This window comes from Streptomyces sp. NPDC086835, assembly GCF_044745705.1.
Classification (GTDB): domain Bacteria; phylum Actinomycetota; class Actinomycetes; order Streptomycetales; family Streptomycetaceae; genus Streptomyces.
This window is the reverse complement of the sequence record NZ_JBIVAU010000010.1, coordinates 57,206-114,876: the sequence shown is the minus strand read 5'-3', so window position 1 is coordinate 114,876 and position 57,671 is coordinate 57,206. Positions and strand designations below refer to the sequence as shown.

At 71.4% G+C, this 57,671-nt stretch carries 44 protein-coding genes, 4 tRNA genes, 1 other RNA gene and 1 pseudogene (1 of these 50 cut by a window edge); 24 read left to right on the top strand and 26 right to left on the bottom strand.

Features of this window, described 5'->3' with window-relative positions:
* The first annotated feature begins 68 nt into the window (after positions 1-68).
* The 5 genes and pseudogenes from ACIPJI_RS28420 (at position 69) to ACIPJI_RS28400 (ending at position 5,773) form a co-directional block, all read left to right on the top strand.
* The gene (locus ACIPJI_RS28420) at positions 69-296 is read left to right on the top strand and encodes a hypothetical protein (RefSeq protein WP_402249640.1); all 228 of its coding nucleotides are present in this window, start codon (positions 69-71) and stop codon (positions 294-296) included.
* A 327-nt stretch (positions 297-623) separates the two neighbouring features.
* Positions 624-1,502, top strand: a pseudogene (locus tag ACIPJI_RS28415) (bifunctional MaoC family dehydratase N-terminal/OB-fold nucleic acid binding domain-containing protein); the annotation flags it as partial.
* Positions 1,503-2,035: 533 nt separating this feature from the next.
* Positions 2,036-3,205 (top strand): lipid-transfer protein, encoded by a 1,170-nt coding sequence (locus tag ACIPJI_RS28410; protein WP_402249639.1) that lies wholly within the window; start codon positions 2,036-2,038, stop codon positions 3,203-3,205.
* A 123-nt stretch (positions 3,206-3,328) separates the two neighbouring features.
* On the top strand, positions 3,329-3,883 hold the full coding sequence (locus tag ACIPJI_RS28405; RefSeq protein WP_307707295.1) for a SigE family RNA polymerase sigma factor: 555 nt from the start codon (positions 3,329-3,331) through the stop codon (positions 3,881-3,883).
* A 243-nt stretch (positions 3,884-4,126) separates the two neighbouring features.
* The gene (locus ACIPJI_RS28400) at positions 4,127-5,773 is read left to right on the top strand and encodes a long-chain fatty acid--CoA ligase (protein WP_356622300.1); all 1,647 of its coding nucleotides are present in this window, start codon (positions 4,127-4,129) and stop codon (positions 5,771-5,773) included.
* Positions 5,774-5,886: 113 nt separating this feature from the next.
* Here ACIPJI_RS28400 and ACIPJI_RS28395 read toward each other — a convergent pair whose 3' ends face one another.
* Complete coding sequence (locus tag ACIPJI_RS28395) at positions 5,887-9,930, bottom strand: PAS domain-containing protein (protein WP_402249637.1); 4,044 nt, start codon at positions 9,928-9,930, stop codon at positions 5,887-5,889.
* Between the two features lie 169 nt (positions 9,931-10,099).
* Positions 10,100-10,564, bottom strand: a complete 465-nt coding sequence (locus tag ACIPJI_RS28390; protein ID WP_307707292.1) for an SSI family serine proteinase inhibitor — start codon at positions 10,562-10,564, stop codon at positions 10,100-10,102.
* Positions 10,565-10,767: 203 nt separating this feature from the next.
* On the opposite strand from ACIPJI_RS28390, the gene ACIPJI_RS28385 reads away from it, so the two are divergent.
* From ACIPJI_RS28385 to ACIPJI_RS28370, 4 genes are all read left to right on the top strand, one after another.
* Positions 10,768-10,861, top strand: a tRNA-Ser gene (locus ACIPJI_RS28385).
* A gap of 184 nt (positions 10,862-11,045) precedes the next feature.
* Positions 11,046-11,118, top strand: a tRNA-Arg gene (locus ACIPJI_RS28380).
* A gap of 422 nt (positions 11,119-11,540) precedes the next feature.
* Positions 11,541-12,407: a DUF2797 domain-containing protein gene (locus ACIPJI_RS28375; RefSeq protein ID WP_402249635.1), complete on the top strand. Its 867-nt coding sequence runs from the start codon at positions 11,541-11,543 to the stop codon at positions 12,405-12,407.
* A gap of 135 nt (positions 12,408-12,542) precedes the next feature.
* Entirely contained in the window at positions 12,543-13,439 is an 897-nt protein-coding gene (locus ACIPJI_RS28370) for an amidohydrolase family protein (protein WP_402249634.1), read from the top strand.
* 180 nt (positions 13,440-13,619) lie between these two features.
* Here ACIPJI_RS28370 and ACIPJI_RS28365 read toward each other — a convergent pair whose 3' ends face one another.
* The gene (locus ACIPJI_RS28365; RefSeq protein WP_402249632.1) at positions 13,620-15,413 is read right to left on the bottom strand and encodes a S8 family serine peptidase; all 1,794 of its coding nucleotides are present in this window, start codon (positions 15,411-15,413) and stop codon (positions 13,620-13,622) included.
* Between the two features lie 311 nt (positions 15,414-15,724).
* Positions 15,725-18,616, bottom strand: a complete 2,892-nt coding sequence (locus ACIPJI_RS28360; protein ID WP_402249631.1) for a LuxR C-terminal-related transcriptional regulator — start codon at positions 18,614-18,616, stop codon at positions 15,725-15,727.
* A gap of 135 nt (positions 18,617-18,751) precedes the next feature.
* On the opposite strand from ACIPJI_RS28360, the gene ACIPJI_RS28355 reads away from it, so the two are divergent.
* The 6 genes from ACIPJI_RS28355 to ACIPJI_RS28330 all read left to right on the top strand — a co-directional run bounded on the left by ACIPJI_RS28355 (position 18,752) and on the right by ACIPJI_RS28330 (position 27,063).
* Positions 18,752-19,489 carry a response regulator transcription factor gene (locus tag ACIPJI_RS28355; protein ID WP_307707288.1) on the top strand — a complete coding sequence of 246 codons (738 nt, stop codon included), beginning with the start codon at positions 18,752-18,754 and terminating at the stop codon, positions 19,487-19,489.
* A complete protein-coding gene (locus ACIPJI_RS28350) occupies positions 19,482-21,179 on the top strand; it encodes an ATP-binding protein (protein WP_402249629.1) in 1,698 nt (565 codons plus the stop codon). The genes ACIPJI_RS28355 and ACIPJI_RS28350 overlap by 8 nt, the downstream gene beginning before the upstream one ends.
* Before the next feature lie 26 nt (positions 21,180-21,205).
* Positions 21,206-22,486, top strand: coding sequence for a glycosyltransferase (locus tag ACIPJI_RS28345; protein WP_402249627.1), 1,281 nt, complete (start codon positions 21,206-21,208; stop codon positions 22,484-22,486).
* Positions 22,483-24,579, top strand: coding sequence for an ArnT family glycosyltransferase (locus ACIPJI_RS28340; RefSeq protein ID WP_402249625.1), 2,097 nt, complete (start codon positions 22,483-22,485; stop codon positions 24,577-24,579). The genes ACIPJI_RS28345 and ACIPJI_RS28340 overlap by 4 nt, the downstream gene beginning before the upstream one ends.
* Before the next feature lie 71 nt (positions 24,580-24,650).
* Entirely contained in the window at positions 24,651-26,159 is a 1,509-nt protein-coding gene (locus ACIPJI_RS28335; RefSeq protein ID WP_356622291.1) for an MFS transporter, read from the top strand.
* Positions 26,160-26,295: 136 nt separating this feature from the next.
* On the top strand, positions 26,296-27,063 hold the full coding sequence (locus tag ACIPJI_RS28330; RefSeq protein WP_356622290.1) for a TetR/AcrR family transcriptional regulator: 768 nt from the start codon (positions 26,296-26,298) through the stop codon (positions 27,061-27,063).
* 38 nt (positions 27,064-27,101) lie between these two features.
* On the opposite strand, the gene ACIPJI_RS28325 is transcribed toward ACIPJI_RS28330, so the two are convergent.
* The 4 genes from ACIPJI_RS28325 to ACIPJI_RS28310 form a co-directional block, all read right to left on the bottom strand.
* A complete protein-coding gene (locus ACIPJI_RS28325; RefSeq protein WP_402249622.1) occupies positions 27,102-27,569 on the bottom strand; it encodes a PPOX class F420-dependent oxidoreductase in 468 nt (155 codons plus the stop codon).
* Between the two features lie 10 nt (positions 27,570-27,579).
* Positions 27,580-28,392: a YceI family protein gene (locus ACIPJI_RS28320; RefSeq protein ID WP_402249621.1), complete on the bottom strand. Its 813-nt coding sequence runs from the start codon at positions 28,390-28,392 to the stop codon at positions 27,580-27,582.
* A gap of 167 nt (positions 28,393-28,559) precedes the next feature.
* Entirely contained in the window at positions 28,560-31,031 is a 2,472-nt protein-coding gene (locus ACIPJI_RS28315; RefSeq protein ID WP_402249620.1) for an MFS transporter, read from the bottom strand.
* Between the two features lie 14 nt (positions 31,032-31,045).
* Positions 31,046-31,501: a MarR family winged helix-turn-helix transcriptional regulator gene (locus ACIPJI_RS28310; RefSeq protein WP_356622286.1), complete on the bottom strand. Its 456-nt coding sequence runs from the start codon at positions 31,499-31,501 to the stop codon at positions 31,046-31,048.
* A 202-nt stretch (positions 31,502-31,703) separates the two neighbouring features.
* Here ACIPJI_RS28310 and ACIPJI_RS28305 point away from each other — a divergent pair, with 202 nt between their 5' ends.
* The gene (locus ACIPJI_RS28305) at positions 31,704-31,925 is read left to right on the top strand and encodes a hypothetical protein (RefSeq protein WP_402249618.1); all 222 of its coding nucleotides are present in this window, start codon (positions 31,704-31,706) and stop codon (positions 31,923-31,925) included.
* Positions 31,926-31,965: 40 nt separating this feature from the next.
* On the opposite strand, the gene ACIPJI_RS28300 is transcribed toward ACIPJI_RS28305, so the two are convergent.
* The 10 genes from ACIPJI_RS28300 to ACIPJI_RS28255 all read right to left on the bottom strand — a co-directional run bounded on the left by ACIPJI_RS28300 (position 31,966) and on the right by ACIPJI_RS28255 (position 39,525).
* A complete protein-coding gene (locus ACIPJI_RS28300; RefSeq protein ID WP_402249616.1) occupies positions 31,966-32,748 on the bottom strand; it encodes a hypothetical protein in 783 nt (260 codons plus the stop codon).
* Positions 32,749-32,833: 85 nt separating this feature from the next.
* Positions 32,834-33,691: an RNA polymerase sigma factor SigF gene (locus ACIPJI_RS28295; protein WP_037774269.1), complete on the bottom strand. Its 858-nt coding sequence runs from the start codon at positions 33,689-33,691 to the stop codon at positions 32,834-32,836.
* 234 nt (positions 33,692-33,925) lie between these two features.
* Positions 33,926-34,768 (bottom strand): RNA polymerase sigma factor SigF, encoded by an 843-nt coding sequence (locus tag ACIPJI_RS28290; protein WP_037776580.1) that lies wholly within the window; start codon positions 34,766-34,768, stop codon positions 33,926-33,928.
* Between the two features lie 176 nt (positions 34,769-34,944).
* On the bottom strand, positions 34,945-35,238 hold the full coding sequence (locus tag ACIPJI_RS28285; protein ID WP_356622283.1) for a Dabb family protein: 294 nt from the start codon (positions 35,236-35,238) through the stop codon (positions 34,945-34,947).
* A 79-nt stretch (positions 35,239-35,317) separates the two neighbouring features.
* Entirely contained in the window at positions 35,318-35,482 is a 165-nt protein-coding gene (locus ACIPJI_RS28280; protein ID WP_167306839.1) for a hypothetical protein, read from the bottom strand.
* Between the two features lie 412 nt (positions 35,483-35,894).
* The gene (locus tag ACIPJI_RS28275; RefSeq protein WP_402249613.1) at positions 35,895-37,712 is read right to left on the bottom strand and encodes an FG-GAP repeat domain-containing protein; all 1,818 of its coding nucleotides are present in this window, start codon (positions 37,710-37,712) and stop codon (positions 35,895-35,897) included.
* Positions 37,713-37,946: 234 nt separating this feature from the next.
* Positions 37,947-38,031 (bottom strand) — tRNA-Ser (locus tag ACIPJI_RS28270).
* Between the two features lie 92 nt (positions 38,032-38,123).
* The gene (gene tadA, locus ACIPJI_RS28265) at positions 38,124-38,564 is read right to left on the bottom strand and encodes a tRNA adenosine(34) deaminase TadA (RefSeq protein ID WP_402249611.1); all 441 of its coding nucleotides are present in this window, start codon (positions 38,562-38,564) and stop codon (positions 38,124-38,126) included.
* An 89-nt stretch (positions 38,565-38,653) separates the two neighbouring features.
* Positions 38,654-39,190, bottom strand: coding sequence for a hypothetical protein (locus ACIPJI_RS28260; RefSeq protein WP_356622280.1), 537 nt, complete (start codon positions 39,188-39,190; stop codon positions 38,654-38,656).
* Between the two features lie 152 nt (positions 39,191-39,342).
* Complete coding sequence (locus ACIPJI_RS28255; protein ID WP_307707273.1) at positions 39,343-39,525, bottom strand: hypothetical protein; 183 nt, start codon at positions 39,523-39,525, stop codon at positions 39,343-39,345.
* Between the two features lie 143 nt (positions 39,526-39,668).
* Between ACIPJI_RS28255 and upp the strand changes: the two genes are divergently transcribed.
* Positions 39,669-40,304: a uracil phosphoribosyltransferase gene (upp, locus tag ACIPJI_RS28250; RefSeq protein WP_307707272.1), complete on the top strand. Its 636-nt coding sequence runs from the start codon at positions 39,669-39,671 to the stop codon at positions 40,302-40,304.
* Positions 40,305-40,394: 90 nt separating this feature from the next.
* Here the strand turns inward: upp and ACIPJI_RS28245 are convergent, their stop codons facing one another.
* The 7 genes from ACIPJI_RS28245 to ACIPJI_RS28215 form a co-directional block, all read right to left on the bottom strand.
* The gene (locus ACIPJI_RS28245) at positions 40,395-41,018 is read right to left on the bottom strand and encodes a LytR C-terminal domain-containing protein (protein ID WP_356622279.1); all 624 of its coding nucleotides are present in this window, start codon (positions 41,016-41,018) and stop codon (positions 40,395-40,397) included.
* Between the two features lie 171 nt (positions 41,019-41,189).
* Positions 41,190-41,486 (bottom strand): type II toxin-antitoxin system VapB family antitoxin, encoded by a 297-nt coding sequence (locus ACIPJI_RS28240; protein ID WP_003955420.1) that lies wholly within the window; start codon positions 41,484-41,486, stop codon positions 41,190-41,192.
* Positions 41,487-41,861: 375 nt separating this feature from the next.
* Positions 41,862-43,397, bottom strand: coding sequence for a M28 family metallopeptidase (locus tag ACIPJI_RS28235; RefSeq protein WP_307710415.1), 1,536 nt, complete (start codon positions 43,395-43,397; stop codon positions 41,862-41,864).
* A gap of 165 nt (positions 43,398-43,562) precedes the next feature.
* Positions 43,563-44,231 (bottom strand): HhH-GPD-type base excision DNA repair protein, encoded by a 669-nt coding sequence (locus ACIPJI_RS28230; protein WP_402249608.1) that lies wholly within the window; start codon positions 44,229-44,231, stop codon positions 43,563-43,565.
* Positions 44,232-44,315: 84 nt separating this feature from the next.
* Positions 44,316-45,548 carry an RNA polymerase sigma factor gene (locus ACIPJI_RS28225; protein ID WP_402249606.1) on the bottom strand — a complete coding sequence of 411 codons (1,233 nt, stop codon included), beginning with the start codon at positions 45,546-45,548 and terminating at the stop codon, positions 44,316-44,318.
* Positions 45,545-45,958, bottom strand: a complete 414-nt coding sequence (locus ACIPJI_RS28220; protein ID WP_307707268.1) for a YciI family protein — start codon at positions 45,956-45,958, stop codon at positions 45,545-45,547. Before ACIPJI_RS28220 ends, ACIPJI_RS28225 begins: the two co-directional genes overlap by 4 nt.
* A gap of 215 nt (positions 45,959-46,173) precedes the next feature.
* Positions 46,174-47,868: a lysyl oxidase family protein gene (locus ACIPJI_RS28215; RefSeq protein ID WP_402249604.1), complete on the bottom strand. Its 1,695-nt coding sequence runs from the start codon at positions 47,866-47,868 to the stop codon at positions 46,174-46,176.
* A 696-nt stretch (positions 47,869-48,564) separates the two neighbouring features.
* Between ACIPJI_RS28215 and ACIPJI_RS28210 the strand changes: the two genes are divergently transcribed.
* The 3 genes from ACIPJI_RS28210 to ACIPJI_RS28200 all read left to right on the top strand — a co-directional run bounded on the left by ACIPJI_RS28210 (position 48,565) and on the right by ACIPJI_RS28200 (position 52,033).
* Positions 48,565-49,938 (top strand): ice-binding family protein, encoded by a 1,374-nt coding sequence (locus tag ACIPJI_RS28210; RefSeq protein WP_402249602.1) that lies wholly within the window; start codon positions 48,565-48,567, stop codon positions 49,936-49,938.
* A 324-nt stretch (positions 49,939-50,262) separates the two neighbouring features.
* Positions 50,263-50,871: a DUF5819 family protein gene (locus ACIPJI_RS28205; protein WP_402249600.1), complete on the top strand. Its 609-nt coding sequence runs from the start codon at positions 50,263-50,265 to the stop codon at positions 50,869-50,871.
* A 61-nt stretch (positions 50,872-50,932) separates the two neighbouring features.
* Positions 50,933-52,033: an HTTM domain-containing protein gene (locus ACIPJI_RS28200; protein ID WP_402249811.1), complete on the top strand. Its 1,101-nt coding sequence runs from the start codon at positions 50,933-50,935 to the stop codon at positions 52,031-52,033.
* Between the two features lie 157 nt (positions 52,034-52,190).
* On the opposite strand, the gene ACIPJI_RS28195 is transcribed toward ACIPJI_RS28200, so the two are convergent.
* A tRNA-Ser gene (locus ACIPJI_RS28195) sits at positions 52,191-52,278 on the bottom strand.
* A 97-nt stretch (positions 52,279-52,375) separates the two neighbouring features.
* Between ACIPJI_RS28195 and ffs the strand changes: the two genes are divergently transcribed.
* The 4 genes from ffs to ACIPJI_RS28175 form a co-directional block, all read left to right on the top strand.
* Positions 52,376-52,474: signal recognition particle sRNA small type (ffs, locus tag ACIPJI_RS28190), an RNA gene on the top strand.
* A gap of 55 nt (positions 52,475-52,529) precedes the next feature.
* Positions 52,530-54,794, top strand: a complete 2,265-nt coding sequence (locus tag ACIPJI_RS28185) for a DNA polymerase III subunit gamma and tau (RefSeq protein WP_402249598.1) — start codon at positions 52,530-52,532, stop codon at positions 54,792-54,794.
* 60 nt (positions 54,795-54,854) lie between these two features.
* Positions 54,855-56,117 (top strand): phosphoribosylamine--glycine ligase, encoded by a 1,263-nt coding sequence (gene purD, locus ACIPJI_RS28180; protein WP_307707263.1) that lies wholly within the window; start codon positions 54,855-54,857, stop codon positions 56,115-56,117.
* Between the two features lie 382 nt (positions 56,118-56,499).
* Positions 56,500-57,671 carry the 5' portion of a hypothetical protein gene (locus ACIPJI_RS28175; protein ID WP_402249597.1) on the top strand. Its footprint extends 487 nt past the window's final position, so the window shows 1,172 of its 1,659 coding nt (coding positions 1-1,172); its start codon is at positions 56,500-56,502; its stop codon lies beyond the right edge, outside the window.

The following is a 57,671-nucleotide window of genomic DNA, read 5'->3' as shown; positions in this document are numbered from 1 at the left end:
GACATGGCAAGCATCCGTTTCGCCTGCGTTCTCGCCGCCATGCCCCTCGCGTCGCACTGCTCGGCGGGGTGGCCCAGGCCGACAACGACTTCGGGGGCGACGGGTCGAACGGGTCGATGGCGACCGTCGCCGGTAGTGGCGTCTGCGGCGCCGACTTCGGCAATTCGTCCCCCACTGAACAGGTCGCGACAGGGCCGGGGACGAGTGACCAGAGCAATGCCGCCGGGGCCAATGGGCTCGGCTTCACGGTCATCGATCAGGGCAAGGGCACCGTGAATTTCTCGCTTCTGCGGTGACGGCCGGCCCGAGGGGTGGGTGAGCCGGGTGGGGACGATCGCCTGTGCGGCGGTGCTTGGGGACACCGCCGCACAGATGGGTCGCGGGAGGGGCGTGACGGTCCATGGGTGTGGGGGTGTGTCCGGGCCGTCCGGCCGCATGACCTTGACAGGGGCGAGTAGCTGACGGACAGTCAGATTTAGTGAGAGCCGCACGGAGGAGCCCGGCAGAGCGTAGGGAGGCAGGGGCCATCGGAGGCCGCGTGGATCATCACCTCGGGGGAAGGGGTGAGCGATGTGCGGCGCGGACCATGGCGGCGATGCGACCCACATGAAGGAGGGGGAGAGGTGACCGACGGTCTGTACGCACGGCTGAGGACGTACGAGGGGCGGCGCGCCACCCTCTCCGGCGTGGGCAAGGACCTGGTCAACGAGCCGATGATCAGGCACTGGTGCGAGGCGATGGGGGACAGACACCCTGCCTACGCCGGGCCGGGCGCCGTCGCTCCGCCGACGATGCTCCAGGCATGGACGATGAGCGGTCTGTCGGGACACACGGGCCGTAACGCGGCGCATGACGAACTGCTCGAGCTGCTCGACGAGGCCGGGTGCACCTCGGTGGTGGCCACGGACTGCGAGCAGGAGTATCTGCGGCCGTTACGCCCGGGTGACCGGATCACCTTCGACTCGGTGATCGAATCCGTGTCCCAGCGCAAGACGACCAAGCTGGGGACCGGCTACTTCATCACCACGCGGATGGACGTGCGGGCAGGCGGGGAGCCGGCAGGGACGCACCGCTTCCGGATCCTGAAGTACGCACCCAGGAACAGGAAACCGAAGGACGGTCGGCCGCGTCCGGTGATCAACAGGGACAACGCCGGTTTCTGGGAGGGCGTGGCCGAGCGACGGCTGCTCATTCAGCGGTGCGGTGGATGCGGAAAGCCACGGTTTCCCTGGCTGCCGGGGTGCGGTGCCTGTGGCTCGCCTCACTGGGACACGCTGGAGGCGAGCGGCTCGGGAAGCGTCTTCTCCTATGTGGTCATGCACCACCCGCCGTTCCCGGCGTTCGACCCGCCGTTCGCGGTGGGGCTGATCGAGCTGGCCGAGGGCGTGCGGATGGTCAGCAACATCGTGGGTGTGCCGCCCGACAAAGTGCGCATCGGTATGCCGGTGGAGCTCGAATTCCTCGGCGTGGGCGGGGAGTACGAGCTTCCTGTCTTCCGCGGGGTGCCGGGGGCGTCGGCCGACACGGACTCCTCGAAGCCCGGCGTAGCTCCAGACGTGGCCCCTGGCCCGGCCGCCGACCCCGACCCGGCCCCCGGCCAAGACCTCCGCCCGGCCTCCGCAGCCCGCCCGGATCTGCCCCCTACCCTGCGCGTCGGCACGGCCCTGCCTTCGCTGGCCGTTCCCGTCACGCGCACGCTGATCGTCGCGGGAGCCATCGCCTCACGCGACTTCCAGGATGTGCACCACGACGCGGAGATCGCCAAGGAGAAGGGGTCTCCGGACATCTTCATGAACATCCTGACGACCAACGGCCTGGTCGGTCGGTACATCACCGACTGCTTCGGGGACCGCGCCGTCCTGCGCAAGGTGTCCATACGGCTCGGCGCCCCCAACCACCCGGGAGACACGATGGTGCTGAGCGGCACGATCGGCGCGTTCGACGGAACGACCGCCGAGGTGCGGGTCGTCGGCGCCAACAGCCTTGGCAACCACGTCACCGGCACGGTGACAGTGACGATTCCGGAGGTCGCCGTATGAGCATCCGTGAGAGGGACGCCCTTGGCGGGAGGGCGGCCGTCGTCGGCATCGGGGCGACCGAGTTCTCGAAGAACTCCGGCCGCAGCGAGCTCAGGCTCGCCGCCGAGGCCGTGCGCGCCGCGCTGGACGACGCGGGCCTCTCCCCCGCGGACGTCGACGGCATGGTGACCTTCACGATGGACACCAACCCGGAGATCACGGTCGCGCAGGCCGCCGGCATCGGAGAGCTGTCGTTCTTCTCGCGCGTCCATTACGGCGGCGGCGCGGCCTGCGCGACCGTGCAGCAGGCGGCACTGGCGGTTGCCGCGGGTATCGCCGAGGTCGTCGTCTGCTACCGGGCGTTCAACGAGCGGTCCGGGCGGCGCTTCGGTTCCGGCGTGCAGCACAGGGAGCCGTCCGCGGAAGGCGCCGCGCTCGGCTGGAATCTCCCGTTCGGCCTGCTCACGCCCGCATCCTGGGTGGCGATGGCCGCCCAGCGCTATCTGTACGCCTACGGGCTGACACCGGAGGCGTTCGGCCATGTCGCTGTCACCGGCCGGCGTCACGCGGCCACCAACCCCGCCGCGTATTTCTACGGCCGCCCCATCACCCTGGAGGATCACGCCGCCTCCCGCTGGACGGTCGAGCCGCTGCGGCTGCTGGACTGCTGCCAGGAGACCGACGGCGGCCAGGCGATCGTCGTCACCGGTCTCGAGCGGGCACGCGACCTGCGGCGGCCGCCGGCCGTGATCCTCGCCGCCGCCCAGGGCGCGGGCAGAGCCCAGGAGCAGATGACCAGCTTCTACCGCGACGACCTCACCGGCCTCCCCGAGATGGGAGTCGTCGCCCGGCAGTTGTGGCGGACCTCCGGGCTCGCCCCGAGAGACATCGACGTGGGGATCGTCTACGACCACTTCACACCGTTCGTGCTCATGCAGCTCGAGGAGTTCGGCTTCTGCAAGCCCGGAGAGGGGGCCGCGTTCGTGGCGTCGGACATCCTGCCGCTGAACACTCATGGAGGGCAGCTGGGAGAGGCGTATCTGCACGGGATGAACGGCATCGCCGAGGCGGTCAGACAGCTTCGCGGCACGGCGGTGAACCAGATACCCGGTGCGGCCAGGGCCCTGGTCACCGCGGGCACGGGCGTGCCCACCTCGGGACTGGTTCTGGGGGCCGACGGCGAGTAGCCCCTGAGGGTGTCCTCCACCTTCAGGAGGTGGAGCCCGAGGCGCCCCTACAACCTGAGGGGGACACCGCTTCGGGACCTGGGGCCGATCCGCGACGGCGGGGTGCGCTCCTAGCGTTGAGCCATGACCACGCCAGTCTGTACGAGCGCTTCCAAGGCCGCCGCGCCGGTGCCGTCGTACACGCCCTACGCCTCGTTCTCGTCGTACGTACAGGCGCGGGGGCCTGTGCTGCTGCGTACCGCCCGCTCGCTGACGTCGAACGTGAGCGACGCGGAGGATCTCCTGCAGACGGCGCTGACCAAGACGTACGTCGCCTGGGAGCGGATCGAGGACCACCGGGCGCTCGACGGCTATGTCCGCCGGGCACTGCTGAACACGCGGACGTCGCAGTGGCGCAAGCGCAAGGTGGACGAGTTCGTCTGCGACGAGCTGCCCGAGCCGGTGACGGTTCCTCCCACCGACCCGGCCGAGCAGCAGGTGCTGCACGACGCGATGTGGCGCGCGGTGATGAAGCTGCCGGACCGCCAGCGAGCGATGGTCGTGCTCCGCTACTACGAGGATCTGAGCGAGGCGCAGACGGCGGAGGTGCTCGGGGTGTCGATCGGTACGGTCAAGAGCGCCGTGTCACGGGCGCTGGGGAAGCTCCGCGAGGATCCGGAGCTGTCACCGGTCCGCTGACGACCGGTCCCTGACGACCTCCTGCCCGGCCGCCCGTTTCCCGTACGCGGCGGCACGTGCCCGCCCGCATCCGTGCGCCCGCGGCCGCTCAGGTCTGGCCGGATCGTGTGCGCTGTTGTGCGGTGCTGCGCGGTGATGTACGACGATTCATTACCTCCGGGTAGTGACATACCGCGTGGTATGTGCGCAGAATCTTCCCACCTTTTCTGCCACGTAGCGCAACGCGCCCACCGGGAGGACGCCGTGCTGAGCACCATGCAGGACGTACCGCTGACTGTGACCCGCATCCTCCAGCATGGGATGACGATCCACGGGAAATCGCAGATCACCACCTGGACCGGGGAGCCCGAGCCGCAGCGGCGCAGTTTCGCGGAGGCAGGCCGCCGGGCCACCCAGCTGGCCAACGCCCTGCGCGACGAGCTCGGTATCGACGGTGACCAGAGAGTCGCCACCCTCATGTGGAACAACGCCGAGCACGTGGAGGCGTACTTCGCGATTCCCTCCATGGGCGCCGTGCTCCACACGCTCAACCTGCGGCTGCCCGCCGAGCAACTGGTCTGGATCGTCAATCACGCCGCGGACCGCGCCGTGATCGTCAACGGCTCGCTCCTGCCGCTTCTGGCGCCGCTGCTGCCGCATCTGCCGACGATCGAGCACATCGTCGTCTCCGGCCCGGGCGACCGGTCCCTGCTCGCCGACACGGAGGCGCAGGTCCACGAGTACGAGGAGTTGATCGCCGGCCGCCCGACCACGTACGACTGGCCCGAGCTGGACGAGCGCGCCGCCGCGGCCATGTGCTACACCTCCGGCACGACGGGCGACCCCAAGGGCGTCGTCTACTCCCACCGCTCGATCTACCTGCACTCCATGCAGGTCAACATGGCGGAGTCGATGGGCCTGACCGACAAGGACACCACCCTCGTGGTCGTTCCCCAGTTCCATGTGAACGCCTGGGGACTCCCGCACGCCACGTTCATGACCGGCATCAACATGCTGATGCCGGACCGTTTCCTCCAGCCCGCCCCGCTCGCCGAGATGATCGAGCGTGAGAAGCCCCAGCACGCCGCGGCGGTCCCGACGATCTGGCAGGGCCTGCTCGCGGAGGTGACCGCGAACCCGCGCGACCTGAGCTCCATGACGCAGGTCACCATCGGCGGCGCCGCCTGTCCGCCCTCTCTCATGGAGGCCTACGACAAGCTCGGCGTCCGGCTCTGTCAGGCCTGGGGCATGACCGAGACGTCTCCGCTCGGCACCATGGCCCACCCGCCGGCCGGTCTGACCGCCGAGGAGGAGTGGCCGTACCGCATCACGCAGGGCCGCTTCCCGGCGGGCGTCGAGGGGCGGCTGGTCGGCCCCGGCGGCGACCTCCTGCCGTGGGACGGCGAGTCGGCCGGGGAGCTGGAGGTGCGCGGCGCCTGGATCGCGGGTGCGTACTACGGCGGTGCGGGCGGCGAGGACTTCCGGCCCGAGGACAAGTTCAGCGAGGACGGCTGGCTGAAGACCGGCGACGTCGGCGTGATCAGCCCCGACGGCTTCCTGACCCTGACCGACCGGGCCAAGGACGTCATCAAGTCGGGTGGCGAGTGGATCTCCAGTGTCGAGCTCGAGAACGCCCTCATGGCACACCCCGAGGTGGCGGAGGCGGCGGTCGTCGCCGTACCCGACGACAAGTGGGGCGAGCGGCCGCTGGCGACCGTGGTGCTGAAGGAAGGGGCGACGGCGGACTACGAGACGCTCAAGACGTTCCTCGCCGGGAAGATCGCCAAGTGGCAGCTCCCGGAGCGCTGGGCGGTTGTTCCGGCGGTGCCGAAGACGAGTGTGGGCAAGTTCGACAAGAAGGTCATCCGCCGGCAGTACGCGGACGGCGAGCTCGACGTCACGGAGCTGTAGGACTCCGAGCCGCGGGACAAAGAGCGACAGGCACGGAGCCGTAGCCGCTCAGGCAGCGCGAGCAGCAGCGGGAACAGATGGGGCCGGCGGTCGGGACCGCCGGCCCCTTCACGTCAGTTGGTGCCGATCTTCGCCAGCAGGTCCACGATGCGCGCCTGGACCTCGTTGCTCGTCGAGCGTTCCGCGAGGAAGAGCACCGTCTCCCCCGAGGACAGCCGCGGCAGCTCCGCCGGGTCGAGGCCGGCCGAGGTGTAGACGACCAGCGGGGTGCGGTTCAACTGGCCGTTCGCACGCAGCCAGTCGATGATCCCGGCACGTCGGCGGCGCACCTGCATCAGGTCCATCACGACCAGGTTCGGCCGCATCTGGGTGGCGAGGGTGACGGCGTCCGCGTCGGCGCCGGCGCGTGCCACCTGCATGCCGCGCCGTTCCAGCGCGGACGTCAGCGCGAGGGCGATCTCCTCGTGCTCCTCGATCAGCAGCACCCGCGACGGGTGCTGCTCGCTGTCCCTGGGCGCCAGTGCCTTGAGGAGTACGGCGGGATCGGCGCCGTACGCGGCCTCCCGCGTCGCCTGCCCGAGACCGGCCGTCACCAGTACCGGAACCTCGGCGGCCACCGCGGCCTGGCGCAGCGACTGCAGAGCGGTCCGGGTGATCGGCCCGGTGAGGGGGTCCACGAACAGGGCGGCCGGGAACGCCGCGATCTGCGCGTCGACCTCCTCACGCGAGTGCACGACGACGGGCCGGTAGCCACGGTCGCTCAGCGCCTGCTGGGTGGAGACGTCGGGTGCCGGCCACACCAGCAGCCGACGGGGGTTGTCCAGCGGCTCCGGGGGCAGTTCGTCGTCGACCGGCTGCGGCTGCGGCTGGTTGGCGACCTCGACCGCACCTCCGGGCCCGTCCAGCGGCTCGGGCCCCTCCGCACCCTCGTCGGGTGCGCCTATCGCGTAGGACCGCCCCTCGGAGCGGCTGTCCGCGCGGTCGGCGGGGAGCCGCGGACCGTTCTGCGGCACAGCGGGGGGAACGGGGGCGGGCACCGGCGCAGCGGCGGGCTGCGGATGGGGCCGGGCGGCCAGTTCGGGCTGCTCGCCGTCGGGACGTGTGCCGAGTTTTCTGCGGCGGCCGGATCCGAGCGTCTGGTTCTGCTGCTGGGTGAGGTGCTGGGCGAACGGCACGCCCTGGCCCAGGGTGCGCACGCTGAACGCACGCCCCTGCGTGGAGTCGGCGGGTACCGGCTGCTCCTCGGGGAGGGGCTGGGCGACCCGCGCGGCCGCAGGCCGAGGCGCCTGGGCAGGCGGGAGCGCCCCGGGCTGCCGGGCGTTCCCCTCCTGGTGCTGCTGTCCCGCTTCGTCCTGCGGCTGAGCCGGTGCGACGGGCGGCAGGGGCAGTGACACGGAACCGGTGTCCGACACCGGCGCGGGCGGGGCGAAGCCCTGGCCGTCCGACGGGTGCCCGGCTGCGACGGGCGGTTCGGCGGCGGCAGGGACGCCGTCCGGGCCGATGCCGTCCGTGCCGCTGACGGAAGGACCGCCGACGGAAGGACTGTCGGCAGGACCGTGACTGTCGGCAGGACCGCCAGGGAGAGCGGCTTCCTGCCCCCACACGGCCTGACCGGCCGCCGTGGGCCCGGCCGGAGCGTCGCCGGAGACCTGAGCCTGCGGCGGCGGGGTCGGCTGCCCCTCGTTACGGGCCCGCCTGCGCCCGGTCGGCGCCGGGTGCTGCTGCGGAGGCGTGTGATGCGTGGTGTCCGGAACCGCCGCCACGGCGTCGTGCCGTTCAGCCGTCGGGCCCTCGGGCCTGACCGCTCCGGCGGGGATCCGGTCCGCTTCCGCCGGCGGCAGTGCGAACGCGCTCCGCGGTGCCGCGCTCTCGGCCTCGGCCGGTGCCGCTGCCAGCGCTCGCCTGGCGCGCCGGCCGCTGGGCTGCGGCGCCTGCCGGGCCTGCTCGGCGCCCGCCGGTGAGGGCAGGCCGCTCTCGACTGCCCGGCGCGCGCGCCGCCCAGAAGGCGTCGCCTGCAGCCCGTGGGCGTCGACCGGTACACCCTGCGGCGGCACGGTCTCCCCGAGCGCCGCACGTCCGCCCGCGCCTTCCGCGGCGGTCACCACGGAGCCTTCCGCGGGCTGCACGGCCACGGCCGCGTTCTCGGCGGGGCTGGGGCGACCACGCCGCCGTCCGGTCCCCCCGCTGCCGCCCTGGCCCTCGGCCGGGCCTTCGAGGCCGCTCCGGGCAGGTCCCTCACCCGTGTCCTGGGCGGGGATGAGCTCGGCGTCCGGCTGCGTCGCCCGGCGCCGCCCGGTGGGCTGCGTCGCGGCCACCGGGTCCTCCATGGCCACGGGGCTCTCCAGGAAGGCGTCCGTGGAGGCCCGCCGGGCCCGTCGGCGTCCGCCGCCCCCGGTCGTCGTGTTCGCCGAAGCCATGACGGGCCCGGACGGCCTGGACTGCTCGGCCGACTGCTGCGCGGGCAGCGCCGGCAGCTGAGCCGCGGCAGGGGCGGGCCGGGTGACCGTCCCCGCGCCCTCGCCCAGCGGCACCTCGAGCACGTACGCGCTGCCGCTCATCCCCGGCACCTCGTGCGTCTGCAGCACACCGCCGTGCGCCCGTACGATCCCGCGCACGATCGGCTCGTGCACCGGGTCTCCCCCGGCGAACGGCCCGCGCACCTCGATCCGTACGACGTCACCGCGCTGGGCGGCCGCGACGACGACCGTCGAGTCCACGTAGCCGCCACCGGGAGGGAGCTTGGCCTTGCCGGTCGAGTCGACGCCCGCCACGTCCGCCACCAGGTGCGCGAGCGCCGTGGCCAGTCGTGCCCCGTCGACCTCTGCCTCTATCGGCGGCGCGTGCACCGCGAACTGGGCGCGCCCGGGACCGATGAGCTCGATCGCTCCCTCGACGCCGGCCGCGACGACCGCGTCGAGCAGGACGTTGGCCTTCGTCAGCTGTTCCGCGCCGGTGTCGAGCCGCTGATAGCCGAGGACGTTGTCGACGAGCGTCGTCATCCGGGCGTAGCCGGCGGCCAGGTGGTGCAGGATCTGGTTCGCCTCCGGCCACAGCTGTCCGGCCGGGTCGGCCGCCAGCGTGCCCAGCTCGGTGCGCAGTTCCTCCAGCGGGCCGCGCAGCGACTCCCCGAGCACCGCGGTCAGCTGCGCGTGCCGGGCGCTCAGCTCCGCGTACCGCTCGGAGCCGGCTTCCAGCTCGGCCGTGTAGCGGTCGGCCTTGTCCGCGAGCTCGGCCTCGTAGCGCTCGACCTTGTCCGCCAGCTCGGCCTCGTACCGCTCGGTGGTGGCGGCGAGTTCCGCCGTGAGCCGCTCCGTCGTCTCCGTCAGCTCGGCGGCGTGCTTCTCGGCCTGCTCCTCGTAGGGCCGCCGGTCGGTGAACGTCATCACCGCGCCGACCAGCTGGTCCCCGTCGCGTACCGGCGCCGTCGTCAGGTCCACGGCGACCTTGGAGCCGTTCTTCGCCCACAGCACCTGGCCGCGCACCCGGTGCTTGCGCCCGGACTTGAGGGTGTCGGCGAGCGGCGACTCCTCGTACGGGAACGGCTCGCCGTCCGCGCGCGAGTGCAGGATCAGCGGGTGCAGCTCCTGGCCGCCGAGGTCGCTGGCGCGGAACCCGAGGATCTGGGCGGCGGCCGGGTTGACCAGCACGACCCGTCCGTCGGTGTCGGTGCCCACGACGCCCTCGGAGGCCGCCCGGAGGATCATCTCGGTCTGCCGCTGCGAACGCGCCAGCTCCGCCTCGGTGTCGACGGTGCCCGACAGATCGCGGACGACGAGCATCAGCAGCTCGTCGCCGGTGTACGCGTTGAAGGAGTCGTACGCCTCGCGCCCGTCCTCCAGGCTCGCGCTGGTCACCTCGACGGGGAACTCGCCGCCGTCCGTGCGCCGCGCGATCATGCGGGTGGGCTTGGTGCGCCCCCGATGGTCGGCGGAGTCGGGCCGGCGCATCGACCCGGGGATCAGCCGCGAGTCGAACTCGGGCAGCAGATCGAGGAGACCCCGTCCGACCAGAGCGGTCCCCGGGGTCTCGAAAAGCTCGAGGGCGATGGTGTTGGCGTTGACGACCGTGCCGTTGGCATTGACGAGCACGAGCCCGTCCGGAAGGGCGTCGAGTATGGCTGCGAGGCGAGCAGCGCCTCGGGATGGCCTGCTGCTCACGACGACGGTTCCTCCCTGACCTACTGCGTATTGCGGACGGCCGGTCCCATATTGCCCCTCGGGCCTCGGCCTGTCACTGAAGGGAGTCTAAGGGCACCGACCGGGGCTCGGACGGCGGATGAGGGGGAGCTCTCACCAAGGTTGTGTGCACATGACGTACGCCGTCGGCCTATGACCTGGTGTTCGGCAGCACCGGCTCGAGTGTCTGCCACCGCGAGATCTCGCAGCCGTTGCTCCGGTCGAAGGTGGCGTCCACCTGTCGCCCCTGCCAGGTTCCGGTGACCCGCGCCGTGGCCGGCCCGCCGAACTGCTGGGTGCACATCTGGTCCTCGGCCACCGGGGCGAAGGGGTCCTGCTGCTCCCGCGCGAGTTCCTCGAGGCGGTTGCAGGCCGACTCGGCGGAGGGGTGCGTCCCGCCGGCCGGTCCGCATTCGAGCTCGTACCTGCCGTCCGTCCGGGTGTTCCCGGTCGCGGAGACGATCACTGTCAGCCGGTCGGGCTGCTCGGGGGCGGGTCTGTCCAGCAGCGGCAGGGGCAGCGGCGGCGGCGAGAGTACGACCGCCCCGGCGGGGGGCACGGCCGCGGTCAGGGCGGCGACGGACGCGGTCGCGGTGAGGACAAGGCGGCGCAGCATGGGGGCTCCTGAAGATTCACGGGTCCGGCCGGGGGCCCACGACAGGCCCCGGCATGTCTAACGCTGCTCACGCCACGGCGTTGCGCAACCGCAAGCGCTTTGCCCTGCGGGCCCCGGGGCTAGTACCGTGGACGGCGATTGGTGACACGCCCCTGGGCTGTGTCATCATCTGCACGCACCACTCGCGCCCGCGTGAGTGTGCTGGAGGCGTCGCCTAGTCCGGTCTATGGCGCCGCACTGCTAATGCGGTTTGGGTCTTAAAGCCCATCGAGGGTTCAAATCCCTCCGCCTCCGCCAGCTGATCACCGAAGCCCCGGCCACACGGCCGGGGCTTCGGTCGTCCCAGGGGCCGTGCGCGTACACCCGTTCAGGTGTTTTCGCAGGTCAGGTGGGGTGCGGCTAATGGATTTCGCGTCGCGGCGCAGGTCATGTAATGTTGTTCCCGCAACGCCGACCGGGCAGAAAAGCCCGGGAAGCACAAGCACTCGTAGCTTAACGGATAGAGCATCTGACTACGGATCAGAAGGTTGCAGGTTCGAATCCTGCCGAGTGCACACAGACGAGAGGCCCCCGGAGAGATCCGGGGGCCTCTCGCGTTCGCCGTGGTGCCCGGGTGAATCCGGTCCGGGTCGAGGGCCGTTCACCGGCCGGTCCCGGGGCGGCCCCTGCCCGCCCGGCCCCGCCGAGTTCCGTGGGGACAACTCGCCGCGCTGCTTTGCCACCGGCCGCGCCGGCGGAACTCGCGGTGGCTGCCGCTGCGGCCCGCAACGTGTCACCGGCTGTCGATAGGGTCGTCACCGGGCCCTGTATCGGACGGCGCACACGCCTGTGGTTGCGAGAAGGTCGCAGCCGAGAGCGCGGCAGGCGACAGGGCCCCCGGAGAGAGATCCAGGGGCCTCTCGCGTGGGTGGTGCGAAGCGGCGGCCGTCGCGCAGGGGAGGCGAGAGCGACCAGCGTTCACCCTATGGAGGTGGGTATGGGCTGGCGGTGTGCCGGGGTCGGCTGGCCGAGTGGCGCGCGGGTGTGTGTGCTGCGGTGGGAGGGCGGCCGGGTCAGTCCGCTCGTCATCGGCAAGGGCCTCGGCTTCCGGGCGGAGGGCGTCCGCCGCTGTGTCGGTGCGCGGGGGAACGCGTGCCCCATGGCCGCCGTGGTGCCGGGCCGGGCGACCCAGGCGCGATGTCCGGACTGCGCGCGGCTGGACCGGGTGCATTCGGTGGCCGCCGACGCCGTGCCCGACGACCCCCGTACGTACCGGGTGTACCTGGCCTGGTTCGGGCCGGGCATGCTCAAGGTCGGGATCACCGCGGAGGAACGCGGCCCCGCGCGGCTGCTCGAGCAGGGCGCCGTGGTGTTCGCGTGGCTGGGGCGGGGCCCGCTGATGGCGGCGCGGCGCACGGAGGAGCTGCTGCGGGCGGCGCTCGGTGTGCCGGACCGGATCGCGTACGCGCGCAAGCGGGCCGCGCGGGCGGCGTTGCCGGGGCCGGAAGAGCGGGTCGCGGAGGTGGCCGGGCTGCACCGGCGGGCGCTGGCGCTGCCGGGGTGGGCGGAGTCCCTGGAGCCGATCGCGTTCGAGGCGGTGGACCACGTCGGGGTGTTCGGGCTCGACGGGCTGCCCGCCGCCGACGCGGTCGTGCGCGAACTGGTCGACGGCGGGGCGGTCGCGGGCCGGCTGGTCGCCGTGGCCGGGCCCGATCTGCATCTGCGGACGGCAAGCGACGGGATCGTCGTGGTCGACACCCGGCTGATGACCGGGTGGGACCTCGTCGGCGCCGGGGAGGGCGAGGCGCTGACCGTGCCCACGGTCGGTGTGCGGGAGGACGGCGTGCAGGACGGCCTGTTCTGACGGGGCGGGACGGGACTGGCACGTCGTCCGAGGATCCGAAGCCCTCGGAAGCCCGTCGAAGCCCGTGGGACCTCGTCGGATCTCTTCGGTGATCGATCTGGACGCCGGCCGGACCGGGGACGGAAGGTGGCTGCCATGAGCATCGGATCCGCGGACGACGCGGCGGCTGAGGTACGGCGGTTCTGGCAGCGGCTGGGGCTGCCGGGACTCGTGGACGTGCACACGCATTTCATGCCGGAGCCTGTATTGCGCAAGGTGTGGGCCTACTTCGACGCCGTCGGTCCGATGACCGGCATGGAGTGGCCGATCACCTACCGGCACGAGGAGGAGGAACGGGTCGAGCTGCTGCGGGAGTTCGGCGTACGTGCCTTCACCTCGATGATCTATCCGCACAAGCCCGGGATGGCGGCCTGGCTCAACGGATGGGCGGCAGATTTCGCGGCGGGGACGCCGGACTGCGTGCACACGGCGACGTTCTTTCCCGAGGAGGGCGTGGACCGCTATGTGCGGGAGGCGGTCGACGGCGGGGCGCGGATCTTCAAGTCTCATCTTCAGGTGGGGGCGTACGACCCGGGTGACCCGCTGCTGGATCCGGTCTGGGGGCTCCTCGCGGAGGCGCGGCTGCCGGTGGTGATGCACTGCGGTTCGGGTCCCGCCCCCGGTAAGCACACCGGGCCGGAGCCGGCCGGGCGGCTGCTGGCGCGTCATCCCCGGCTGCTGCTGGTGGTGGCGCACATGGGTATGCCCGAGTACGGGGACTTCCTGGACCTGGCCGAGCGCTACGCGGAGGTCCGGCTGGACACGACGATGGCGTTCACGGACTTCAGTGAGGCCTTCGCGCCGTTCCCGGAGGGGGAACGGACGCGGCTGGCGGATCTGGGGGACCGGATCGTGCTGGGTACGGACTTCCCGAACATCCCGTATCCGTATGCGCACCAGTTGCGGGCGCTGGAGCGGCTCGGGCTCGGCGACGACTGGCTGCGTGCCGTCTGCCACGACAACGGCGCCCGGCTGCTTCTCGGAAGCACGTAGAGCCCTCGCGGGAATCGCGGGGCTCACGGAAACCAGGGGGGACACGGGAGGTCCGGCTCACGGAAAACCCGGGCTCAGCCCGGGCTCACGGGAATCGCGGCGATCACGGGGAACGCCAAGGGCCTGCCGATGCCCTCCTCGACATCGGCAGGCCCTGCTGCGGCCCGGGGCTGCGACCTGTCAGAAGGTCAGGCCCCAGGAGTCGATGTAGCCGGTGTCACCGCTGTAGACGTCCGTCACCCGGAGCTTCCAGGTGCCGTTCGCCGCGACGCCGGAGGCGTCGACGGTGTAGGTGGTGATGACGTTGTCGGCGCTGTCGCTGGAGGAGGCGGCCTTCAGCTGGGCGGAGGAGCCGTTCGGGGCGACGAGCTCGATACGCAGGTCACCGCGGTAGGTGTGCTTGATGTCGACGGCGATCTTCAGGGCGGCCGGGGCGTTGCCGCTGATGCCCGTCACCGCGAGGGAGGACGTGACCGGGGTGTTGGTGTCCAAGATGCTCACGTTGGTGGCGTTGGTGAACACGCTGCCGGTGGGCGGCTGAGGGTCGGTGCTGCCGGACGCGCCGAGCGTACGGGCCGCGTCGGCGAGGCCCGCGCCGCAGCCGCCGGAGCAGGTGCCGGGCAGCGTACGGGCGTTGGTCTTGATCGCGGACTCGATCTGGGCGGGCGTCATCGACGGGCTCGCCTGGTTCATCAGCGCGGCGAGGCCGGCGATGTGCGGGGCGGCCATGCTGGTGCCCTGGTAGGCCGTGTAGGTCTCGCTGCCGACGCTGCGGGTGCCGGTGTTGAGCGTGGACCAGATGCCGTTCGCGGAGCTGACCGCGGTCTCGCCGCCGGGGGCGGTGACGTCGACGACGGTGCCGTAGTTCGAGTACGACGCCCGGTTGCCCTCGCGGTCGGAGGCCGCGACGGTGATGACGTTGGTGCAGCTCGCCGGGTTGAAGTTGGCCGCGTTGGCGTTGCTGTTGCCGGCCGCCACGACGACGGTCGTGCCGCGGCTCACCGCGCCGTTGATGGCGCTCTGGGTGCCGGCGTCGCAGGCGCCGCCGCCGCCGAGGCTCATGTTGATGACGTCGGCCGGGTTCGGGTTGGCGGGGACGCCCTGCACCGAACCGCCGGACGACCAGGTGATGGCGTCGATGATGTCGGCCGTCGTGCCGCCGCACTTGCCGAGCACACGGACGGGCTGGACGGTCGCGTTGTACGCGATACCGGCGACGCCCTTGCCGTTGTGGGTGGTGGCGGCGATGGTGCCGGCGACGTGGGTGCCGTGCCAGGAGTTGTTGCTGTCGCGTGCCGGAACGGGCTGGCCGTTGGCGTCGGTGCCGCACTCGCCGCGGGTGACCCAGTCGCCGGGGTCGGCGGCGTTGCTGTCGCGGCCGCCGCCGTCGTTGGCCATGAACGTGTCGGAGATGAAGTCGTATCCGGCGATCACGTTGGCGGCGAGGTCGGAGTGGGCGACGTAACCGGTGTCGATGACGGCGACCTTGACGCCGGAGCCGGTCGCCTTGTCCCACGCTCCGGGGACGTTCATGCCGGCGGTCGCCTCGAACAGGTCCCACTGGCGGCTGTACTCGGAGTCGTTCGGCGTCACGGCGGTGGCGTACATCCGCGTGTCCGGAACGACGTACGCGACGTCCGGGTCGGCGCGGAAGGCGGCCATGACGTCCTCGGAGTCCGCCTTGTCCAGCTCGGCGCCGAGGTCGACCAGGGCGGCTCCGGTGCCCAGGCGCCGGTCGAAGTCGAGGGATTCGCCGGCCTTGCGGCCCTTCGCCTCGGCGTCCTTGGTCGCCGCGTCGTCCGACTTCGCCTCCGCGGCCTGCGACTTGTAGCCGACGATGAGGCGCTCGACGGGCTGGGCGGCCGGGGCCGGGGCCGGTGCGGGGGCGGCCGGCGTGCCGGGTGTGCCCGGAGCGGGGACAGGTGCGGCGATGGAGGTGGCGGCGCCGGCGCACAGAAGGGCGGTGGTGGTCACCGCGAGGAGCGATATGCGAAAGGGTCTGGAACCGTTCAAGGTGCTGCCTTTCAAGTTCGTTCCGGCATGCGGGGACCCGAGTGGGTGGTTCGGGTCATGACAAGCCGGCCTGTGGCCGCGACAGGGAAGCGGGGGGTTGACGGTGACGGCCGTGTGCACGGCGGGTTGGGGGCCCGCCGTGCGGGCACCGGCCGGCCGACGCGAGGTCAGCAGCTCCCCCGCTACGGATACGCGTCGGTCGGCCAGTGGCTGGAACCTACGGCCAGATCCCGGACACGCCTATACGGGTACCGGGCGCTACGGATACCTGATTAACCCCTGGCCGACCGGTGGTTCGTCCCATTGGTCAGCGTTTGCGGCATCGGGGCGGCGGAGTTCACGGCTCGCGTCTCCGCGAGGTCCTGCCGGGACTGTGTGCCGAGTTTGCGCATGGCTCTGGCGACGTGCTGCTCCACGGTGCGCGGCGAAAGATGCAAGGTCGTCGCGATCTCCCGGTTCGTCAGGCCGGTCGCCGCGAGTTCGGCGACCTCGCGCTCCCGGGGGGAGAGCTGGTCCCCGTACGAGGGTCTGCCCGGCGGCCGGACCTCCCTGGCGGGCTGATGGGAGCGGAGCAGGGCACGGGAGCGAGCGGCGTCCCATACGGCGCCGAGGTCCGAGAACTGCTGTGCGCAGGCGGTCAGTTCGGCGACGGCCTGTGTCTTGAAACCGTCGGCGTCGCGCGGCCGGGGGACGGTCGCCTCCTCGCCCGCTCCGGCGGCCCCGCACACGTCCGCGCGGTCCATGCCGCCCCTGCCGTCCGTACCGGCCTCGCCCGGTCCGTCCGGCGCCGTGCCGCCGATACGGTCCACGACCGGCTCCGCCGCGCCGGCGCTCAGGGCGCAGCGGGCGGCGGACTCGGAGGTCAGGGCATGGGCGTAGGGCCGGGGCAGCGCCGCGTAGTCGGCCGCGGCCCGCCGGTAGAGGGGTACGGCTTCCGCCGCCCTGCCGTCGGTCTCCGCCAGCACCGCGCGCGACCAGGTCAACGCCGCTGACGCCGCGGGGGAGTCCCGGCCGGTGAGCCCGGCGGCGAAGTCGTCCACCATGGACTGCGCCGCCGCCCGGTCGCCCGCTCGTGCCGTGGCCTCCACGGCCCAGGGCGCCAGCTCCGCGGCCCACACCCACACACCCTTCGCCGCCATGCCCGCCCATGCCTTCCTGGCCTCCGCGGCGGCGGCGGGCAGTTCCTGGCGGGCCAGCGCGAGACGGATCAGCGCGCCGGACGTCGCCGCGGCCAGCGGTGGCGCCGCGTGCTCGGGCGAGGGGCCGTCGGGACCGGACAGCCACGCCAGGGCGTTCCCCCACTCCCCCTGCGCCAGGGCGAGCAGCCCGCGGACCATGCGCGCGTCGGCGCAGATGACCGGCATGTCGGAGGTCGCGGTCACGAAGGTCTCGCACCGCTCGGCGAGCCCTGCCCACCGGCCGGTGAACCACTCCAGCAGCAGCCGGGCGCCGAGTGCCGTGTGCTGGGTGTACGGGGAGCCGCTCTTCGCGGACAGTTCGAGACCTTCGGTCAGAAGCTCTTCCGCCCGCTCGTGGTAGCCGAGCCACACCGCGGAGTCGGCCGCGTTGCACAGGCCCCGTGCCGCGTGCTGGCGGGTCCGCGGGTCGGGGTTGTCCGTGGGCAGCGCCCGTACCAGTTCCCACGCCTTCGGGTCGCCGCAACTCATGGCGAGGCCGGCCCGGTTGGCGGCGACGGCCGTGCGGACGGCCTCGTCGCCGCTGTCCGCCGCGGCCTCCGCCGCGCCTTCCAGCCAGGCCCGGTGCACGTCGATGGAAGAGCCGGGCCAGTAGGGCATGGCGAGCGCCGACATCGCACGGGCGGACAGGTCGGGCCGGGCGTCCCGCAGTTCGGCGGCGGCGCGTTCCAGTTCACGCCAGCCCTGGCCGCTCATGCCGACCTGGTTGCACAGCAGCAGTCCCAGATCGAGCCGAAGCTCGCCGCGCACGGTGGCGGGCAGGGCCTGGTCCTCGACGATCTGCCCCAGCACCTCGACGGTCTGGTCGGAGCGCAGGCCGAGAACCGCGCTGCGGGCCAGGAGCGGCGCCAGCCTGGCGCGGGTCTGGGGCGGGACGGAGGGGGAGGCCAGTGTCTGTTCCAGCAGGTGGATCGCGTCCTGGTGCCGGCTCGCCTCCGCCGCCTCCCGCGCGGCGTGCTCCACCGCGCGCAGCCACCCCCGGACCCTTCCGCCGGCGTGGTGGTGGCGGGCCAGCGCCGTCCACGGGACGGGTTGTCTGCGCGCCAGCACGTCGGCCGCCCGCCCGTGCAGTTCCTGCCGTACGGGCCCCGGCACGGACCCGTGCACGGCGACGGCCGCGAGCGGGACGGGAAGTCCGTAGCGGTCCTCCCCCGACTCCGTCAGGGCGGCGCCGGCGAGCGCGCTGAGCAGCGCCTCCCTGCCGAGGGCCTGCCCCAGTCCCGACACGGCGACGAGTTCGTCGCGGGTCACCGGCTCGCCCAGTGCGGCGGCGGCCCAGACGATCGGCCGGTGCTCCGGCGGCAGGGCGGCCGTCCGGCCGAGGCTCAGGTCGGCCAGCCGCACGGGCACGCCCGCGGCGTCCACGTCGGCGGCCGTGCACCGCTGCCGGGTGCTGTCGCGCAGCACCGCGAGCAGGTCGACGACGACCTGCGCGACTCCGCCGGAGCGCTCGTGCAGCCGCGCCACCGCCTCTGCCGTGCAGCGCTCACCGAGGGCGGCCGTCGCGGCCTGCCGGACCTCTGCCTGGGTCCACGGCCGTATTCGGTGCCGCAGGACGGCCAGAGCGGGCGGGTAGCGGGGCGGTGGGGCCCCCAGCGGAAGACCGGGGGCGGCCAGTTCCTCGGGGCGGTAGGCGATCACTGCGGCCAGTCCCGGCCGGGGCTGCTCCAGAAGCCGGTGGAGCCTGCGCAGTTCCTCCGGGTCCGCGCGGTGCACGTCGTCCACGATCAGCAGAACGGGCCGGTCCCCGGCCTGCTCCGCCGGCTCCGGCACGGTCCCGGCCTCGCCGGGCGTCCACCGCAGGCAGGCCGCTCCGGTGCCCTCGGTGAGTCCGGTCAGCTCTTCGACGAGGCGGCTCTTGCCCGTACCGGCGGGGCCCTCCAGCAGCACGAGGACGGGCGCGGCGCCGTTCCCGGCGAGTGTCCGCCGCAGCCGTAGCCGCCAGAAGGATTCGTGTGCCGTGCCCACGCCGACCGCCTTCAGACTTCCGGTTCCGCTCCCTGTGCGACCCCCGGATGTTTCCGTTGACTCAGCCGCACCTTCTCAGGGAATTCACAGGTTCGGGAAAGAAGCCTCTCAGGGCAATGTCACAGCCTGGTGAACATGACCACGACCTCGCCCCAGGGGCGCACCGAAATGCTCAGGCCGGACGGCAGCCCCGTGCGGGTGCTCGTCGTGGACGACGAGGCGCCGCTGAGCGAGCTGCTGTCGATGGCCCTGCGGTACGAGGGCTGGGAGGTGCGCAGCGCCGGCGACGGCGTGGGCGCGGTGCGTACGGTGCGGGAGTTCAGGCCGGACGCCGTGGTGCTCGACATCATGCTGCCGGACATGGACGGGCTCGCCGTCCTCGGCCGGCTGCGGCGTGAGGTGCCGGACGTGCCCGTCCTGTTCCTGACGGCACGGGACGCCGTCGAGGACCGGATCGCGGGCCTCACGGCCGGCGGTGACGACTACGTGACCAAGCCGTTCTCGCTGGAGGAGGTCGTGGCACGGCTGCGCGGCCTGATCCGGCGGTCCGGCACGGCGGCCGTGCGCAGCGAGTCGCTGCTCGCGGTGGGGGACCTGACGCTCGACGAGGACAGCCACGAGGTGACCCGCGGCGGGCAGTCGATCCACCTGACCGCGACGGAGTTCGAGCTGCTGCGCTATCTGATGCGCAATCCGCGCCGTGTACTGAGCAAGGCGCAGATACTGGACCGGGTGTGGAGCTACGACTTCGGGGGACAGGCCAACGTCGTCGAGCTCTACATCTCCTATCTGCGGCGGAAGATCGACGCGGGCCGCCCGCCGATGATCCACACACGGCGCGGCGCGGGGTATCTGATCAAGCCCGGTGAGTGAGGTGACACCGCGGCGGCCGTGGTCGCTGCGGGCACGGCTGGTGGTCTCTGCGGTGCTGCTGATCGCCGTGGTGGGAACGGTGATCGGCACGGTCACCACGATCGCGTTCCGCACCTATCTGTACGGTCAGCTGGACGCTCAGTTGACGGCCGTGTCGATGCGGGCGTCGGGGCCGTCGGCGACGGAGGCGAAGCGGCCGCCGGACATGCCGCGCATGGGGCCGCTGGACTTCGTGACCGGCGGCGGCACACCCGTCGGGACGGTGGGCGCGGTCGTCGAGGACGACGGCGCCGTGGTCCGGGCCGTGGCGAGCACCCAGGTGGAGCCTTCCGGGCCCGAACCGACCGAGAGCGTGCTCGACGCGGCGCAGACCGAGGCGCTGGCCGCCGTGGTGCGCGACGGGAAGCCGCACACCGTGGACCTGCCGGGAATGGGCGGGTACCGGGTGACCTACGCCGACGGTGTGCGCGGCACCTTCCTCGTCGGCGTCCCCACCGAGGACGTGCGGGACGCGCTCGGGACGCTCGTGCTGGTCGAGGTGTGCGTCACCGGTGCGGGGCTGGTCGCCGCCGGGATCGCGGGCGCGGGCATGGTCGGGATGGCCCTGCGTCCGCTGCGGCGGGTCGCCGCGACCGCGAGGCGGGTGTCGGAACTGCCGCTGCACAGCGGCGAGGTGGCCCTGCTCGAGCGGGTGCCGGAAGCGGAGGCGGATCCGCGGACCGAGGTCGGGCAGGTGGGGGCGGCGCTGAACCGCATGCTCGGCCACGTCGGTTCGGCGCTGGCGGCACGGCAGCAGAGCGAGACACGGGTGCGGCAGTTCGTCGCGGACGCCAGTCATGAGCTGCGCACACCGCTGGCGTCGATCCGCGGGTACGCCGAACTGACGCGGCGGAGCGGGGAAGGGGACGCGGCCGGTCCGGACACCCGGCACGCGCTGGGCCGTATCGAGGCCGAGGCGACGCGTATGACGGGGCTGGTGGAGGATCTGCTGCTGCTGGCCCGGCTGGATGCCGGGCGGCCGCTCTGCGCCGAGAGCACCGATCTCTCGCCGATCGTCGTGGACGCCGTCGCGGACGCGAGGGCGGCGGGACCCGGCCATGTGTGGCGGCTGGAGCTGCCGTCCCGGCCGGCGGCGGTCAAGGGCGACGCGCCCCGGATCCAGCAGGTCCTGGTCAACCTCCTCGCCAACGCCCGCACCCACACACCGCCGGGCACCACCGTCACGGCGCGCGTGCTCCTCACCGAGCCGGGCGCCGGCCCGGCTCGCGGCCGGACACCGGCATCCGCCGCTCCCCCGGCGGGCGGCCCGGCATCGACCGCCGCCGCTCCCCCGGCGTCCGGCCGGGCGCCGGCCGTCGTGCTCGAGGTCGAGGACGACGGGCCCGGCATCCCCGCGGACCTGCTGCCGCACATCTTCGAGCGCTTCGCCCGCGGCGACGCCTCCCGGTCGCGCCAGGCCGGCAGCACCGGCCTCGGACTCGCCATCGTGCACGCCGTCGTCGCCGCCCACGAGGGCACCGTGACGGTGCGGTCGGCACCGGGCCGGACCGTGTTCGCGGTCACGCTGCCCGCCGCCCCGGACTCGCCCGAACCTGCCCTCCGCCCTGCCGCCCCGGGGTCGCCCCGCCCTGCCGTCCGGCCCGCCGCCACCGGCTCACAGACGGAGCACAGGCTGATCACACGGCCGTGACAGCGGGCCCTTCGAGGGTCGTCGGTATGCGAACCGACACCCCATGGGGGACCCTGCCGGCCCGCGAGCATCTGCTCGCCGGCGCGGCCGCTCCGCCCGTACTCGATGTGGTGATCCCCGTCTTCAACGAGGAGGCCGATCTCGAACGGTGCGTGGTGCGGCTGCACGAGCACCTCACGCATACGTTCCCGTACGGATTCCGGATCACCGTCGCCGACAACGCGAGCACCGACCGTACGCCCGAGATCGCCGCCCGTCTGGAGGCCGGTATCGCCGAGGTGCGGGCGTGCCGGCTGGAGGAGAAGGGGCGGGGGCGGGCGCTGCGCACGGTGTGGTCGCACTCGGACGCGCCCGTGCTCGCCTACATGGACGTCGACCTGTCCACCGACCTGAACGCTCTCCTCCCGCTCGTCGCACCGCTGATCTCCGGCCACTCGGACCTGGCGATCGGCTCCCGGCTGGCACGCAGCTCCCGGGTGGTGCGCGGCCCGAAGCGGGAGTTCGTCTCGCGTGCCTACAACCTGATCCTCAAGTCGTCGCTGGCGGCGCGCTTCTCCGACGCGCAGTGCGGGTTCAAGGCCATCCGGCGGGACGTGGCGCAGCGGCTGCTGCCGATGGTCGAGGACACCGGATGGTTCTTCGACACCGAGCTGCTGGTGCTGGCGGAACGGGCCGGTCTGCGGATCCACGAGGTGCCGGTGGACTGGGTCGACGATCCCGACTCGAGCGTCCACATCGTCAGGACGGCCGCCGAGGACCTCAAGGGTGTCTGGCGGGTCGGGCGAGCGCTCGCGGTCGGGGCTCTCCCGCTGGACCGTCTCGCCCGGCCCTTCGGCGACGACCCGCGTGACCGGGAGATCAGCGGCGTGCCCCGGGGGCTGGCCCGTCAACTCGTCGGCTTCTGCGTGGTCGGTGTGTTCTCGACGCTGCTGTTCCTGCTGCTGTATTCGCTGTTCCGTACCGGGGCGGGGCCGCAGACCGCCAACGCCGCCGCCCTTCTGCTCTCGGCGGTCGCCAACACCGCGGCCAACCGCCGGCTCACGTTCGGCGTGCGCGGCCGGAACCGCGCCGTCCGCCATCAGGCGCAGGGCCTGGTCGTGTTCGGCATCGGGCTCGCCCTGACCAGCGGTTCGCTCGCCGCCCTGGACGCGGCCGCGGGCGGTCCCTCCCACGGCACCGAGCTGGCCGTGCTCGTCGCGGCGAACCTTGCCGCGACCGCGCTGCGGTTCCTGCTCTTCCGGGCCTGGGTCTTCCCCGAACGGCACCGTGCCCACGACGACATGAGCGACATGAGGTACACCCGATGACCACGACCGTCCCGCCCGGCGGGCTCACCACGGCCGACGGCCCCGGGTACGCACACGTGCGGCCAGGACGACTCGCGAGGCTGTGGCGCGGCAGGGAGGCGGACGCCCGCTGGGTGCGGCCCGCGTTCCTCGCCCTGCTGGCCGCGACCGCGCTGCTCTACCTCTGGAACCTGAGCGCCTCCGGCTATGCCAACTCCTTCTACTCCGCGGCGGCGCAGGCCGGCAGCGAGAGCTGGAAGGCCTTCTTCTTCGGCTCCTTGGACGCGGCCGACTCGATCACCGTGGACAAGCCCCCGGCCGCGCTGTGGCCGATGGCCCTGTCCGTGCGGATCTTCGGCCTCGGCTCCTGGCAGATCCTCGTCCCCGAAGTGCTGATGGGGGTGGCGACCGTCGCGGTGCTGTACGCGGCGGTACGCCGGCGTTTCACGCCGGCGGCGGGGCTCGTCGCGGGTGCGGTGCTCGCCCTCACGCCTGTCGCCGCGCTGATGTTCCGCTTCAACAACCCGGACGCGCTCCTCGCTCTGCTGATGACGGTCACCGTGTACTGCGTGCTGCGGGCGCTCGAGAACGCGCGGACCGCGTGGCTGGTGTGGGCGGGCGTCGCGGTGGGCCTCGCGTTCCTGACCAAGACGCTTCAGGCGTTCCTGATCCTGCCGCCGCTGGCCCTGGTGTACGCGGTGTGCGCGCCGACTGCGTTGCGCCGCAGGTTCGGCCAACTCGCCCTGGCGGGCCTCGCGATCGTGGTCTGCGGCGGCTGGTGGCCGGCTGTCGTGGAGCTGTGGCCGAAGTCCTCGCGCCCGTACATCGGAGGCTCCCAGAACAACAGCTTCCTGGAACTGACCTTCGGCTACAACGGCCTCGGCCGGATCAACGGCGAGGAGACCGGCAGCGTCGGTGGCGGGGGAGGCGGCTGGGGCGAGACCGGTGCCGACCGGCTGTTCGCCGGGAACATCGGCGGTCAGATCTCCTGGCTGCTCCCCGCCGCCCTGCTCCTGCTCGTCGCGGCCCTCTTCCTGACCCGGCGGGCGGCGCGTACGGACACGGCCAGGGCCGCGTTCCTGGTCTGGGGCGGCTCGTTGCTGAGCACGGCCCTGATCTTCAGCTTCATGGCCGGGATCTTCCACGAGTACTACACGGTGGCGCTGGCGCCGTACATCGCCGCGCTCGTCGGCATGGGCGGCACGCTGTTGTGGGAGGAGCGCGCGAAGCCGCGCTGGTCGGCGCTGCTGGCGGCCACGGTGGCTCTTTCCGCGTGGTGGTCGTACGCGCTGCTGGGCCGGTCCGCCGACTACCTTCCGTGGCTGCGTACGGCGGTGCTGATCGGCGGCCTCGTCTCCGCGGCGGTCCTGCTGTTCGCGGTGCGGGCCGGCCGACGGGCGGCCGTGGCAGCCGCCGCACTCGGCGTCGTGGTGTTGCTGGCGGGCCCTGCCGCGTACTCGCTGACGACGGTGGGCGAGGGCCACGCGGGTTCCATCGTGACGGCGGGCCCCGCCGTGGCGGGGGGCCGGGGCGGCCCGGGCGGCGGCCCTGGCGGTGGCGCCGGCGACGGCGGCCGTGCGGGAATGCGGCCCCCCGGGGGAGCGGCGCAGGGCGCGGGCCCCGGCACGGCGGCGCCCCCGGCCGGCACGGGCCAGGCCCGACCCCAGGGCCAGGGTCCGGGCCAGGGCGGCTTCCCCGCCCGCGGCGAGACCGGTGCCCCCGGCGGAGGCGGCGGCATGGGCGGTCTCCTCGACGGGGCGGACGTCAGCGCCGAGGCCGAGTCCCTGCTGGAGCGGGACGCCGACGGCTACACCTGGGCGGCCGCCGCCATCGGCTCGCAGAACGCCGCGAGCTACCAACTCGCGACGGGCGAACCGGTGATGGCGATCGGCGGCTTCAACGGCAGCGACCCGTCCCCGACCCTCGCCCGGTTCAAGCAGTACGTGGCGGACGGGCGCATCCACTGGTTCATCGGCGGCGGTGCGGGGCCGGGCGGCGGGGCCGGCGGCCCTGGTGGCGGCTCGAGTTCGGCGATCAGCGCCTGGGTCCAGGAGACGTTCACCGAGGTCACGGTGGACGGCGTGACCTTCTACGACCTGACGACGGAGAAATAGCGCTGTACGGCGTACGGGAAACTCTTGTACGGTGTACGGGAACCTTCCCGTACACCGTACAAGGAGCTTGAATGACGGCAACGACGACCGAGACCAGTAAGGCCCCCTCCGGCGGCCACCCGCAGCGTTGGCTGATCCTCGGCGTCATCTGTCTCGCCCAGCTCACCGTGCTGCTCGACAACACCGTCCTGTCCGTGGCGATCCCGTCCCTCACGAGGGAGCTCCACGCCTCGACGGCCGACATCCAGTGGATGATCAACGCCTATTCGCTGGTCCAGTCGGGCCTGCTGCTCACCGCGGGCAACGCGGCGGACCGGTACGGCCGCAGGAAAATGCTCGTCTTCGGCCTGGCCCTGTTCGGCATCGGCTCGCTCGCCGCCGGACTCGCCCAGACCTCCGGCCAGTTGATCGCGGCGCGTGCCGGCATGGGCGTGGGCGGGGCGCTGCTGATGACCACGACCCTCGCCGTCGTCGTGCAGGTCTTCGACGACACGGAGCGGGTGAAGGCGATCGCCCTGTGGTCGACCGTCAGCTCCCTCGGCTTCGCGGCCGGACCGCTGATCGGCGGCGTGATGCTCGAGCACTTCTGGTGGGGCGCGATCTTCCTGATCAACATCCCCGTGGCCGTGATCGGCCTGGTGGCGGTGCTCGTGATGGTGCCGGAGTCCAAGAACCCGCAGGGCGACCGGCCCGATCTGCTCGGCGCGGTGCTCTCCACGATCGGTATGACGGCCGTCGTGTACGCGATCATCTCGGGCCCGGACCACGGTTGGACCTCCACCCAGGTCCTGGCGTCGGCCGCCCTCGGTGCGCTCTTCCTCGGCGCCTTCGTGTTCTGGGAGCTGCGGATCCCGTACCCGATGCTCGACATGCACTTCTTCCGCAACCAGCGCTTCATCGGCGCGGTCGCCGGCGCCATCCTGGTGGCGTTCGGCATGACCGGTTCGCTCTTCCTGCTGACCCAGCACCTCCAGTTCGTGCTCGGGTACGGAGCCCTGGACGCCGGTCTTCGCACGGCCCCGCTGGCGCTCACGGTCGTCGCGCTCAACCTGACGGGCATCGGCGCCCGGCTGCTGCGGATCTTCGGGACACCGGTCACCATCGCTCTCGGCATGGCCCTGGTCTCCGGTGGCCTCGCCGCCATCGCGGTCCTCGGAGCCGACGGCTACAACGGGATGCTGCTCGGCCTGGTCGTCATGGGCGCCGGAGTGGCCCTGTCCATGCCGGCGATGGCCAACGCGATCATGAGCGCCATCCCGCCGGAGAAGGCGGGCGTGGGCGCGGGCATCAACGGCACCCTCGCCGAGTTCGGCAACGGCCTCGGCGTCGCCGTCCTGGGCGCCGTGCTCAACGCCCGCTTCGCCGCTCTCGTGCCTGCCGCCGTCGGAGCGAGCTCGCTGCCCGCCGCCCTGGCGGCGGCGGACGACGCCGCCGAGCGCGCTTCCATCTCGGAGGCGTTCGCGTCGGGGCTGGAGACGAGCCAGCTGGTGGGCGCGGTGGCCGTGCTGGCCGGCGGTCTGCTGGCCGCGCTGCTGCTGCGGCGGGCCGAGCGGGCGGACCCTCCCGCGGCGGCGGCCTGACACGGCCGGGCGGCCACGGTGCTGTGCCGCACAGGGCACAGCACCGTGGCACAGCTCAGCGGCATAGCATCGGAGGCGGGCGGACCGGAGCGTTCCGGCACCGCCCGTCCGGCCGGAAGAACCGAGAGGGTGTGCGATGGCGAGTACGACCGACCGCACGAAGAGCCCCATGCGGACCAGTGTCTGGCTGGAGGGCAAGGCGGACCGCGGGCGCAGGTCGGCACAGCCGGCCGGACTGGACCGCGACAAGATCATCGACGCCACGGTCCGGCTCCTGGACGCCGAGGGCGCGGCCCGGTTCTCCATGCGGAAGCTGGCCGCCGAGCTGAACGTCACCGCGATGTCGGTCTACTGGTACGTCGACACCAAGGACGACCTGCTGGAGCTGGCGCTCGACGCGGTCTTCGGAACCGTGCCACTGCCGGACACGGACGCGGGCGACTGGCGCGATCAGCTCCGCGCCCTCGCCGCCGGGTACCGGGCACTGCTGGTCCGGCACCCGTGGGTGTCGCCGCTGATCGGGACGTATCTGAACATCGGTCCGCACTCGATGGCCTTCTCGCGGGCGGCCCAGCAGATCGTGCGCAACACCGGTCTGCCGCCCCACGGGCAGATGGGAGGCATCTCCGCGGTCTTCCAGTTCGTCTACGGATTCGGCACCATCGAGGGCCACTTCATCGAGCGCTGCGCGGCGGCCGGGCTCAACCAGGACGAGTACTTCCGCGAGGCCATGGGGACGATCCGCGAACGGCCGCAGTACCGCGAGACGTTCGCGCAGGCCGACGAGCTGATGGAGGCGCGCGGGGGAGACACCGTGGAGGAGATGCGGGAGCGGGACTTCGGATTCGCGCTCGATCTCCTGATCGCGGGCATCGAGGCGATGGTGGAGCGGTCGAAGGCGTAGCCCGCCGGCCCGCAGCCGGCCGGCCCCCCGGGAGCCGGTCAGTCCTCGTCGAACCGCGCCGGGAAGCCGCCCGTGGCGATGGGGCCCCACCGCTCCGGCGTGACGCGGATGATCGACTTGCCCTGCTTCCGCATCGCCTTGCGGTACTCGTCCCAGTCCGGGTGCTCACCGGAGATGTTGCGGAAGTACTCGACGAGCGGCTCCACCGACGCGGGGGAGTCGATCACCTCCGCGGTGCCGTCGACCTGCACCCACGGCCCGTTCCAGTCGTCCGACAGCACGATCACACTGACGCGTGCGTCCCGCTTGGCGTTGCGTGTCTTCGCCCGCTCCGGGTAGGTCGAGACGACGATCCGTCCCGAGTCGTCCACACCGCAGGTGAGCGGCGAGCCCTGCGGGGACCCGTCCGCGCGGCGCGTCAGCAGGATCGCGCGGTGTCGGGTCCGTACGAATTCCAGCAACTGCTCGAGTTCCACCCTGGTGTTGGTGGCGATCTGTCGTGCCATGGCCGGCACCTTACGGGAGTTCGCCGCCCTGAACGGCCTGGATGTCCAGCTCCACCTTCAGCGTCGTCCCGATGGCGGAGATGCCCGTCTGCACCATCTGGTTGTAGTGCATGGCGAAGTCGTCGCGGTGCAGTTCCGCCGTGGCGTGGAAGGCGGCGCGCACCCCGCCCCACGGGTCGGGGCCGGTACCCAGGTAGCTCAGGTCCAGGTCGACCTCGCGGACGACGCCGTGCAGCGACAGCTCGCCCCGCACCGTCCAGCGGTCGGGCCCGGCCGCGGTCACGGCGGTGGACCTGTAGGTGATCTCGGGAAAGCGCTCGACGTCCAGGAAGTCCGCCGACCGCAGGTGCTTGTCCCGCAGCCCGTTGCCCGTGTCGATGGACGCGGCCGAGATCATCGCGTCGACCCGGGAACGCTCCGCGTCCTCCGCGATCTCGATCCGTCCGCCGAACTCGGTGAAGCGCCCGCGCACGCTGGAGATCCCGAGGTGCTGCGCCACGGCGCCCACCGACGAGTGCGCCGGGTCGAGCGACCAGGTGCCGGGCGGAGGCAGCTCCACCCCGGCCTGGCGGGACAGCACCACTGTGCCGGCGTCCACCCGTCCGCTCGCCGTGACCAGCGCGGTCGACGCCACCGGCGCGTACCCGAGAGCCGTCACGATCACCGTGTACGGCCCGGCCGGCAGGTCGGTCGTGTCGCTCACCGCGCCGTCCGCGCCTGCCGGTGCCCGCAGCACCTGGGTGCCGGTCATGTCCGTCACGGTGACGACCGCGTGCTGGACGGCCCAGCCGTCGCGGGTCCGTACCTGTGCGTGAAGTCCCATGCCCATCGATCCCGTTTCTGTGTCCGGCCCTCACGGCCGTAGGAAGTGTTCGGGCCCCGGGCGGGGCGACCGGCCGTCCCCTGCCTGCCGCCCCGTCTCCGGGGCCCCTCTCCGCCGGGCGGGCGGCTCGTCTCCGCCGAGAACGAGGCGCCCGGGCCCGGGGGCTGTTACTCGCCCGGGTGGGCGAGTTCGATGTCGTGACCGTCGACGCCGCGGCCGGTCACGGTCAACTGACCGGCCACCGGCGGGTATCCGGTCGCGATGACCGAGTACTCGCCCGCGTCCAGGTCGGCGAAGGCGTACGCCCCGTCGTCGCCGGTGGTCGCCGTGGCGACCACGTTCCCGGCGGCGTCCACGAGGGTCACCCGGGCGTCGGTCAGCGGCAGGCCCGCGGCCCCGCGGACCACACCCCGCACGACGGCGCCGGACCGAAGCACCGCCTCGATCCGGGTCACGCCCTGGCCGCCGATCTCCACGGGCAGCGCGAGCGGCCGGTAGCCGGGGGCGTTCACCGCGACGGTCACCGAGCCCGGCACGAGCTCGGCGAAGGCGAACTCGCCCTGCTCCGTGCTCGTCCCGGTGGCGAGCACATCGCCACGCACGTCCGTGACGACGACCATGGCGCCTTCGACGGGGCTGCCGCCGTCGGCCGCCCGCACCACTCCGCCGAGGCCGCTCGTCCCGGCGAGCAGGATGTCGTACACCAGCGGCTCGTCCGTGACGTTCACCGTGGAGGCCTGCGGCTGGAAACCGTCGGCCGAGGCGATCAGCACATACGATCCGGCGCCCGGCGCGTCCAGCGTGTAGCTGCCGTCCCCCTGGGCGACGGAGCGGCCGAGCTGCCGGCCGGCCGGCGAGATCAGCGTGACGGCGGCCCGGGGCACCGCGGCGCCCTCGGAGCCGCGCACCACTCCACGTACCGCGACACCGGAGGCGACGGAGGTGCCCGGCTCGGTCGCGACGGCCTGCGCCGGGGCGGGAGCCGTGGCGGTGGCGAGCGTCTTTGGTGCCTCGGAGGCGGTGACGGTCTCCTTCGCGTGCTTCGCCTCGGCGTCCGACGAGCTGCTCTTCAGCGCGACCTCCTTGATGAAGAGCGTCACCAGGAAGGCGACGAGCGCGAAGGGAGCGGAGTACAGGAAGATGTCGGCGACCCCGTGCCCGTACGACGTCTCCATCACCGTGCGGATGGGGACCGGCAGCTTGTCCAGGTCGGGAATGCCACCGCCGCCCGTGCCGCCGTGACCCAGCGCCTCACCCCGCGGGCCGAGCTCGGCGAGCCCGTCCTTGACGTAGTGCGTGACCCGGTTGGCCATGACCGCGCCGAGCGCGGAGACGCCGATCGCGCCTCCGAGGGACCGGAAGAAGGTGACGACCGAGCTGGCCGCGCCGAGGTCCGAGGGGTCGACCTGGTTCTGGGTGCAGAGCACCAGGTTCTGCATCATCATGCCGAGTCCGAGGCCCATCAGGACCATGAAGACCGCGATGTGCCAGTACTCGGTGTCGTAGCGGATGGTGCCCAGCAGACCGAGGCCCGCCGTCACCAGGGCGCCGCCCGTGACCAGCCAGGCCTTCCAGCGGCCGGTCCTGGTGATGATCTGGCCGGAGACGGTCGACGAGACGAAGAGACCGCCGATCATCGGGATCGTCAGCACACCGGACATGGTCGGCGACTCGTCCCGCGCCAGCTGGAAGTACTGGCTGAAGAACACCGTGCCGGCGAACATGGCGACGCCGACGAAGAGCGAGGCCAGCGAGGCCAGCGTGATCGTGCGGTTGCGGAACAGCCGCAGCGGGATGATCGGTTCGCTCGCCTTCGACTCCACGAGGAGGAAGAGCGCGCCGAGGACCACGGAACCGCCGACCATCGCGCCGGACTGCCACGAGCTCCAGTCGTACTTGTCGCCGGCGAAGGTCACCCACACCAGCAGCAGCGAGACGGCGGCGCTGATGAAGAACGCGCCCGACCAGTCGACCTTCACCTGCCGCTTGACCACGGGCAGCTTGAGGGTCTTCTGCAGTACGAGCAGGGCGATCAGCGCGAACGGTACGCCGACGTAGAAGCACCAGCGCCAGCCCAGCCACTCGGTGTCGGTGATGACGCCGCCGAGCAGCGGGCCGCCGACGGTCGCGACTGCGAAGACGGCACCGATGTATCCGCTGTAGCGGCCCCGCTCGCGGGGGGCGATCATCGCGGCCATCACGATCTGCGCGAGGGCGGACAGACCGCCGACGCCGATGCCCTGGATCACCCGGCAGGCGATCAGCATGCCGGAGTTCTGCGAAAGTCCGGCGACGACCGAACCCAGTACGTAGATGAGCAGCGATATCTGGACCAGCAGCTTCTTGGAGAAGAGGTCCGAGAGCTTGCCCCACAGCGGGGTGGTCGCGGTCATCGCCAGCAGCGAGGCGGTGACGACCCAGGTGTAGGCGCTCTGCCCGCCGCCGAGGTCGGTGATGATCTCCGGCAGGGCGTTGGAGACGATCGTCGACGACAGGATGGCGACGAACATCCCGAGCAGCAACCCGGACAGTGCCTCCATGATCTGCCGGTGCGTCATCGGCGCCCCGCCGTCGAAGGCGGATCCACCGCCGTGCTTGGCGTGGCCGCCCCGCACACCGTTCGGTGTGGTCGTAGCCATGAACTTCCTTTTCTTCATACGTGTGTACGGGTGGCGTGGGCCCGGCAGTCCCCGACGGATTCGCGGAGTCGGGCCAGCATCGCGTTCAGCTGTCCGACTTCTTCGTCGGACCAGTCCCCCAGGTAGTGGGCGAACATGTCCGTGGTCCGGCGACCGAGGTCGTCGAGCAGGTCCCTGCCCGCCGGGGTGAGCCGCAGGATGCGGGACCGTCGGTCCTCCGGGTCGGGCGACCGCTCCAGCCAGCCGCGCTCCACCACATGGGCCACATGCCGGCTGGTGACGGACATGTCGACGGCCATCAGCTCGGCGAGGCGGCCCATCCGCATCTCTCCGTGCCGGCCGATCAGCGACAGCACCGCGGCGGACCCGGAAGGGCACTCGGCGGGCAGTATCCGCGAGAGGCTCCGTTTCACGGCCCCGACTGCGCTTATCTGCCGGGCCAGCTCCTCGTAATGACTCCGCTCGGCCAAGGCCCCTCCCAGCTTTTCGTTGCTTAGGGCAACGATAGAAGCCGTTGGTTGCTACAGGCAAATGAAAACGGGCCTGAACGGGTAAAGGAAGCCAAAAGGCTTTGCATATGCGGAGTCATGGGCGGGTCATGTCCTTCTCGGAGCCCACCGGCCGCCCGCCCGGGGTTGGGGCCGTCGACGCCGTTCGCTAGGGTCCTGCCCCATGGCACACAACCCCCATGCTCCCCAAGGCCAGGGCCCCGAGGGCAACTACGACCCCGCGGGCAGCACCCAGATGTTCCGCGCTTTCGTCGACGAAGGCGCCCCGCAGGGCCGCGCGGCGGCGACGCCCGCGGCGACGTCCTCCTCGCGCGTCGGCCTCATCGTCGGCGTCGTCGCGGCACTCGTCATCCTCGGCGCGGTCGCCTGGCTCGCCCTCGCCTAGAACCTGTCAGCCGGAACCCGTCCGGACCGGGCGGGCCCGGTCACTTCCATGTCGCGGTGACGTCCTGGGTCTCGATGTGCATGCCCAGGGGCACCCGCCAGGCGTCCACGCAGACCGTGTACGCCTGCTTCCGCACGGCTGCGGGCGCGATCGGCGCGGGCAGGGCCTGACGGGACTCGCGCGTGGCCCAGTCGACGCCGAGCGCGCCGATGATGTGGGTGGCGAAGGTGACGGTGCCGGACACGGCCGCGGTGCCGCCGGTGTTGCGGAACTCCACGGTGACCTTCTCGCACCAGCGCCGGTCGAGGGCCTCGCGGACGGGCTCGCCGAGCTGAAGCACGGCCGGGCCTGTGGGGCCCGGCTCCGGATCGGAGGGTGCCGGCGCAGGCGTGGACGGTGCCGGGGCGGGTGAGGCGCCGGGAGCGCCGCCGGAGCCCGGGGTCTGCTGCGGTCCGCCGCTCCCGGCAGGGCCGGTGCCGCTTGTGCCGCTCGTACCGCTTGTGCCGTTCGCGGGCGGGCCGCCGGCGCCGCTCCGCGCGCGATCACTGCCGCCCTCCGGGCCGGTGGCCGGCCCGCCGGTGCCCTGTCGGGGTGCCTTCCCGGCCGCGCCCCCGGTCCCATCGCCGGCGGGTCCTTCGCTCCCGTCCAGCGGGGAGAGCGAGACCTTGCCCTTCGGCGGCACGGCAGCGGTGGGCGCACGGTCCGGTCCTGAGCCGGCGGCGCCGAGTGCCACGTCACCCTCGCCGCTGCCGCCGCACGCGGTCAGTGCTCCGCAGAGGCAGAGCGCCAACGCCACGATTGCTGGACCGGTTCGCCGTCGCATCGCGCCAGTGTGACTGACGACCCGTCAGGAAGGAACCTCTCGGTACCACTTCGAGACGGGCCGTACGCGGACGAAGCCCGGATCGTCAGTCGGCGATCAACCCTTCCCGCAGCTGCGCCAGCGTGCGGGTCAGCAGACGCGAGACGTGCATCTGCGAGATGCCGACCTCCTCGCCGATCTGCGACTGGGTCATGTTGGCGAAGAAGCGCAGCATGATGATCTGCCGCTCCCGCGGCGGCAGTTTGGCCAGCAGCGGCTTGAGGGACTCGCGGTACTCGACACCTTCCAGCGCCGAGTCCTCGTAGCCGAGGCGGTCCGCGAGCGAGCCTTCGCCGCCGTCGTCCTCGGGCGAGGGCGAGTCGAGCGAAGAGGCCGTGTAGGCGTTGCCCACGGCGAGGCCGTCGACGACGTCCTCCTCCGACACCCCCAGCACGGCGGCCAGTTCGGGAACGGTCGGGGAGCGGTCCAGTTTCTGGGCGAGCTCGTCGCTCGCCTTGGTGAGTGCGAGGCGCAGCTCCTGGAGCCGGCGCGGGACCCGCACCGACCACGAGGTGTCACGGAAGAAGCGCTTGATCTCGCCCACGACCGTAGGCATCGCGAAGGTCGGGAACTCCACGCCCCGCTCGCAGTCGAAGCGGTCGATCGCCTTGATCAGGCCGATCGTGCCGACCTGGACGATGTCCTCCATCGGTTCGTTGCGGCTGCGGAACCGCGCCGCGGCGTACCGGACGAGCGGGAGGTTGAGCTCGATGAGGGTGTCGCGCACGTAGGTGCGCTCCGGGCTGTCGTCGGCCGCGCCCTCGCTGTCCAGGGCGCGAAGCCGCAGGAACAGGGAGCGGGAGAGAGTGCGGGTGTCGATGGCTTCCGAGCTGCCGGGCACGACGGGTGCGGGCGCGCTTGGAGCGCGAGTGAGCACCTTCGAGCTGCCCTGTTCTACGGACATGCCACCCCCTTGAGGTCGCGGACGGTCGCGGTGGCCGCGACCGTCTGAGGAACGCAGCCTCCACCTGAATACCGGCGGCGAGGCTGCGGCAAACGCGGTTCCAGCAGAATGTCACATGTCGGCAACACGCTGTAGTGACATGTCGACAAGTATCGCGCAAAAATGCCCAGTAAACAGGGGGTGTAAGGCTTTTGAGGCCCCGTCAGCGGCTCAAGTGTGCTCTACCCGTTCGAGCTACGCTTCGATCCTGTTTGCGGAACGAAGTCGAGCGAAACTTCTCGCCAGCAGTCGCGACACATGCATCTGGGAGACGCCGAGTTCCTGACTGATCTGCGACTGTGTCAGGTTGCTGTAGTAGCGGAGCATCAGGATCCGCTGTTCGCGCTCGGGCAGCTGGACGAGGAGATGGCGCACCAGATCGCGGTGTTCGACGCCGGCCAGCGCCGGATCCTCGTAGCCGAGCCGGTCCAGCAGCCCCGGCATGCCGTCGCCCTCCTGGGCCGCCTCCAGCGACGTCGCGTGGTACGAACGGCCGGCCTCGATACAGGCCAGCACCTCGTCCTCGCCGATCTTCAGCCGCTCGGCGATCTCGGCGGTCGTGGGGGATCTGCCGTGGGCGGTGGTCAGGTCCTCGGTGGCCCCGTTCACCTGCACCCACAGCTCGTGGAGGCGCCGCGGCACGTGCACGGTGCGCACGTTGTCGCGGAAGTACCGCTTGATCTCGCCCACCACCGTGGGCATCGCGAACGTCGGGAACTGCACGCCGCGGTCCGGGTCGAACCGGTCGATGGCGTTGATCAGCCCGATCGTGCCGACCTGGACCACGTCCTCCATCGGTTCGTTGCGGCTGCGGAACCGGGCGGCGGCGTACCGCACGAGCGGGAGGTTGGCCTCGATGAGCGCGGCGCGCACCCTGGAGTGTTCCGCGGTCCCCGCCTGGAGCCCCTTGAGGCGGCCGAACAGCACCTGGGTCAGAGCCCGGGTGTCCGCGCCGCGCCTCTGCGGCCTCGCGGCAGGGGCGGTGTCGTCCGGCCTCTCGTTCTGAGGTGGCACCTGAGGCGCAGTACTGGCCGACACGGTCAAGCCACCCCTTTGCGGTCATTTTCGGTCAACTCATCCGTCAAAAGCGGTCATAGCATCACAAGACATGTCCACTGTGTGCAAGCACCCGATAACGCCGTGTTGACGTCCTGCTGGGATGGAAAACCGACAAGCCCCCCGCCCTGGTGGGCGAGGGGCTCGTGGAGGGGCCTTCAGAACTCGTAGTCGGCGATCACCCACGTGGCGAACTCACGCCACTGTGCGGCGGCCGCCTGGTGGGCCGGATGCTCGATGTACCGCTTCAGCGCGTCCTTGTCGGCCACGGCCGAGTTGATGGCGAAGTCGTAGGCGATCGGCCGGTCCGTGATGTTCCAGGCGCACTCCCAGAACTCCAGCTCCGGTACGACCCCGTCCAGCTCCTGGAAGGCCTTCACTCCGGCGGCGACTCGGGGCTCGTCGCGCTCGACACCCTCGTTGAGCTTGAAGAGGACCAGATGGCGGATCAAGGGGCACTCCCTGGTTGGCCGGCAGGCCGGGGGCCTGGCCGGCGGATCTTGGCCGGGGGCCGCGATGCCTGGCGCGGCCCTAGTTGACGAGCTCGGTCATGAACTCTCCGACGCCCTGCGCGGCGCTCGAAATGCCCTCGAACCCTACCCCCACCAGGTCGGCCGCCCGGTCGGGGGAGTTGATGATCGTGTACAGGATGAAGACGACCACGACGTACACGGCTATCTTCTTGGCTTGCACCATCGGCCCCTGTCTCCCCTGCTGTCCTGCCCCTGGCGACGCGTCGCGTGAGTCTAGCCGAGCGCATTCGGACAGATTTTCCACGGCCAAGAGCCTGTTCCCCGTGCCCTTTTACGTGTGCGGCCGGGCGGAGCACCAGCCGCGGAGCCGCTCGCCGGCCCTTGCCACGGCACCCCCCGATCGCATGCCCGGCGCCGGGCGGACCGGCGTCCGGGCGTCAGAGGCTGCTCCCGGCGCATCCCGCCCGCAGGCGTCGGGTCCCCGGCGCCTTCAGCGGTGCCTGGAGATCCCTCTGCGGGCCGCGGCGGCCGACCGTGAGGCCCGGGCCCCCCGGAAAGGTCCGCGGCCACGACGAAGGCCCCGGTGCCGTGCACCGGGGCCTTCGACAAGAGCGGTAGCGGAGGGATTCGAACCTTCAGCTCATGTGGTTGTACGTGTTGCCTGTGTGGGCATCCGAGATCGTGCGGGCCTTGAAGGGCTTGGTGCGGTCACCTGTGCCGGAGTACAGGTAGACGGATTTCGAACCCGGGTGGTGCGCGAACAGATCGGCCTTGCCGTCGTGGTCGACATCTCCGGCACCGATGATCTGGGAGTATGCCTGCCAGCCGCCGCCGATCCTCGTGCGCTGGGTGTAGGTGCCGTCGCCTTTGCCGAGGTAGAGCCACAGGACGCCCCCCTTGTCGCGGGCGACGAGGTCCCCGGCGGGGCCTCCGGCGAGGTTGCCGACAGCGGCGAGCTGGTCGTAGGTGTTCCAGCCGGTGCCGATGCGCTTGCGGGGCTCGAAGGGGCGGGCGGTGTCGCCGGTGCTCTGGTAGAGCCAGAGGGCACCGGCCCTGTCCACGGCGACGACATCGGGTCGGCCGTCGCCACTGAGGTCGCTGCCGCCGGTGAGACGCGTGTACGTCTGCCAGCCTGAGCCGACCCGCACCCGCTTGGTGAAGCCGCCGTCCTCCCGGCCCTCGTACAGCCAGAGCACACCGTCCGTGTCGCGGGCGACGAGCTCGGGGGTGAAGCCGGGGCTGAGCGTTCCCGCGATGTCGCCGACGGACTCGATCTTGTCGTAGATCTGCCAGCCGCCACCGATCCGCGACCGCTGCTGTCCGTCCTTGGCGCTGTCGCGCCACAGTCCCCCGGAGGCGTCCCGGCCCAGCAGGTCGGCCAGACCGTTGTTGTCGAAGTCGTGCAGGGCGGAGGTGGGGGTGCCGGCGTGCGCGAGGAGCCGGACCGTCGGCCGGCCGTCCACGCCGGGCGTGACGCGGAAGATGCCCTCGCCCTGTGCGGCGCTGCCGCCCTGGACGATCTGGGCCGAGCCGTCAGGGGCGGCGCAGGTGGCGTCGACGCGGTCGAGGAACCTGAACGTCTCGCCGGTCTTCTTGTGGATGGCCGTCCCGCCGTAGATCACCCAGTCCCCGAGGAGGCTGATGCTCAGGCCCTTGCCTGCCGTGGTGCCGGGGACCGGGACGATCGTGTCGGCGCCGGTGGTCCGGTCGCGAACGACCACCCGGAGGGTGTTCGCGGCGGTGTCGTCCTCGACCCAGGCCAGACGGTTCCCGGAGACGACCCAGCTCCGCGCGTGGGACGGGTAGGGGTAGGTGAGGGTGGCGCTGCTCAGGTCGATGAGGCCGACACGTCGCTCGCCTTCCACGGTCCAGGTGCTGAGCAGGGCGTGCGTGGCGTCCCCCGGCCACACCCTGTCGAGTGAGGCGTTGTCCGCCAGGCCTTGCACGGCGCGGGGCTCGGCGTCCTTGGTCTGCAGCCACAGCTTCGGGCGCCCCCCGTGGGCGAACAGGGCCTGGCCCGCGGTACCGCCGTAGAAGGTGTCCAGAGCGTCGGGAACCGTCTGCATGCGGAACGACGTGCCGGTGGACATGTCCAGCGCCTCGGTCCCGAAAGTGTCGCTCGACGCCACGACCGTGTCCCCGGATGTTTCGGCGAAGCCCTCGATCTTGTAGAAGAGCGTGTCGCGTGTGGCGCCGCCCTCGTACGGGGTCCAGCGGAGCTTCCCGCTCTCCCCGCCGTGCTCGACGTACGTCAGGAAGCCTTTCACGCCGGCGGATGCCAGCCGAGCGCCGGGCACCGCCGGCAGCAGAGCGCTCGACCCCTCTGCCGCGACCGGGACCTCTGCCGCGGACACAGGGGTGGAGGTCAGCACGCCGGCCCCGAGGGTGGCGGCGAGAACAGCGGCGATCGAAGCGCCAAGACGGCGTCGTCGGCCGGAGCTTTGTGACAGCAAGGAACGATCCTCCTGGAGACCGGGCGGAACGCAGAGTGCTGCATCCCGCCCAATCCGACCACCGACCGGCCGAATTGGTTGCCCGGCAACCCGCAGCCGGACCGGCGAACCCGTTCGAGGTCGAGCCGCAGCCGGCCCGGCCGTTGGGCGCCGACCGGAGCGCTCGTGAAGGCCAACTGAGACGGAACGAGATGAAGGGTCGGTCCCGATCGGGACCGACCCTTCATCTACCAGCGGTAGCGGAGGGATTTGAACCCTCGGTGACTTGCGCCACACTCGCTTTCGAGGCGAGCTCCTTCGGCCGCTCGGACACGCTACCGGGAGAGAGCTTAGCCCAAGGTGGGCCGTGCTCTGAAATCGGTTATGGGCAAGCGTCCGCCGAGCATGTTCCTGACTGCCGGCGGGCCCTCCTCAGAGGTCGCCCGGCCGGTCCCGGAAGAACGCCGTGAGCTGCTTCGAGCACTCCTCGCCCAGCACCCCGCTCACGACTTCGGGCCGGTGGTTGAGCCGGCGGTCCCGTACGACGTCCCACAGGGAGCCCGCCGCGCCGGCCTTGTCGTCCCGCGCGCCGTAGACCACGCGTGCCACCCGGGATTGCACGATCGCGCCGGCGCACATCGTGCAGGGCTCCAAGGTCACGACAAGCGTGCAGCCGGTCAGCCGCCACTCGCCGAGGACGACGGCGGCCCTGCGGATGGCCAGCACCTCGGCGTGCGCCGTCGGATCGCCCGTCGCCTCTCGCTCGTTGTGTCCGACTGCGAGGATCGAGCCGTCCCCGGAGAGGAGGACGGCGCCGACCGGCACGTCACCGCCCTGCGCCGCGCGGTCCGCCTCGCCGAGGGCGAGGCGCATCGACGCCTCCCACGGACCGCGCACAGGGTCGTTCCCCGGCACCGGTTCCGACGTGCGCGCCGGTGCCTGTTCGTCTGCCGGAAGGGGCACTAGCGCACGGCCTCCAGTACCTCGGCCGCGCCGAGCGCGTCCGCGATCTCCGACAGCGCGTCCGTCTCCAGCGCCAGCAGCTCCTTCTCGGACATCCCGAGATCGGCGAGGATCTCGCGGTCCCCGGCCGGACCCGTCGGGACGGACTCGCCGGCCTGGGCGGGCAGATCCACCGTGTCGGTCCCGTCCTCCTCCGGTTCTCCGTCCTCCGTACCGTCGAGGTCCAGCGCATCGAGGTCGGCGGCAGGGTCGTCGTCGTCCCCGCCGAGCAGTTCGTTGGTGAGGATCTCCCCATAGGAGGAGCGTGCGGCAGCGGCCGCGTCCGAGACGAAGATCCGAGGGTCCTCCTCGCCCTCGACCCGGAGGACGCCGAACCAGGCGTCCTCCTGCTCGATGAAGACGAGGACCGTGTCCTCGTCCACCGAGGCTTCGCGGGCCAGGTCGGTCAGATCCGACAGGGTCTCCACATCGTCGAGCTCTGTGTCGCTCGCTTCCCACCCGTCATGAGTGCGCGCGAGCAGTGCGGCGAAGTACACCGTGACTCTCCCACTGATCAGAGGTGTGACGACCGGCGGCGCGTTCTTCGTTCGTGCCCCGCCCACTCGGAATCGTGGCAGAAAGAGGCGCGTTGCGAGAGGTCTTCCGTCGTTGCGTCGGCCATCAGTTCTTAAGGGGCTCATGGGACGGTCTACCAGCGGAAGGTCCGCATACGCATCTGCCGGCGCATCCGGGCCGCTCGGGCGCGTCGCGGCTGGACACGGTCGCGCAGCGCTTTGGCCTCGTTCAGTTCGCGCAGGAACTGGGCGCGTCGCCTGCGGCGCTCCCCGTCGGTCGCGATCTCCTGCTCCGGCTCCTGCTCCGGCTCCGGCATCGGCCACACCACCCCACGGCTGTATCCGTACTCCCCCCGGGACCTGTCCGCGGGCACTTCCTCGACCCTGCGGCCTGGGGAGACACCTCTCCACCTTCCCTCCGGAACCGTCCTTGATGCGAGTGCGGGCTACTGTTGAGGCCATGCGGATCCACGTCGTCGACCACCCGCTGGTGGCGCACAAACTCACAACGCTGCGCGACAGGCGCACCGACTCCCCCACCTTCCGGCGGCTCGCCGACGAGCTGGTCACCCTGCTCGCGTACGAGGCCACCCGGGACGTGCGCACCGAGCAGGTCGACATCCACACCCCGGTGACGGGCACGACCGGTGTGAAGCTGTCCCACCCGCGGCCGCTGGTGGTGCCGATCCTGCGGGCCGGCCTGGGCATGCTCGACGGCATGGTCCGGCTGCTGCCGACCGCCGAGGTGGGCTTCCTCGGGATGATCCGCAACGAGGAGACGCTCGAGGCCTCGACGTACGCGACGCGCATGCCGGAGGACCTCTCCGGGCGCCAGGTGTACGTGCTGGACCCGATGCTGGCGACGGGCGGGACGCTGGTCGCCGCGATCCGTGAACTGATCAAGCGCGGTGCGGACGATGTGACCGCGGTCGTGCTGCTCGCGGCGCCGGAGGGCGTCGAGGTGATGGAGCGCGAGCTGGCGGGCACGCCGGTGACCGTCGTGACCGCCTCGGTCGACGAGCGCCTGAACGAGAACGGGTACATCGTGCCCGGCCTCGGTGACGCGGGTGACCGCATGTACGGGACGGCCGAGTAGCGGTCGGTCAGTGATGCGGCCGACCGCGCCGCAGGACACCCGAAGGGCCGGAGAACTCCGGCCCTTCCGTCGTCCCTGGGGCGAGTCTCCCTAGCACTTGCCGGAAGGCGCCGGCTTCGGCTGCGACAGGGCCGCGAGGGCGACGTCCGCGCTCGCCTTCGCGTCGAGGGCCTTGAACGCGGTGCCGATGATGAAGTCGACGTCCGTGGTCCTGCGGGTGTCGGTCTTCGCCTGGAAGCCCTGGATCTGGGTGCCGAGCACCCGGAAGGCGCCGTCCTGGGCGGTGGACGCTCCGAGCAGCACGGCGGTGCCGGGGACCTTCTTGTCGTAGGCCACCGGCGCGTTCGCGACCTTGCCGATCTTGAAGCCACGTTTCTTCAGCTCGTCGGCCGTCGACTTGGCCAGGCCGGCGCGCGGCGTCGCGTTGTAGACGTTCACCGTGATCTGGCGGGGCAGCGGCGGCGGGGGTGCCGCGGAGGGGGAGGGGGCGGGCTTGCACCGCGTGCCGCCCCCGCTCGCGGAGGTCTTGGCGCCGCCGCCGGTGAACGCGTCGATGAGCTGCAGCGTCCCCCAGCCGGCGAGGCCCAGTGAGACCACCACGGCGACAGCCGCAAGGACGATCCTGCGGCGGTTCCGGGGGCGTCGCATTCGTGGGTACTTGTCGCCCGTGATGCGGTACTTTCCGCCCATGCCGGGGGGAGTCAGCATGCTCATGGGCGCAGCGTAGTGCGGTGCGGTGGCCATGCCTACTAAACGATCAGTTGATTGCGTCCGTACGGTGTCGAAAGGACCCCGAAAGGATCAGCAGCAGACCGTGGCCGACCACCCTTGTGGCGCCGCGGGCCGTCGCCGCGGCCGCCGGGGGCGGGGAGGGCGCCGGCCGGCTCAGCCCAGCTCGAGCACGCGGGCGTGCAGGACCTGACGCTGCTGAAGGGCCGCGCGCACGGCGCGGTGCAGGCCGTCCTCCAAATAGAGGTCGCCCTGCCACTTCACGACGTGGGCGAAGAGGTCCCCGTAGAACGTCGAGTCCTCTGCGAGCAGCGTCTCGAGATCCAGCTGTCCCTTGGTGGTCACGAGCTGATCGAGGCGGACCGGGCGCGGCGCGACATCCGCCCACTGCCGGGTGCTTTCCCGGCCGTGGTCGGGATACGGCCGCCCGTTACCGATGCGCTTGAAGATCACACGGAAAGCCTACCGGTCAAGAGGCTCATGGCGCAGCCATGGAACCGCGGTGCGATCTCATCAATACTTTGCAAACCGGGAAAATGGGTCTCTCGCTGATCTTCCCCGTCGGCATCGGAGCGACGTTTCCGGTGTCGCCGTGGCCACCGTGGGGGTGGTTCCGAGGCCGGTCACCGCCTTCGAGCACCAGGGGCGGCACCCGCACCTCGTCGATCACGCGCGCCGTGCGGCTGATTCGCTCGAACGGGGGCGGGCTTTCTGGATCTCGGGCCCCTCCACGGGAACGGCGCGCCGCGGGCGGTGAGCCCGCGGCGCGCCGCGACCGTTGCGGCCGGGCGCCCGTCGTGGGCGGAGCGGCCGATGTGACGTGGGGTGTTACTCGGTCACTTCGTGGTCGTGACCGTCGTGCAGGCCGCCACCGCTGCCCGCGTCACCGTCCGTCGGGACGGTCGTGACCGGCTTGCGCAGCGAGCTGATGTCGTGGGCGTAGGTGCCCACGGCGTTGGCGATGATGCCGATGTTGACGGCGAACGCCTTCATGTTGATGTTGTTGATGTCGTCGCCCGCGGCGTGGTAGTTCACGTCGTACGCGATGCCTGCGGACCCGCCGAACTTCTTCGCCTGCGCCTCGGTCTTGATGCCCTCCGCGCCGGTGAAGGTGCCGCCGGACGGGATGCCGACCTCGATGAACGGCCCGTAGTCGGAGCGCCCGGTGAAGTCGGTGCCCTCGTGCGGGGTGCCCCGCTTGTCGAGGAACTCGTTGATGTCGCGCTCGAGCTGCGCGGAGCCCGCCGGGCCCGCGCCGGCGCCGACGCCGTCGGAGTTGTCGCCGTCGTAGACGAAGAGTCCGTAGTTCGGCGACGCGATCATGTCGAAGTTGAGGTAGAGCTTGATCTCCTTCTTCCCCAGGCTGCTGAGGTTCGCGACGTAGTGCTCAGAGCCGAGCAGTCCGTTCTCCTCGGCAGACCACCAGGCGAAGCGCACCTTGTTGGTGGGCTGCTTCTCCCGCTTGGCGAGCTCCTCCGCGACCTCCAGCAGACCGGCGGAGCCGGAGCCGTTGTCGTTGATGCCGGGGCCGGCGGTCACCGAGTCGAGGTGGGCGCCGAGCATCACCGTGTTGGCGGCGTTGCCCCGGCGGGTCTCCGCGATCACGTTGTTGGTGCTGCGCTTCTCCTGGAGCTCGCGGACCTCGAAGGAGACCTCCAGCGGACCCTTGGCGAGGTCGGCGGCGAGCTTCTCGCCGTCGGCCTGCGTGATGCCTCCGGTCGGGATCTTCGCGGCGGCCTGGTCGCCCAGGGTGCCGGAGAGGCTGCCCTCGGTGTTGTTGTAGACGATGGCACCGACCGCGCCGGCGGCGGCCGCGGCGGCCTGCTTGTCGGCGAAGCTGCAACCGCCGCGCTTGATCAGCGCGATCTTGCCGGTGAAGGTGCCCGACGCGTAGTCGGCCGCCTCGCAGCCCGTCGTGGCGTCCACGGGCACCGCCGCCACAGCGGCCTTGATGCCGCCCACGGGAGTGGACTTGGTGTACGTCATGGCCGCGATCTCGACGTCACGCGGCGTCGGCGAGACGACGGAGAGCTTCTCGGCGAGCGTCTCCGTGTAGATGAAGTCGAAGCGCTGGTACGAGACGTCGTACCCGTACTTCTTCATCTGCTGGTACACGTACGCGGCGGAGGCGTCGTGACCGAGCGAACCGGCGGCGCGGTGGCCGCCCGTGCTGTCCGCTATCTGCTGGAACTTCTCAAGGTGCTCGAAAGCGTCGTCCGCGGACGACTTCTGGACCAGCTTCCGTGCCAGCTTCGACGCGTCCATGGCCGCCCGGTCGCCCGGGTCGTGACGGTGCGCAGCGGACGGGGAGGCGGATGCCAGCAGGAGCGGGGTCGCGAGTGCGGCAGCGGCCACGGTGGCCACGGCTCTGCGATGGGTTGCCTTCACAGAGGTCCTTCCCGATGTGAACGAGGGTTGAGGGGAAGCTAGCGATCTCTGTCGCCCCTGTGAACACTTGTGCCGTAACTCATGGCGCATTTCCCCCCATCAGCCCATGGAAGCACTTCATCCACTTCAACTCCCGGTTCTTCACGGCTTCCTGGGTGACTTCGTCGACTCGGCGGACTCGGCCGTCTTCGCTGTCTTCGTCGCCTTCAGGGTCCTGGCGGTCTGCGTGGCCTTGGCGGCCTTGGCGGCGGCCTTCTTCTCCTGCTTGTACGCCCGCACCCTGGCGAGCGATTCGGGGCCCGTGATGTCGGCGGCCGACCGGTAGGAGTCCTTCTCGCCGTACGCGCCGGCGGCCTCCCGCCAGCCCTCGGGACGTACGCCGTACTGCTTGCCCAGGAGGGCCAGAAAGATCTGCGCCTTCTGCTCGCCGAAGCCCGGCAGCGCTTTCAGCCTGGCCAGCAGGTCCGCACCGTCGGCCGCCTCCGTCCAGACGGCGCTCGCGTCGCCGCCGTACTCGTCGACGAGGAACCGGCACAGTTCCTGGACCCGTTTGGCCATCGACGCGGGGTAGCGGTGGACCGCCGGCTTCTCCCGCAGCAGTTCGGTGAAGGCGTCAGGGTCGTAGGCGGCGATCTCGGCCGCGTCGAGATCGTCGGTGCCCAGGCGCCGCGCCACGGTGTACGGGCCGGTGAACGCCCACTCCATGGGGATCTGCTGGTCGAGGAGCATGCCGATCAGGGCGGCGAGCGGGCTGCGGCCGAGGAGCTCGTCGGCCTCCGGTTGCTGGGCGAGGTGAATCGTGGCGTCCATGCCCCGATGATCACCCGGCGGCCGGTGCGCCGCCAGCGAAGCGCCCGGCGGTGCCGGGGCTGTGGCGGCAGGGCCGCGCGGGTGTCACGGGCTCAGCCGGGCGGCCCTGGCCCGGAGGTAGCGGGCCTCCGGGATGCTCAAGGTCAAGGCGGCCGCCGAGCGGTAGGCGGCACGGGCCGCGTCGATGTCGCCCGCCTTCTCCAGCAGGTGCGCCCGTACGGACTCGAGCCGGTGATTGCCGCTCAGCCTGTCCTCGAGGCGGGCCACTTCGGCGAGCCCCGCCCGCGGGCCGTGCACCATCGCCGTCGCCACCGCCCGGCCGAGCTCGGCCATCGGTTCGGGGGCGCGGGCGACGAGAAGGTCGTACAGGGCGAGGATCTGCGGCCAGTCGGTCTCCTCGGCGCTCGGGGCCTCGTCGTGCAACGCGGCGATCGCCGCCTGCAATTGGTACGGACCCGCCGGGCCCTGTGCCAGCGCCTCCTCCACCAGCCGGGTGCCCTCGGCGATCGCCGCGCGGTCCCAGCGGGTGCGGTCCTGCTCATCGAGGGGGATCAGCTCTCCGTGCGGGCCGGTGCGGGCCGCGCTGCGGGCGTCGGTGAGCAGCATCAGCGCCAGCAGCCCGGTCACCGCACCGTCCCCCGGCAGCAGGCGTCGTACGGCGCGGACGAGACGGATCGCCTCCGCCGCCAGGTCACCGCGGTGCAGATCCCGGCCGGAGGTCGCCGTGTACCCCTCGTTGAAGATCAGATAGAGCACCTGCAGTACGGCGGCGAGCCGGGCGTCCCGGTCCCCCGGGCCGGGCTGCCGGAACGGCAGACCTCTTATCCGCTGCTTCGCCCGGCTGATCCGCTGCGCCATGGTGGCCTCCGGCACCAGGTGCGCCCGGGCGATCTCGGCGGTCGTCAGGCCACCGACGGCCCGCAGTGTGAGCGCGATCTGCGCCGCCGGGGCCAGCTCCGGGTGGCAGCACAGGAACAGCAGCGTGAGGGTGTCGTCGTCGGCGGGTGCGCGGGACTCGCCGGGCGGCGGAGCCGTGAAGGCGTCCCGAGGGGCGAGCCGGCCGGCCGTCTCCTCGCGCCGGTGCCGTGCCTCCTCACTGCGCAGGAGGTCCGTCAGACGACGGGAAGCGACCCTGATCAGCCAGCCGCGCGGGTTCTCCGGCACGCCGTCCCCCGGCCACTGCTGCGCCGCCGCCAGCAGCGCTTCCTGAACGGCGTCCTCGGCCAGGTCGAAGTGGCCGTACCGGCGCACCAGCGCACCGAGGACCTGCGGCGCGTGCAGGCGCAGCAGGTCCTCGACGTCGGTCGTCGCTCTCACACATCGCCTCCGCCGTCCATGATGGGCCGGATGACCACGGGGTAGTCGGTGGTGCCCTCGGGCACCGGGCACTGGGCGATACGGGCCGCGATCTCCGTCACCCGGTCCAGGCTCTCGCAGTCCAGCACCCAGTACCCGGCGAGGACTTCCTTGGTCTCGCTGTACGGTCCGTCCGTGATCACCGGCCGGCCGTCCTTGCCCGCGATGACGTGACGCGTCTGCGCCGGCTCTGCCAAGCCCTGCCCGTCGACGAGCTCGCCGGACTCCGCGAGATCGTCGTTGATGCTCTGCATGAACGAGAACATCGCCTGGATCTCCTTCTCGTTCCAGGCCGGGGCCTGCTCTGAGCCGTTGCCGCGCATCGCCTCGTAGTCCGCCTGCGTGCCCTGAATCATCACCAGGTACTTCATGACTCGCTCCTTGTGGCCGGTCGGTCGCCCCCTTCGGGCAACTCTCACAGGGGACGTCGGAGACGGCGGTGCGTTCTCGACACGACGCGGCAGAATTTTTTGGCGGGCGGGGACAGAGCGGCCCGCGAGGGGGACGAACGTGCGACGCCGGCCCCGGGAGCGTGTCCCGGGACCGGCGTCGGCCGGAGCTTTCCGGCCCTGCTGTCGGACGGAGGTCAGTTGGCGTCGACCAGGTCGTGCGCAGGCACCTTCACCGTGCGGGCGCCCGGCTTGCCGCCCAGCACGACCTTGCGGAGTGCGCTGTTGTTGTTGAGATCGGTCTCCTGGAGCCGCTTCTCGGGGTTGGCCAGCACCTGGATGTAGTAGGTGCCGTTGGGCAGGTCGGTGATGTCGAAGGACTGGCCGGGCAGGTCCTGGGTGTACGTGTCGCCGGAGCCGACGTCCAGCACCTCACGGACGGAGATCGAGTTCTCCTGGCCGCACGCGGTGGACAGGTCGGTGTTCTCCGGGTGCCAGTTGGCGTTCTTCACGGTGTAGTCGACGGCGTCGGTGTTGGCCAGGCAGAAGGCCTCCTTGCCGCTGCGCACCGCTTCCTTCTGGTCGGCCTTGAGCAGCCGGTAGCTGGCGAAGTCGGTGAAGTGCCAGTGCTCGTGCCCGGGCCGCGGGTCCCACTCCATGGTGCCGGTCGGGGCGTAGCCGACCTGCTTGCCGTCGGCGTCGTAGAAGTACTGGTAGGCGTCCATCAGCTTCTTGCCGGGGGAGCGGAAGCCGTCCACCACCAGCTGCGCGGGGCCGGCGTTCCAGACGTTGGCGCTGAACGCCAGGTAGTCCTTGCCGGGGACGTCGTCCCCGCCGTCGCTGATCTGGATGCCGTAGGCCGGCAGCGACCGCAGGTCGGGCTTCGGCACGTTCGGCACGGACGCCTTGCCGGTCGGCCGGTTCGCGTTGGGCGTCAGCGCGGGGGCCTTCCTGGAGCCGTCGGTCCGACCGGCACCGTCACCGGCCTGCGCGGCCTTGAGGGCGGCCTTCTTGAGCGCCCACGGCACGGCGGGCGGAGCGGGCGGGTAGGGCCCGTGGCCCACGTTGTACGACGGCCCCGCGCCGCTCGTGGGGGCCGCGGGCGCCTTCGGGCGCATCGCGCTGTGTCCGGAGTGCCCGGCCGCGTGGCCCGCGTGCTGCTTGGCCGCAGAGGCGTTCGCGCCCTCCTCCCAGCTGCGTTCCCGCACGGTCACGCTGATCGTCTGCGGCTTGTCCGCGATGCCGAACAGGTCCCGGTAGCGCTTCGCCACGGACACCTTCGCGGTGTACTTGCCGGCCGGCAGGGCGACCGGGGCGGTGTAGAAGCCGGAGTACGTGTTGGACGCCCAGCCGTTCTCCACCCCCCACACCGAGCCGAGCGTGAAGGGGTTGGTGGGACAGCTCTGCGGATACTTCGACTTCGCCGGGGCGTCGGGGCGGACCCGGCCGGAGGCGTTGTTCGGGCAGAACGCCTCGTCCTTGGTCACCACGGTCTTGCCGGCCGCGTCGGTGACCGTGATCCGGACGAAGCCGGGAAGTCCGGAGAAGTCCTTCACGAGCCCCGCGGGCAGGGTCTTGGTCCTGGGCGCCTTGTTCCCCTGCCGGATGATCTGCGTGGCGACGACCGGGTCCTTGTAGGACTTACGGGTCACCTTGAGCTCGAGGGGGCCGTTCTCTGCGGTGAGGTAGGTCCCGAGGTCGAGGTAGACGCCGGGCTCTTCCTTCCAGGAGTCGAGGGTCACCGACGTCGAGGCGGCGATCAGACTGAACTTCGGCTTGCTCTGTGCCTTCTGGGCGTCGGGTGCTGCTGCGACGACGCCGGCGGTGACGGCGATCGCCGCGCCCGCGGCGATCGCGGGGCGCCACAGGCGGGCATGGTGGGATCTGGTCATCAATCCTCATATCCGAGTGCCTGACGGGACATGGATCAACAGCCCGCTCGCACATCCGGCCGCCCTCGTCGAAACGACGCGGCCCCCCGTCGCGAAGCTGTGTCCCGCCTGTGAGAGGCGAAGGACGGCCTGTCGGTTGTCTGCCGTCCCCCAGGTCGCGGATGGTTGGCCGGAACCATGCCCTTTTCGCCGGATCCGGCCGACCTGCCCCCGATCCCACCCGCCGGACTCCCGGCCCGTGCTACGCCGCCGTGCCCGTCGCCAGGTGTCGGTGCCCAACTGTCCGCGTGGCCGTTCACGAGTGTTCGGCCGGGCGGATTTCTTGGCGGGCCTCCGCTGTCCGGGGGACACCCGTTGCCGCCTGTTTCCATTCCGCGGCAAGTACCTCCCGGTCGAGGGAAATACTGATTCGGGTGAGCACGGGCTTCCCTGTTTCCTGCGACGGGGAGGCGCCGACGATCGGCGTGACGGGAGGTACCACGGAATCGATGGTGGACAGCCGCACGGATGAATGACCGCCAGTCGGCTCAACCTTTGGTCATACGTCCCTTGATGCATATTGATTGATTCCAGCGACACCACCGAGTGAACCATCAACCGAGTTGGGGTCTCTGCGTAATATGCCGCCGACAGGAGAGGCGATTCCGTTCGACGAGGAACGCCGGACGTCACCATCCCCCAGGAGTTGGCTCCTCGATGAGACTGAATATTGCTGATGCGTCGCATCGGCGCACGATGACGGCCTGGATCGCGGGGGTACTCACCCTGCTGGTCGCGTTGGCCGTTGTGGCAGTAACGCCTACACGGGCAAGTGCCGTCGCAACGGAAGTGCCACTGGGAACGGCGGAAGACTTCGCAGTACTGGGCGGCTCCGCAGTCACCAACATTGGCGACTCGGTGATCAACGGAGACCTCGGAGTGAGTCCGGGGACGTCCGTCACCGGATTTCCTCCCGGAATCGTGAACGGGGCTATCCACGTCGCGAATGAGGAAGCTGCTCAAGCCCAGAGCGACCTGACGGAAGCGTACAACGATGCGGCCGGGCAGGTACCGGACGTGGTGTTCCCCGACGATCCTCCCCCTCCGGTGGAGCTCGGCGGTTTGACGCTGGAGCCAGGCGTCTACAACGCCGCTTCCAGTGCCGGCATCACCGGCACGCTCACCCTGGACGCCGAGAACGACCCCGACGCCGTGTGGGTGTTCCAGATCGGTTCGACGCTGACGACGGCATCCGGCAGCAACGTGGCCCTCATCAACGGTGCATCGCCGTGCAACGTGTTCTGGCAGATCGGGAGTTCGGCCACCCTCGGAACCGACTCCGATTTCGTGGGCACCATCATGGCCCAGATCTCTATCACCGCCAACACGGGCACGGACATCGTGGGTCGCGCGCTGGCCCGAACCGGCGCCGTGACACTGGACACGAACACGATCACCCGGCCGCTGTGCGAGGACGACACCACCGCCGCAGCAGCCGCAGCCGTCGCCGCTGCCGCGACCGGTGACGATGTCACAGGCGACGATGCCGCCGCCGTCGCCGCCGCTGCCGCCGCTGCCACGACTGGTGACGATGCCACAGGCGACGATGCAGCCGTAGCCGCCGCCGCGGCAGCCGCCGCCGCTGCCGCGACCGGTGACGATGCCACAGGCGATGACGCAGGCGCAGCGGCCGCCGCTGCAGCAGCCGCCGCCGCCGCTGCCGCGACCGGTGACGATGGCACAGGCGATGACGCGGCCGTCGCCGCCGCCGCCGCCGCAGCAGCAGCCGCAGCCGCAACCGGCGACGACAACGGTGGCCATGACAACGGTGGTCACGACAACGGTGGTCACGACAACGGTGGTCACGACAACGGTGGTCACGACAACGGTGGTCACGACAACGGTGGTCACGACAACGGTGGCCATGACAACGGCGGGCATGACAACGGCGGGCACGACAACGGCGGGCATGACAACGGTGGCCACGACGACGACCACCCCGGCAAGCCCGGGAAGAAGCCTGGCGAGCCCGCGAAGCCCGGCCCTTACGAGGTGAAGCCCCAGGAGCACAAAGAGCACACTCACCACTGAGTTGGTTCTTCCCCCGCAGTTCGGCGGGAGCGGCGAGTCGCGCGTGAATCCCTTTGCGGAGCGCTCGCGCGGATGGTCGCTCCCAAACGCCAGTAATAAAGGGCGGCGCGCGGCGGATCTCATCGATTCCGTCGCGCGCCCACCCGCGGAAGCAGGAGAAGCAGGTGCGAGCAGTCGCAATGGGAAGGACCGGGTGGGGTCGTGCTGGGCGGCGTTGAGTCGACGAATGTGAGGGATTCACAGCAGGCCGGCGCTGCGTCGGCACCACAGGACGGTGGCGAAGGACCGCCCAGGAGTCGTGGGAATTCAGAGCCACCCCGCCTGTTGATCGCCGGCACGGGAGTCGCGGTAGCCCTGTGCCTCGCAGTGACTCTGGCCCATCTGCTCCTGGTGTTTCTGTATGTGGCGCCCTCGAACACCATCTCGAAGGCCTACAACCAGCAGATCAACGCGTGGGTGCGGCCCATGTTTTCGCAGAACTGGCGGCTCTTCGCCCCGGATCCACAGTCCGTCAATCGGCAGGTCTCCGCGAGGGTCGGGCACACAATGCCGAACGGCACCACGCAAGTGAGCGACTGGATCGATCTGAGCTCCATGGACGATTCCGCCGTCAAGCACAGCGTCTTCCCGAGCCATACGGCACAGAACATGCTGCGCCAGGCTTGGAATTCCTACCTCAAGACGCACGGCAGCGACGACCGGCCGAATTCGGAGCGGGGTCTTCTGATCCAGCAGTACCTCCGCAACATCGCAGCGGACCGCGTCACCGCCCAACGAGGCGGCACCTTCGACTCCATCCAGCTCCGGGTGACCACGCTGCCCATCGCCGCTCCCCGCCCGGCTGACGGAGCCCGCCCGGCCGCCGCGGCACCTGCGCCGGCCTCGACCCGGTACCTGCCCTGGTGGAAGGTGGACTCGCATGACGCGGACTGAGAAGGCACCGACCACGGCGCCCACATCGCCCCGAGGAACCACCGGACAGGCCGCCGTACGCATGCTCCAGCGCGTGCTCGATCGGATTCACGCTTTCCTCGTCCTCTTGACCCAGCGGCCGGTCTCCCTCTATGCGGCAGCCATGCTGCGCATCGGGTACGGGCTGCTCTATCTCGTCTACCTGCTCCGCGAGTTTCCGCACCGCGACGAGATGTGGGGCCCTGGTTCGCCATGGACGCCCGAACTTGCCAGAGAGCTGTACGACCAGGGCGGAGGGGGCAGCGTCCTCATCCTGTCCGACAGCCGGATGTACTTCGAGTTCTGCTACGCCGTTGCTCTTGTCACGTGCGCGCTGTTCGCGCTGGGCTGGCGCACGCGTGCCGTGTCCGTGCTGTTCGCGGTCGTGGTGGTGTCGTTCAACGCCAGGGCGCTCTTCATGACGGACGGCGCGGACAACCTCATGGTCCTCATGGCCGTCTACCTGGTCTTCACCGCGTGCGGCCGTCGCTGGTCCCTCGACGCGCGCCGAACCAGGCTCAAGGCCGCGGCCGGCAAGGCGGCAAGCCCGCGAGGGGACGGCCTCCGGCAGCAACTCGGCGACGCACGCACGATCTTGACCACCGTGCTGCACAACTGCGGCATGTTCGTCATCGCCGCCCAGGTCTGCTTCCTCTACGGATGCGCGGGCCTGTACAAGGTGCAAGGCCACAAGTGGGCCGACGGCACCGCCCTTCACTACATCCTGAACCTCGACCTGTTCCGTCCCTGGCCTGAGTTGTCCCAGGCGATCGACGGCCACCACCTGCTGCTCACCGTGGTCGGCTATATGACGGTGCTGGTGCAGGTCGCGTTTCCGTTCGTCCTCTTCAGCAGGCTCAAGTACCCCGTCTTGATCTTGCTGCTGGGCATGCACGTGAACATCGGGGTGCTCATGGGACTGCCGCTGTTCTCCGGCGCGATGATCGTCGCCGATGCCGTGTTCCTGCCGGACCGCTTCTACCGCGCAGTAGGACGGCTGTGGCGGCGTACCGTCCGACGAGCAGGCGTCACGGGAGCGGAAGCCTCCCCCGGTACGGCACCCGCCGCGGTACCGCCACAGCTCGGACCGGCAGCCGACGCGCACCCCTCAGGCCGGTCCCGTGCCCCTCATGGCCCGCGGTGAGCGGAAGATCCACCTACGGGGAACACCAGGCCCCAGGCCGCCCGCCGGGCGGTACCCCCTTGGCGACCACCCCGATCAAGGGCAATGAGGCCTGAGACACGTCGAAGGGCCCCACCGCGAACGGTGGGGCCCTTCGACATCGTGCCCGGTGAGGCACTGGCGGAGGATACGAGATTCGAACTCGTGAGGGGTTGCCCCCAACACGCTTTCCAAGCGTGCGCCCTAGGCCACTAGGCGAATCCTCCGCCGCAAACAATACAAGACGTTGAGGAGTGCTCGCGAACACCTTCCCGATCTTCTTCCCGGGGGTCATGAGCACTCCTTGGTATCGGGTAGCCTGGGTGCAGCCCCTCACGTGGCGCTATCTGACTGAACTCCCCCAGGGCCGGAAGGCAGCAAGGGTAGGTCGGCTCTGGCGGGTGCGTGGGGGGCGCTTGCGTTCACGGGGGATCCGGGGCGGCTCCGGTTGTCGGCGGGCCCCGATAACCTCGTAGGTGTGTCGTCCCTTGCGCTGTACCGCCGCTACCGCCCCGAGTCGTTCGCAGAGGTCATCGGTCAGGAGCATGTCACTGACCCGCTCCAGCAGGCCCTGCGCAACAACCGGGTCAATCACGCGTACCTGTTCAGCGGGCCGCGTGGCTGCGGAAAGACGACCAGCGCCCGCATCCTCGCCCGCTGCCTGAACTGCGAGCAGGGACCGACGCCGACCCCCTGCGGGAAGTGTCAGTCCTGCCAGGACCTGGCGCGCACCGGGCCAGGATCGATCGACGTCATCGAGATCGACGCCGCTTCTCACGGTGGTGTGGACGACGCGCGTGAGCTGCGTGAGAAGGCCTTCTTCGGCCCCGCGAGCAGTCGGTACAAGATCTACATCATCGACGAGGCCCACATGGTCACCCCCGCGGGGTTCAACGCCCTGCTGAAGGTGGTCGAGGAGCCCCCGGAGCATCTGAAGTTCATCTTCGCGACCACCGAGCCCGAGAAGGTCATCGGCACCATCCGGTCGCGTACGCACCACTACCCGTTCCGGCTGGTCCCGCCCGGGACGCTCCGGGCGTATCTGGCGGAAGTGTGCGGCCGGGAGGGCATCCCGGTGGAGGACGGCGTGCTCCCGCTGGTCGTGCGGGCCGGCGCGGGCTCGGTGCGTGACTCCATGTCCGTCATGGACCAGCTGCTCGCCGGCGCCGCCGACGACGGTGTGACATATGCCATGGCGACGGCCCTGCTCGGGTACACGGACGGTTCGCTGCTCGACTCCGTCGTCGACGCGTTCGCGTCGGGTGACGGAGCCGCCGCCTTCGAGGTCGTGGACCGCGTCATCGAAGGCGGGAACGATCCCCGCCGGTTCGTCGCGGACCTGCTGGAGCGGCTGCGCGACCTGGTGATCCTCGCCGCGGTGCCGGACGCCGGCACCAAGGGGCTGATCGACGCCCCGGCGGACGTGGTCGAGCGGATGCAGGCGCAGGCCGCCGTGTTCGGCGCCGCCGAGCTCAGCAGGGCCGCGGACCTGGTGAACACCGGCCTGACCGAGATGCGGGGTGCCACGTCGCCGCGCTTGCAGCTGGAGCTGATCTGCGCCCGGGTGCTGCTGCCGGCGGCGTTCGACGACGAACGGTCGGTGCGGGCCCGGCTGGACCGCCTGGAGCGCGGGGCGTCGTTCTCGCCCGGCGGCCAGGGCCCCGCCATGGGATACGTGCCCGGGCCGGACGCCCAGGCGCACGCGCCCGTGCCGCCGGGTGCCGGCCCCGCCGCGGCCCGGGCCGCGGCGCGCGGTGACGCGGCTCCCACGGTCCCCGCGCCGGCCCCGACCCCTGCGCCCGAGCCCGTCGCGCCCGTCGGACAGCAGCCTCAGCAGTCGCCCCAGCAGCCCTCGCGGCCGCCACAGCCGGAGCCGTACCAGCAGCCCCAGCCCACCGCGTCCCGACCTGGGGCCTGGCCGGGGACCGCGAGCCCCGGCCAGGCCCCAGGCGCCGCCGGCACCACGGAGCCGGCCCGCCGCCCCGGCGGCTGGCCCACGGCCTCCGCCCCCGGCCAGGGCGCGCCGCAGCCCGCCGCGCCCGCACCGGCCCCCGCTCCCGCCCCGGCGGCCCCGGCGCCGCCCGGACCTGGCCTGGCGCAGGGCGCCGGCCAGGTGCGGAACATGTGGCCGGAGATCCTGGAGGCGGTCAAGAACCGCCGTCGCTTCACCTGGATCCTGCTCAGCCAGAACGCACAGGTGACCGGCTTCGACGGCACGACCCTCCAGCTGGGCTTCATCAACGCCGGCGCCAGGGACAACTTCGCGAGCAGCGGCAGCGAGGAGGTCCTGAAGCAGGCGCTGGCCGAACAGTTCAACGTGCAGTGGAAGGTCGAGGCGATCGTCGACCCGTCCGGCGGTTCCGGCGGCCCGGGCGGCACCGCTCCTGCGTCGGGCGGCCCCGGCGGGTACGGCAGCCAGGGCGGCTACGGCCAGGGCAGGCCCCAGGCCGCCGCCCCTGCCTCCCCGCCCGCTCCGGCCCCCGCCGCCCCTGCTCCGCAGTACGACCGGGCCCCGTCGCAGCCGTCGCACCAGTCCTCCGCACAGGCCGCCGCTGCTCCCGCGCCGCAGTCCTCGCCGGAGCCGCCCCGACCCGCGGAGCAGTACGCACCCCCGCCGGTGTCCATCGAGGACGACGTTCCGGAGGCGGACGATCCGGACCTGGTGGACTCCGCGCTGTCCGGCCACGACCTCATCGTGCGCGAGCTCGGTGCCACGGTCGTGGAGGAATATACGAACGAGTAGCGGGCCCGCCCTCGGAGGCCCGTACGACAGGCAGGGGCGTCCGGCGGTTAGGCTGCTGCCGTGAAGGTCCTCGTCATCGGCGGCGGCGCCCGCGAACATGCCCTGTGCCGCTCTCTGTCCCTCGATCCCGACGTCACCGCTCTGCACTGCGCGCCCGGAAACGCCGGGATCGCTGAGGTCGCCGAGCTCCACCCGGTCGACCAGATGGACGGCGCGGCCGTCGCGGAGCTCGCCACCGGGCTCGGAGCCGGGCTTGTCGTCGTCGGCCCCGAGGCTCCCCTCGTCGCCGGTGTCGCCGACGCCGTACGGCGGGCGGGCATCCCCTGCTTCGGCCCCTCCAAGGAGGCGGCGGAGCTGGAAGGCTCCAAGGCCTTCGCCAAGGATGTGATGGCAGCGGCGGGAGTGCCGACGGCGCGCAGCTACGTCTGCACGACCCCGGAAGAGATCGATGAGGCGCTCGACGCCTTCGGAGCCCCGTACGTCGTCAAGGACGACGGCCTGGCGGCCGGCAAGGGTGTCGTCGTCACCGACGACCTGGCCGCCGCCCGCGAGCACGCGCTGGCCTGCGGCCGGGTCGTGATCGAGGAGTTCCTCGACGGTCCCGAGGTCTCCCTCTTCGCCATCACCGACGGGGTGACGGTCCTTCCCCTCCAGCCGGCGCAGGACTTCAAGCGCGCCCTCGACGACGACGAGGGACCCAACACGGGCGGCATGGGCGCCTACTCGCCGCTGCCCTGGGCCGACCCGAAGCTGGTCGACGAGGTCATGGCGAGCGTGCTCCAGCCGACCGTGGACGAGCTGCGCCGCCGCGGCACGCCGTTCTCCGGCCTGCTGTACGCAGGGCTGGCGATCACGTCGCGCGGTGTGCGGGTGATCGAGTTCAACGCCCGCTTCGGCGACCCCGAGACGCAGGTCGTCCTGGCCCGTCTCAAGACGCCGCTGGCGCGCGTCCTGCTTCATGCGGCGAAGGGCACGCTGGACACGGAGCCCCCGCTCACCTGGCGTGACGACGCGGCCGTGACCGTCGTCGTCGCCTCCCACAACTACCCGGGCACCCCCCGCACCGGCGACCCGATCGAGGGCCTCGAGGCCGTCGCGGCCGAGGACGCGCCCCACGCCTACGTCCTGCACGCCGGTACGAAGCGGGACGGCGACACGGTCGTGAGCGCGGGCGGCCGGGTGCTGTCGGTCACGGCGACCGGCAAGGACCTCACCGAGGCCCGTGAGCGGGCCTACCGTGCCGTGGGCAGGATCCGTCTCGACGGTTCCCAGCACCGCACGGACATCGCTCGCAAGGCCGCCGAGGCCCGGCCCGGCGCCTGAGCCGGTCCGTCCGCGCCCTCGCGCACGGGGCGACGTCCGCCCTGGCACAACCGGCCCCACGGCCGCCTCGCGCAACCGGCCGGGCCGCCCTCGCCCTCGCGTGATCGGGAAGGCCGCGTGACGCTCGGCAACGCCGCCGGGTGACACCTCGCACCGCCGTACGACGCCCGCCCGGACATTCCGTCCGGGCGGGCGATCCTTTGCCCAAAGCCATTCCATCGGGTGACGGCTTCCCCATCCGGATGACGGCCGCCGAAGCCCCAACTATGGTGCGGCGCAAGCATTCCGGCACTTGGCCCACCGGCATTGCGATGTCAGTGGGCGATGCCACAGTGGGGGAGTGACCAACACCGTCGCAGGGCAGAGGGGGTGAGGTCCGGCCGTGTCCGGTACCGGTATCGGTGAGTCGATGGGCGCCAGGGGCGCGCGCGCCAAGGCGATGGCCGTGCTGCGTATCCGCAGCAGGGCGGTCGCGGTGTCGCTCCTCCCGGCGGCCGTCGCCGTCGTCCTGTTCGCAGGCGGGGCCACGGGACACATGGAGGGCGGCGGCTGGGACATCGCCCGCTGGGTCGTCACGGTCTGCGCGCTGGTCGTGCTGGTGACCGCCGCGGTCGTGACCGTGGTGATCGTGCGTGCGTCCCCGGCGCTGAGCCCGACCGTGGAGCTGCCGGAGCGTTCCGCCCCGGATCTCTACCGGCTGGTGAGGGACCTGGCGGAGCGCCTCGAGGTGCCCGCGCCGTCCGCGCTGGCGCTGACCCCGGACTGCGACAGCTGGCTCGAGGACCGGTCGCACCCGGCGCACTCGATATCGGGCGGCCGGCGGCGCACGGGCGAGCCCCCGGTGCTGGTCATCGGGTCGCCGTTCCTGTGGTGGATGCGGGTGGCCGAGCTGCGCGCGGTGCTCGCGCCGGTCGTCGCGGGCACCGGGTCGGCCGCCGACCCCGACATAGCGGCCGCCCGCCGTTTCGTACGGGGGCTGGACGCCGTCGTCGCCGATGCCGCCCGCCCCGGCCAGGGAAAGGCGCGCAAGCTGCTGTCCGGCTTCGTCGGCAGGACCGCGAGGCTGCTGCTCCGCAGCTGTCAGGATCATGCCGCAGGCATGGAGCGCTGGGTCGCCGCAGCCGCCTCGGAGCGTTCACAGGCTGTGGACTACGGGCTGCGCATCGTGGCCCAGGAGCAGGTCGGCCTGGCCTACGCGGGCTGGGACCGGCTGCTGACGAGGGTGGCACTGCCCGCCTGGCGGATGGGCCGCTGGCCGTCCCGGCTGGACGCCGGTGTCGTGTCGGCCCTGACCGAGCTGTCGCGACGGGATCGCCTCGCCGAGGGCTTCACCTCGCGGCTGGGGGAGCGCCCCGCCTGCGACCTGCTGGAGGAGCCGGGCGCGGTCGACGAGGCGGCGTCGCTGCTGGCCGCGCGTCTCTTCCACGGCGGTCCCGCAGGCCAGGGCCCCGACTGGGCGCCGGTCGACTGGCAGCAGTATCCGGAGGAGGTCGTGGACCGGAAGTGGCGGACGGAAGCGGCCCGTATCCATCAGGTTCTCGACGAGCTGGGCGT

Bases quoted from the DNA above. Each gene is read 5' to 3' on its own strand.
- ACIPJI_RS28320 (WP_402249621.1), bottom strand. From the start codon at position 28,392: ATGGGACTTCACGCACAGGTACGGACCCGCGACGGCTGGGCCGTCCAG.
- ACIPJI_RS28305 (WP_402249618.1), top strand. From the start codon at position 31,704: ATGGCACACAACCCCCATGCTCCCCAAGGCCAGGGCCCCGAGGGCAAC.
- ACIPJI_RS28230 (WP_402249608.1), bottom strand. From the start codon at position 44,231: ATGGACGCCACGATTCACCTCGCCCAGCAACCGGAGGCCGACGAGCTC.
- ACIPJI_RS28245 (WP_356622279.1), bottom strand. From the start codon at position 41,018: ATGAGCATGCTGACTCCCCCCGGCATGGGCGGAAAGTACCGCATCACG.
- ACIPJI_RS28315 (WP_402249620.1), bottom strand. From the start codon at position 31,031: ATGGCTACGACCACACCGAACGGTGTGCGGGGCGGCCACGCCAAGCAC.
- ACIPJI_RS28330 (WP_356622290.1), top strand. From the start codon at position 26,296: ATGGCGAGTACGACCGACCGCACGAAGAGCCCCATGCGGACCAGTGTC.
- ACIPJI_RS28355 (WP_307707288.1), top strand. From the start codon at position 18,752: ATGACCACGACCTCGCCCCAGGGGCGCACCGAAATGCTCAGGCCGGAC.
- tadA (WP_402249611.1), bottom strand. From the start codon at position 38,564: ATGCGCCTCGCCCTCGGCGAGGCGGACCGCGCGGCGCAGGGCGGTGAC.
- ACIPJI_RS28410 (WP_402249639.1), top strand. From the start codon at position 2,036: ATGAGCATCCGTGAGAGGGACGCCCTTGGCGGGAGGGCGGCCGTCGTC.
- ACIPJI_RS28405 (WP_307707295.1), top strand. From the start codon at position 3,329: ATGACCACGCCAGTCTGTACGAGCGCTTCCAAGGCCGCCGCGCCGGTG.
- ACIPJI_RS28220 (WP_307707268.1), bottom strand. From the start codon at position 45,958: ATGAAGTACCTGGTGATGATTCAGGGCACGCAGGCGGACTACGAGGCG.
- ACIPJI_RS28280 (WP_167306839.1), bottom strand. From the start codon at position 35,482: ATGGTGCAAGCCAAGAAGATAGCCGTGTACGTCGTGGTCGTCTTCATC.
- ACIPJI_RS28300 (WP_402249616.1), bottom strand. From the start codon at position 32,748: ATGCGACGGCGAACCGGTCCAGCAATCGTGGCGTTGGCGCTCTGCCTC.
- ACIPJI_RS28325 (WP_402249622.1), bottom strand. From the start codon at position 27,569: ATGGCACGACAGATCGCCACCAACACCAGGGTGGAACTCGAGCAGTTG.
- ACIPJI_RS28390 (WP_307707292.1), bottom strand. From the start codon at position 10,564: ATGCTGCGCCGCCTTGTCCTCACCGCGACCGCGTCCGTCGCCGCCCTG.
- ACIPJI_RS28295 (WP_037774269.1), bottom strand. From the start codon at position 33,691: ATGTCCGTAGAACAGGGCAGCTCGAAGGTGCTCACTCGCGCTCCAAGC.
- ACIPJI_RS28255 (WP_307707273.1), bottom strand. From the start codon at position 39,525: ATGCCGGAGCCGGAGCAGGAGCCGGAGCAGGAGATCGCGACCGACGGG.
- ACIPJI_RS28335 (WP_356622291.1), top strand. From the start codon at position 24,651: ATGACGGCAACGACGACCGAGACCAGTAAGGCCCCCTCCGGCGGCCAC.
- ACIPJI_RS28340 (WP_402249625.1), top strand. From the start codon at position 22,483: ATGACCACGACCGTCCCGCCCGGCGGGCTCACCACGGCCGACGGCCCC.
- ACIPJI_RS28215 (WP_402249604.1), bottom strand. From the start codon at position 47,868: ATGACCAGATCCCACCATGCCCGCCTGTGGCGCCCCGCGATCGCCGCG.
- upp (WP_307707272.1), top strand. From the start codon at position 39,669: ATGCGGATCCACGTCGTCGACCACCCGCTGGTGGCGCACAAACTCACA.
- ACIPJI_RS28370 (WP_402249634.1), top strand. From the start codon at position 12,543: ATGAGCATCGGATCCGCGGACGACGCGGCGGCTGAGGTACGGCGGTTC.
- ACIPJI_RS28345 (WP_402249627.1), top strand. From the start codon at position 21,206: ATGCGAACCGACACCCCATGGGGGACCCTGCCGGCCCGCGAGCATCTG.
- ACIPJI_RS28375 (WP_402249635.1), top strand. From the start codon at position 11,541: ATGGGCTGGCGGTGTGCCGGGGTCGGCTGGCCGAGTGGCGCGCGGGTG.
- ACIPJI_RS28200 (WP_402249811.1), top strand. From the start codon at position 50,933: ATGCTCCAGCGCGTGCTCGATCGGATTCACGCTTTCCTCGTCCTCTTG.
- ACIPJI_RS28210 (WP_402249602.1), top strand. From the start codon at position 48,565: ATGAGACTGAATATTGCTGATGCGTCGCATCGGCGCACGATGACGGCC.